The 57,671-nt window shown below is 44.1% G+C and carries 42 protein-coding genes (1 of these 42 running past the window's edge); 17 read left to right on the forward strand and 25 right to left on the reverse strand.

Features of this window, described 5'->3' with window-relative positions; genetic code table 11:
* The 4 genes from ACUNWA_RS03690 to ACUNWA_RS03705 form a co-directional block, all read right to left on the reverse strand.
* A partial coding sequence (locus ACUNWA_RS03690) for an IS256 family transposase (protein ID WP_445590530.1) occupies positions 1 to 730 on the reverse strand: 730 nt, incomplete at its 3' end.
* A gap of 180 nt (positions 731 to 910) precedes the next feature.
* Positions 911 to 4,114, reverse strand: a complete 3,204-nt coding sequence (locus ACUNWA_RS03695) for an error-prone DNA polymerase (RefSeq protein WP_445590531.1) — start codon at positions 4,112 to 4,114, stop codon at positions 911 to 913.
* An 18-nt stretch (positions 4,115 to 4,132) separates the two neighbouring features.
* Positions 4,133 to 5,626 carry a Y-family DNA polymerase gene (locus tag ACUNWA_RS03700; RefSeq protein ID WP_445590532.1) on the reverse strand — a complete coding sequence of 498 codons (1,494 nt, stop codon included), beginning with the start codon at positions 5,624 to 5,626 and terminating at the stop codon, positions 4,133 to 4,135.
* Entirely contained in the window at positions 5,619 to 6,371 is a 753-nt protein-coding gene (locus ACUNWA_RS03705; protein ID WP_445590533.1) for an ImuA family protein, read from the reverse strand. Before ACUNWA_RS03705 ends, ACUNWA_RS03700 begins: the two co-directional genes overlap by 8 nt.
* Positions 6,372 to 6,435: 64 nt before the next feature.
* Between ACUNWA_RS03705 and ACUNWA_RS03710 the strand changes: the two genes are divergently transcribed.
* From ACUNWA_RS03710 to ACUNWA_RS03730, 5 genes are all read left to right on the forward strand, one after another.
* Positions 6,436 to 7,251: an XRE family transcriptional regulator gene (locus tag ACUNWA_RS03710; protein WP_445590534.1), complete on the forward strand. Its 816-nt coding sequence runs from the start codon at positions 6,436 to 6,438 to the stop codon at positions 7,249 to 7,251.
* Positions 7,252 to 8,048: 797 nt separating this feature from the next.
* Positions 8,049 to 9,290 carry an ROK family protein gene (locus tag ACUNWA_RS03715; RefSeq protein WP_445590535.1) on the forward strand — a complete coding sequence of 414 codons (1,242 nt, stop codon included), beginning with the start codon at positions 8,049 to 8,051 and terminating at the stop codon, positions 9,288 to 9,290.
* Between the two features lie 44 nt (positions 9,291 to 9,334).
* Positions 9,335 to 12,469: a SusC/RagA family TonB-linked outer membrane protein gene (locus ACUNWA_RS03720; RefSeq protein ID WP_445590536.1), complete on the forward strand. Its 3,135-nt coding sequence runs from the start codon at positions 9,335 to 9,337 to the stop codon at positions 12,467 to 12,469.
* Positions 12,470 to 12,481: 12 nt separating this feature from the next.
* Entirely contained in the window at positions 12,482 to 14,389 is a 1,908-nt protein-coding gene (locus ACUNWA_RS03725) for a SusD/RagB family nutrient-binding outer membrane lipoprotein (protein ID WP_445590537.1), read from the forward strand.
* A gap of 127 nt (positions 14,390 to 14,516) precedes the next feature.
* Positions 14,517 to 16,082, forward strand: coding sequence for a M81 family metallopeptidase (locus tag ACUNWA_RS03730; protein WP_445590538.1), 1,566 nt, complete (start codon positions 14,517 to 14,519; stop codon positions 16,080 to 16,082).
* A 170-nt stretch (positions 16,083 to 16,252) separates the two neighbouring features.
* On the opposite strand, the gene ACUNWA_RS03735 is transcribed toward ACUNWA_RS03730, so the two are convergent.
* Positions 16,253 to 17,686 (reverse strand): glycoside hydrolase family 125 protein, encoded by a 1,434-nt coding sequence (locus ACUNWA_RS03735; RefSeq protein ID WP_445590539.1) that lies wholly within the window; start codon positions 17,684 to 17,686, stop codon positions 16,253 to 16,255.
* 416 nt (positions 17,687 to 18,102) lie between these two features.
* On the opposite strand from ACUNWA_RS03735, the gene speA reads away from it, so the two are divergent.
* From speA to ACUNWA_RS03760, 5 genes are all read left to right on the forward strand, one after another.
* On the forward strand, positions 18,103 to 19,995 hold the full coding sequence (gene speA / locus ACUNWA_RS03740) for a biosynthetic arginine decarboxylase (RefSeq protein ID WP_445590540.1): 1,893 nt from the start codon (positions 18,103 to 18,105) through the stop codon (positions 19,993 to 19,995).
* Positions 19,996 to 20,257: 262 nt separating this feature from the next.
* A complete protein-coding gene (locus tag ACUNWA_RS03745; protein WP_445590541.1) occupies positions 20,258 to 21,676 on the forward strand; it encodes a PQQ-dependent sugar dehydrogenase in 1,419 nt (472 codons plus the stop codon).
* A gap of 90 nt (positions 21,677 to 21,766) precedes the next feature.
* The gene (locus ACUNWA_RS03750) at positions 21,767 to 22,732 is read left to right on the forward strand and encodes a hypothetical protein (protein ID WP_445590542.1); all 966 of its coding nucleotides are present in this window, start codon (positions 21,767 to 21,769) and stop codon (positions 22,730 to 22,732) included.
* A 266-nt stretch (positions 22,733 to 22,998) separates the two neighbouring features.
* Positions 22,999 to 24,309 carry a cytochrome ubiquinol oxidase subunit I gene (locus ACUNWA_RS03755; RefSeq protein WP_445590543.1) on the forward strand — a complete coding sequence of 437 codons (1,311 nt, stop codon included), beginning with the start codon at positions 22,999 to 23,001 and terminating at the stop codon, positions 24,307 to 24,309.
* Positions 24,302 to 25,300 (forward strand): cytochrome d ubiquinol oxidase subunit II, encoded by a 999-nt coding sequence (locus ACUNWA_RS03760; RefSeq protein ID WP_445590544.1) that lies wholly within the window; start codon positions 24,302 to 24,304, stop codon positions 25,298 to 25,300. Before ACUNWA_RS03755 ends, ACUNWA_RS03760 begins: the two co-directional genes overlap by 8 nt.
* 154 nt (positions 25,301 to 25,454) lie before the next feature.
* Here ACUNWA_RS03760 and ACUNWA_RS03765 read toward each other — a convergent pair whose 3' ends face one another.
* Together ACUNWA_RS03765 and ACUNWA_RS03770 are read right to left on the reverse strand one after the other, a co-directional pair.
* Positions 25,455 to 27,815, reverse strand: a complete 2,361-nt coding sequence (locus ACUNWA_RS03765) for a hypothetical protein (RefSeq protein WP_445590545.1) — start codon at positions 27,813 to 27,815, stop codon at positions 25,455 to 25,457.
* Positions 27,808 to 28,515, reverse strand: a complete 708-nt coding sequence (locus tag ACUNWA_RS03770) for a protein-L-isoaspartate(D-aspartate) O-methyltransferase (protein WP_445590546.1) — start codon at positions 28,513 to 28,515, stop codon at positions 27,808 to 27,810. The genes ACUNWA_RS03765 and ACUNWA_RS03770 overlap by 8 nt, the downstream gene beginning before the upstream one ends.
* Before the next feature lie 146 nt (positions 28,516 to 28,661).
* Here ACUNWA_RS03770 and ACUNWA_RS03775 point away from each other — a divergent pair, with 146 nt between their 5' ends.
* A complete protein-coding gene (locus ACUNWA_RS03775; RefSeq protein WP_430972191.1) occupies positions 28,662 to 29,108 on the forward strand; it encodes a hypothetical protein in 447 nt (148 codons plus the stop codon).
* A 137-nt stretch (positions 29,109 to 29,245) separates the two neighbouring features.
* Here the strand turns inward: ACUNWA_RS03775 and ACUNWA_RS03780 are convergent, their stop codons facing one another.
* Positions 29,246 to 29,509, reverse strand: a complete 264-nt coding sequence (locus ACUNWA_RS03780) for a DUF1456 family protein (protein WP_093920015.1) — start codon at positions 29,507 to 29,509, stop codon at positions 29,246 to 29,248.
* A 304-nt stretch (positions 29,510 to 29,813) separates the two neighbouring features.
* Positions 29,814 to 30,224, reverse strand: coding sequence for a 3D domain-containing protein (locus ACUNWA_RS03785; protein WP_445590547.1), 411 nt, complete (start codon positions 30,222 to 30,224; stop codon positions 29,814 to 29,816).
* A gap of 246 nt (positions 30,225 to 30,470) precedes the next feature.
* On the opposite strand from ACUNWA_RS03785, the gene ACUNWA_RS03790 reads away from it, so the two are divergent.
* The gene (locus tag ACUNWA_RS03790; protein ID WP_445590548.1) at positions 30,471 to 30,620 is read left to right on the forward strand and encodes a hypothetical protein; all 150 of its coding nucleotides are present in this window, start codon (positions 30,471 to 30,473) and stop codon (positions 30,618 to 30,620) included.
* Between the two features lie 91 nt (positions 30,621 to 30,711).
* Here the strand turns inward: ACUNWA_RS03790 and argB are convergent, their stop codons facing one another.
* The 10 genes from argB to ACUNWA_RS03840 form a co-directional block, all read right to left on the reverse strand.
* Positions 30,712 to 31,488, reverse strand: a complete 777-nt coding sequence (argB, locus tag ACUNWA_RS03795) for an acetylglutamate kinase (RefSeq protein WP_445590549.1) — start codon at positions 31,486 to 31,488, stop codon at positions 30,712 to 30,714.
* 99 nt (positions 31,489 to 31,587) lie between these two features.
* On the reverse strand, positions 31,588 to 32,538 hold the full coding sequence (locus ACUNWA_RS03800; RefSeq protein WP_445590550.1) for an N-acetylornithine carbamoyltransferase: 951 nt from the start codon (positions 32,536 to 32,538) through the stop codon (positions 31,588 to 31,590).
* Between the two features lie 156 nt (positions 32,539 to 32,694).
* A complete protein-coding gene (locus tag ACUNWA_RS03805; protein WP_445590551.1) occupies positions 32,695 to 33,945 on the reverse strand; it encodes a glutamate-5-semialdehyde dehydrogenase in 1,251 nt (416 codons plus the stop codon).
* 142 nt (positions 33,946 to 34,087) lie between these two features.
* Positions 34,088 to 35,179 (reverse strand): glutamate 5-kinase, encoded by a 1,092-nt coding sequence (gene proB / locus ACUNWA_RS03810; protein ID WP_445590552.1) that lies wholly within the window; start codon positions 35,177 to 35,179, stop codon positions 34,088 to 34,090.
* Positions 35,180 to 35,191: 12 nt separating this feature from the next.
* The gene (gene proC, locus ACUNWA_RS03815; RefSeq protein WP_445590553.1) at positions 35,192 to 35,989 is read right to left on the reverse strand and encodes a pyrroline-5-carboxylate reductase; all 798 of its coding nucleotides are present in this window, start codon (positions 35,987 to 35,989) and stop codon (positions 35,192 to 35,194) included.
* A 12-nt stretch (positions 35,990 to 36,001) separates the two neighbouring features.
* Positions 36,002 to 37,147 carry an aspartate aminotransferase family protein gene (locus tag ACUNWA_RS03820; protein WP_445590554.1) on the reverse strand — a complete coding sequence of 382 codons (1,146 nt, stop codon included), beginning with the start codon at positions 37,145 to 37,147 and terminating at the stop codon, positions 36,002 to 36,004.
* 10 nt (positions 37,148 to 37,157) lie between these two features.
* Positions 37,158 to 38,126, reverse strand: a complete 969-nt coding sequence (gene argC, locus ACUNWA_RS03825) for an N-acetyl-gamma-glutamyl-phosphate reductase (protein ID WP_445590555.1) — start codon at positions 38,124 to 38,126, stop codon at positions 37,158 to 37,160.
* A gap of 13 nt (positions 38,127 to 38,139) precedes the next feature.
* Complete coding sequence (locus tag ACUNWA_RS03830) at positions 38,140 to 39,333, reverse strand: argininosuccinate synthase (RefSeq protein ID WP_445590556.1); 1,194 nt, start codon at positions 39,331 to 39,333, stop codon at positions 38,140 to 38,142.
* Positions 39,334 to 39,481: 148 nt separating this feature from the next.
* On the reverse strand, positions 39,482 to 40,189 hold the full coding sequence (locus tag ACUNWA_RS03835; RefSeq protein WP_445590557.1) for a GNAT family N-acetyltransferase: 708 nt from the start codon (positions 40,187 to 40,189) through the stop codon (positions 39,482 to 39,484).
* 19 nt (positions 40,190 to 40,208) lie between these two features.
* Positions 40,209 to 40,691, reverse strand: a complete 483-nt coding sequence (locus ACUNWA_RS03840; protein WP_445590558.1) for an arginine repressor — start codon at positions 40,689 to 40,691, stop codon at positions 40,209 to 40,211.
* Between the two features lie 250 nt (positions 40,692 to 40,941).
* Here ACUNWA_RS03840 and carA point away from each other — a divergent pair, with 250 nt between their 5' ends.
* Complete coding sequence (carA, locus tag ACUNWA_RS03845) at positions 40,942 to 42,030, forward strand: glutamine-hydrolyzing carbamoyl-phosphate synthase small subunit (RefSeq protein ID WP_445590559.1); 1,089 nt, start codon at positions 40,942 to 40,944, stop codon at positions 42,028 to 42,030.
* 20 nt (positions 42,031 to 42,050) lie between these two features.
* Entirely contained in the window at positions 42,051 to 45,290 is a 3,240-nt protein-coding gene (gene carB / locus ACUNWA_RS03850; protein ID WP_445590560.1) for a carbamoyl-phosphate synthase (glutamine-hydrolyzing) large subunit, read from the forward strand.
* A 224-nt stretch (positions 45,291 to 45,514) separates the two neighbouring features.
* On the opposite strand, the gene ACUNWA_RS03855 is transcribed toward carB, so the two are convergent.
* From ACUNWA_RS03855 to gcvT, 5 genes are all read right to left on the reverse strand, one after another.
* Positions 45,515 to 46,765, reverse strand: coding sequence for a DUF1015 domain-containing protein (locus tag ACUNWA_RS03855; protein WP_445590561.1), 1,251 nt, complete (start codon positions 46,763 to 46,765; stop codon positions 45,515 to 45,517).
* A 167-nt stretch (positions 46,766 to 46,932) separates the two neighbouring features.
* Positions 46,933 to 47,856: an NAD(P)-dependent oxidoreductase gene (locus ACUNWA_RS03860; protein ID WP_445590562.1), complete on the reverse strand. Its 924-nt coding sequence runs from the start codon at positions 47,854 to 47,856 to the stop codon at positions 46,933 to 46,935.
* 146 nt (positions 47,857 to 48,002) lie between these two features.
* Positions 48,003 to 49,079 carry a 3-phosphoserine/phosphohydroxythreonine transaminase gene (serC, locus tag ACUNWA_RS03865; RefSeq protein WP_445590563.1) on the reverse strand — a complete coding sequence of 359 codons (1,077 nt, stop codon included), beginning with the start codon at positions 49,077 to 49,079 and terminating at the stop codon, positions 48,003 to 48,005.
* Between the two features lie 181 nt (positions 49,080 to 49,260).
* Positions 49,261 to 50,007 carry a 2-phosphosulfolactate phosphatase gene (locus ACUNWA_RS03870; RefSeq protein WP_445590564.1) on the reverse strand — a complete coding sequence of 249 codons (747 nt, stop codon included), beginning with the start codon at positions 50,005 to 50,007 and terminating at the stop codon, positions 49,261 to 49,263.
* A gap of 320 nt (positions 50,008 to 50,327) precedes the next feature.
* On the reverse strand, positions 50,328 to 51,419 hold the full coding sequence (gene gcvT / locus ACUNWA_RS03875; RefSeq protein ID WP_445590565.1) for a glycine cleavage system aminomethyltransferase GcvT: 1,092 nt from the start codon (positions 51,417 to 51,419) through the stop codon (positions 50,328 to 50,330).
* A gap of 145 nt (positions 51,420 to 51,564) precedes the next feature.
* On the opposite strand from gcvT, the gene ACUNWA_RS03880 reads away from it, so the two are divergent.
* The gene (locus ACUNWA_RS03880; protein ID WP_445590566.1) at positions 51,565 to 51,921 is read left to right on the forward strand and encodes a hypothetical protein; all 357 of its coding nucleotides are present in this window, start codon (positions 51,565 to 51,567) and stop codon (positions 51,919 to 51,921) included.
* Between the two features lie 365 nt (positions 51,922 to 52,286).
* Positions 52,287 to 52,643 carry a hypothetical protein gene (locus tag ACUNWA_RS03885; RefSeq protein ID WP_445590567.1) on the forward strand — a complete coding sequence of 119 codons (357 nt, stop codon included), beginning with the start codon at positions 52,287 to 52,289 and terminating at the stop codon, positions 52,641 to 52,643.
* Positions 52,644 to 52,678: 35 nt separating this feature from the next.
* On the opposite strand, the gene clpB is transcribed toward ACUNWA_RS03885, so the two are convergent.
* Positions 52,679 to 55,267: an ATP-dependent chaperone ClpB gene (gene clpB, locus ACUNWA_RS03890; protein WP_445590568.1), complete on the reverse strand. Its 2,589-nt coding sequence runs from the start codon at positions 55,265 to 55,267 to the stop codon at positions 52,679 to 52,681.
* Between the two features lie 555 nt (positions 55,268 to 55,822).
* On the opposite strand from clpB, the gene ppdK reads away from it, so the two are divergent.
* Positions 55,823 to 57,671, forward strand: the 5' portion of a protein-coding gene (gene ppdK / locus ACUNWA_RS03895; protein ID WP_445590569.1) for a pyruvate, phosphate dikinase. 863 nt of this gene lie beyond the right edge of the window; the window shows 1,849 of its 2,712 coding nt (coding positions 1–1,849); the start codon lies at positions 55,823 to 55,825; the stop codon falls past the right edge of the window.

Raw genomic sequence — 57,671 nt, forward strand, 5'->3', positions numbered from 1 at the left:
CTTCTATCGCCTCGGTAAAGCCTTTGAGGTTATCCATACAAGCAATCAGCACATCGTGTACTCCCCGGTTTTGAAGATCAGTCAGCACGCTAAGCCAGAATCGCGCACTTTCGCTCTCCGAAATATACATCCCTAACAAATCTTTCTGCCCCTCCATGGTATGCCCCAGAATGATATAAACTGCTTTGCTGATCATCTGCCCATTTACCCGAACTTTAAAGTGCATAGCATCAAGCCAGATAATGGCGTAAACAGCTTCTAAACGACGTCCCTGCCATTGCTGGATCAAAGGAATAACCTTGTCGGTAATGGCACTTAACTTTCCCACCAAAACATCCATCCCATACAGATCAAGTAAATGCCCCTGAATGTCGGCATAACTCAGCCCCTTGGCATACAGCGAAAGGATGCGGTTTTCGAAAGCTTCTCCAATAACAGTCTGGCGTTTGCGAACCAATTCCGGTTCAAAATCACCATTCCGGTCGCGCGGAGTTTCCAACTCAAAACTCCCTTGATCGGTTTTGATGGTCTTGCGGTTATGCCCGTTACGACGATTCGAATCTTCTGAATCCTTTAAATGATTATCCAGCTCGCCATCTAAGGCTCCTTCCAGAAAATCCTTAAACAAGGGCAACAATACGTTATCCGGACCACTCATCCCTTTGCCCGAGCGTAACCCTTCAAGCGCCTCCTTTTTGAACTTCTCGTAATCAAACTTTTCTTTTCCCATATCATGTAAATTTTAAAACATTCATTTTTGTTTACATGACACAGTTAGTTGAACACTCTCAAATCGTTTGATTAAGTCTTAACGATTATACACCACGCATCGACCTTTAAATTCTCCCACGGAGCAACCCAACACCCCACACTAAGCTGAAAGCAACCAGAGCCCCCTACTCTTATCTTGCTACTTAAAATCTCTTGAACGAAAAAGCTCTCCCTGCACAGCTTTTCCTTTAAAAGCCTTTTCATTTCCTGCTGCCTCCTCTTGAGCTGATTTCCGTACCGCCCCAATAGTGCGGGCATCAGTATTAAAACTCATCAATTCATTCAGGTTGACACAACGATTAACAACCACATGAATCACTTCACCCTCAATTTGTAGCTTTCCTGACACCAAAAGCAATCGGGATTGCAAAATAACCTTACGATATTCCTCAAAAGTTTTTGCCCAAACGACCAGGTTTGCAAAACCTGTTTCATCTTCAATAGTAATAAACAAGACCCCTTTTGCTGTTCCCGGACGTTGTCGAACAGTTATTAGTCCGCATACATTAACAAGCATACCGTTTTCCATCTTGCTCAAATCGGCCGTAGGTGTTACCCGCAATTGATTTAACTTCTGCCTGATAAAACTTACCGGATGGGCTTTTAATGAAAGTGAAGTACTTGCATAATCCTGAATTACATGCTCTCCTGCTGTCATCGTCGGCAACTCAACAGCCCCTTCGCCCCCACTTTGCGAAGACGTTCCGGCGAACACTCCTATAGGATGATCGTGCAAAGCTGACACTTCCCATAATGCCCGGCGCCGATCTAACCCCATAGTACGAAAGGCATCGGCATCAGCCAGCCGCCCCAATACCGATGGAGATATCCCCGAGATAAGAAGATCATTCATACTCCGATACGGAGCAGCTCTTTTTAATACCAGGAGCTGCATATCTTCTTGCCGAAGCCCTTTCACCTGTCTGAATCCCAATCGAACAGCACAATAACGACCATCCTTTTCTTCCAAAATATTATCCCATTCTGAAAGATTGATATCCACCGGAAGGACTTTTACCCCATGTTTACGGGCATCAATAACAAGCTGGGCTGGCTGGTAAAATCCCATGGGCTGACTGTTGAGCAAAGCCGCTGCAAAAACATCAGGATAATAACACTTAATCCAGGAAGAAACATAAACCAGCAAAGCAAAGCTTGCAGCATGGCTTTCCGGAAAGCCATAACTACCAAAACCTTCGAGTTGTTTAAACACCCGTTCTGCAAAATCCTGGGCATAACCATTTCTCACCATGCCTGTCACCAGTTTCTCTCGATATCGACTCACCTCACCTTTAGCCTTAAAGGTTGCCATGCTACGACGTAATCCATCGGCCTCAGCAGGCGTAAAGCCTGCGGCAACAATGGCAATCTCCATGGCCTGCTCCTGAAACAAAGGTACTCCCAACGTCCGCCCTAAAATCGCTTCCAGCTCTTTCGACGGATACTCGACAGGCTCTTCTCCATTTCGTCGCTTTAAATATGGATGAACCATATCGCCTTGAATGGGACCAGGCCTGACAATCGCCACCTCAATCACCAAGTCGTAAAAACGACTGGGCTTTAAACGTGGAAGCATAGACATTTGCGCCCGACTTTCAATCTGAAATACCCCCAACGTATCAGCATGACTAATCATCTCATAAACTTTCGGATCATCCTGCGGAATATTGGCCAGTGTAAAATCCAGCTTGTAGTGGTGCCTGGCAAGCTCGAAGGCCTTTCGAATACAAGTCAGCATTCCCAAGGCCAAAACATCTACTTTCATAAAACCCAAGGCCTCAATGTCGTCTTTATTCCACTCAATACATGTACGATCTTCCATTCTGGCATTCAGGATAGGACACAATTCATGCAGCTTCCCCCGGGTTATCACAAACCCTCCGGTGTGCTGTCCCAACTGTCGGGGAAAGCCGATGTACTGCCGGGTTAGCTCCAGCACTTTTCGTAAATATGGGTCATTGGCATTAAAACTCCCTGGTGAGGACGATTTCCCTTCAAGCCACTCATCCGTAAACTCGTAGGCCGACTTGGAAAGCATATTGATTATATCGGAGGACAGCCCCATCGCCTTTCCCACATCGCGCACGGCCCCTTTCCAATGCACTTGCGTTACCGTTGCCACAATGCCAGCCCGGTCTCTACCGTATTTCTTGTAAATATATTGTATGATTTCTTCGCGACGCTCATGCTCAAAATCCACATCAATATCTGGCGGCTCATTGCGCTCATCGCTCATAAATCGAGCAAATAGCAGTTTAAATTTTGAAGGATCGACGGAAGTAACACCAAGACAATAGCAAACGACTGAATTAGCCGCTGACCCCCGCCCCTGAGAAAGAATCCCCCGGGAGCGGGCTTCCCGAACATAATCATACACCGTCAAAAAATAAGAAGCATAGTCTTTTCGCTTAATAAAATCAAGCTCCATCTGAATCGTTGCTTTAATCTTTTCAGGAACTTCCCTTCCAAAACGCTCGTGAGCACCTTTCCAAGTAAGGAATAGCAACTCCTCCATAGGCGTGCGCCCCTCACTGGTAATCTCTTCCGGATAAAGGTATTTCAATTCATCCAGTGAAAATTGGCAGGCATCTGCAATTTCCACGGCACAACGAACGGCCTCTGGGTATTGCCTAAAAAGACGTTGTATTTCAGCAACTGTTTTCAAGTGTCGTTCTGCATTCTGATGTAATCTAAAACCTGCAGTACTAATCGTGCATTTCTCTCGAATACAGGTTAAGATATCCTGTAATTCCCTACGCTCCCCCATGTGGTAATGCACATCATTCGTCGCCACCAACTGGACACCCAACTTGTCCGCTAAGCCGGAAAGTCGGAACAACTTTTTATGGTCGTATCCCTGATACGAAAAACTTGCTGCAAGGTACAGATTGCTACCCAGCGCTTCTTTGTATTCCTCTAAAGCATTTGTAAAATCAGCTTGAAAATCAAAATCAGCATTAAGCGATGTTGGTGCCACAACAATAAATTTCATCCCAGCAGCACACCTAAACACATCAGCCCGATACAAGTGGCATTCCCCCTTTTCAGCCCGCAAGTTACCTTCCGTAAGTAATGCTGACAAATTAGCGTAAGCAGTTTTATTGGTTGGATAAGCCAACAAACTAGGTCCATCCAGCAGATCGAGACGACAAGCAGGAATGAAACGAATGCCTCTCTCCCGAGCTGCCACATGCGCCCGAACAATCCCCGCCAGCGTATTCCGGTCTGCAATAGCAATGGCTCGATAGCCTAATTCTGCTGCTCGCTCTACAATTTCTTCCGGATGCGAACCTCCCCGACGAAAGGAGAAATTTGATGTCACCTGTAATTCTGCGTAATCCATGATAAGCCTACACTTTAATCAAACAAAAAATCCATGCAGAAACCACTGCGTTTTTTCAGCGCCATACAATCCCAACCGAAACAACCAATAACGAGCTCCATGACTATCTTCAACCCGATAATAATCACGCGGGGGGCCAGACTGAAGCCACCACTCCTGCTCAATACGCTCGGGACCATCAGCCCGAACAATGCGAACAATTTCGCCATGATAATAAAAATGTAAGGGCGGATAGTCTGGCAATGCCACCATCACCTCAATTGGTTCAGGATTCGGTAAAAGATGAAGAGGACGTGGACGGTCGGTAGGCCAAGTCGTTTCCGGTTGTCCTTCCAACGAACTAATTTCCTTTACTGAACTTTCAGGCCAATGATGTTCCTGCGGCAGATACCGGCGAATAGCTTGCTCGCCTACCTTACCAGCAATATTATCCAGCAATTCAGCAATAACGGTTTGATCATCATTCCCAATGCTCCACAAAGATTCCTGGGACTCACTAACATCTTCAACCAAGATAGCTTCCAGCGTGAACAGCTCAATACCAAGTGCCGGCTCCAACTCTGGTATTTTCAATTCAAATAGCTTGAAAAGGTGAGCTGCATTGCGCGATGCCCGGTTAGTCCCGATGCTGATCTGTACCGTCTCCCCATCAATACGGTAGCCTTTTAAAATACCCGTTCGCATACCTTTTCCTTCACTAAAAAAACGCGCACACAGCAGATCAAGTAAGCGATTCAGTGCAATTCCAATTCCTTTGGCAGTCCGAATAGGCTCCAGACAAGGCAAGCGTTCCAGGTAAACCGGAGCGGGACGAATGGGACTCAATGCTTCTTGCTCAGTGCCCAATGCCTGCCCCAACCGAAGAAGCACCTCATCACCAAAACGCCGACGCAAATTTGTCCTTGGAATTTTTAAAAGTTGACCGATTTGCCGAAACCCAAGCTTTCCCATTAACTGCAACGCAGCCTCATTTAGTCGCAAAGCAGCAGGTGACAAAGGAGCAAGAGCCTCCTCCTGCTTTTCGGGTTCAACAATAAACCGATCTCTATTATGAGCCACAGCCCAGGCAGCACCAATGGTATCGGCTATAGCTGTCGACACAAGGTAGCCTCCATTACGAAGCCTGGCGGTGATCGCCTCAATATACGAGCTTTCACCGCCCCACAAATGAGGACAACCCGAGATATCCAACAATAAGCCATCAGGCGAGTCAAGGGCAACCACAGGACTATAACGAAAACACCATTCGCCCAACCTGTTTAATACCTTTTTATCCAATTCCGGCTCATCAAGAAACACATCAACTTCGGGTATAATCGCTCGCACATCGGCGACCACCATGCCAGAAGCTATCCCTTCCTTTGTCAACCTCGGACTTACAGCACGTACCACCATGCGTCCTCGCTCTGGAGCGTAAAACAAAAAAGGCTTACCTCGAAGCTCTGGACGAGCCTTAGACAGCCGATCGACAGACAAGTAACGAAACCAGATGTACAGATAACGCTTAAGCATAATTCCTTTCTGTTTGTGCAAAATCAGCAGCCGGGGCAGTCTTTCGAGGCTCTTTTAGAGATGCAAATGTTCCGTTTCTCCACTCAAGTTGCCAAATACCCGGCTTACCGTTGCGAACCTTCTCCAGATTTATCTCCACCCGGGAAAATCCGACACCGGGAAGCCCTTCATTGATTCGGCCAGGCAAGGGCCTGACTTTCCATCGCGAAACACAAGCCAACGCATTTTCAACAAGCGGACGATAACGATGTATAAAGCCTGTTACCCGACTGCTTTCCACCGCCAACTGCAGACGACGGGATTCTGCAAAATTGACATTTTGCAATTCAGCTACGACAGCCGCCAGCGCATCACATTTCAATCCTTGCTCCATCACCCAAAGCACATCCCTCTCCTGCCTCACATCAATAAAAATAACTCGATGCGGCTCAACTCCGAAGAATTTCAGAGTCGGAGGAAATAACCTCCGATCAGCTCCTATCCACAGGCAAAGACCTCCTTTTTCCATAAGGGAACTCAGCAAGCCTGCAAGAACGCCATTGGCAGCCGCAGCACAGGTTTCCGTAGGACTAATAAACTCATGTATTGCCCCCACAGGGAAAACACCTCCAGGGAAAGCTGCCGTCATTGGTCCCAGCCCAAAATCAAGCTTCTGACTTCCTTCCCCCATACCGGGTCTCTCCATTGCAAGTATCTTCTCCTTCAACTGCTTGATGATTTCTTTTTTTTCGGCAATCGCTTTCATAATAAAAAAAATACGCCTAACTTTGTTACGAATAATAACAATTTAATGTTTCTAAATATAACAAGTGAGCAAGGAAAAACAAAAAATCTTTTTCGCCGGAAATATTAAATTTCTTCGGGGACGAAAAAAAATGAGCCAAGAAGCTCTTGCTTCAGCATTAGGCTTAACCCGCGCAAAAATTGCTGCGATTGAAGCAGGTAACACCAAATCACCACAACCAGAGGATTACCTTAATTTCTCAGACTTCTTCAAAATAAGTATTGATACACTGTTGAGAATTGACCTCTCGAAATTGGGAGAACTAAAAATGCGGGAACTAGAGGGTGGAAACGATGTATACCTCCGGGGTGGAAACCTTCGGGTACTCGCTATTTCGGTAGATAAATCGAATAATGAAAATGTAGAATACGTACCTATAAAGGCAAAAGCAGGTTACATGACAGGCTACAGCGATCCAGAATATATTGCCACCTTGCCCAAATATTCAATCCCCAACCTCCCCACACAAGGCACATTCCGGATTTTCCCATCAACCGGAGATTCCATGCTTCCCATTCCTGAAGGCAGCGATATTGTTGCTCAATATGTGGCCGACTGGACCTACCTAAAACCTGACACCCCTTGCATTGTCATTCTCAAAGGACAACAAGATTTCGTATTTAAAATGGTGACGGTTAATCCAGACGGCATTATCCGGTTAAAATCACTCAATCCAATCTATACACCTTATTCCGTTGAAGCCAGCGATGTAATGGAAATCTGGCGCTTTTATGCTTACACCAGCCTCGAATTTCCAGAAACCCAACCAGAAATGACGACAGTCCTTGCTGCCATCAAAGAACTGGAAGAAAGAATTAGCCGAATTTCAAAAATGAAATAATAACAAGTCCATAGAAATAATTTCGGATCATTTAAACAAGGTAAGTGGAGTAAACACAACGCATCTTTCTGTACTTATTTTAATACAGCGACGAATTCCAAACAAATATTAGCTAGCACTTTTCAAAGCCTTTCTTGCCTAAAATCTATTTGACTGGTTATAATCGAAAATAATTTAATTGATCTCTTTCTGAATAAGCAAACCTTCCACTGGTATCTGACAACGACTTCAAGTTAACGGGTAAAGGGTTTCAAACCACACATCCACTGCTTCGAATCTTACAAGCTGCGCTTCTAATGTGTCTATTTAAAAGAGATACAGAAAAGCGACAGGTATGAGTTCCAGAAATCAGCACCACTAACAATTCTTGCTGGGAGAAACAAAAACTCAAACGACAATCAAAACGGAAATAACATTAACTAACGGATACTACCAACCTGAATGTTAAAAATCACGATCAGTTACAGGAACACGAATCTTAATTAATTACTAAAAGATTCTCACGAAAGCATAAAAAAAATGCCTTTAAGGTCAGGTTATTCTCTAGCAGAAGATCGAACACCCCAAACAAGCAAGTATAAAAACATCAGCAGAATCACAGACAAAAAAAACAATTAACACAAAAACACACACGACTCCAACAAAACGAAAGCAAAGTAGCCATTCAACTTCCTTTTGCATTTAATGTTAAAATCATTTAGAATTTAATTTTCTTTTTCTAGATTCGTTCCGTAATTTTTTTCTAAAGTATCTATTCTTTCAGATATATTTTAATAATGAAAATTAACTAACACGACATGGTCTTACATAAAAAAGAAGACACCGACAGAATGGCCATACGAGAACTGAAGCGCTATAAACTTCGCATGCAGGTTATTACTCGCTTATATAAAAAATCGCCACAATCGGCTTTATCATTATGTAATCAGACACATGTGAGCCTCCCAACTGTGCGCTCAGTCTTGGATCAGTTAATTTCAGAAAAAAAAGTTTGTATCTCCGGCACGGGAACCTCCAAAGGAGGTCGCCGCCCACTGCTATACAGTCACTCACAGGACGCCTATTATATTGTAGCCGTCGAGTTGGGGCATCACAAAGCCAAGGCCCTGCTTCTGAATAGCCTCAATCAAGAAGTTACAAGAATACACGAATATCCAACAAACATCAATGATCATATGCTGGAAGAGCATATGGAAGAAGCACTTAGCCATCTTCTAAAAGAGTCGGGATTAGCACGAGACCGAATCAGTGCTATTGGAGTTAGCATGCCAGGGCTCATTGATTCAGAAAGCGGTATTAACCAAACCATAAAGATAGCTGGAGACAGAAACATCAAGGAGCGTTTGACAAATCGCTTTAATATTCCCGTTCACATTGAAAATGATGCCCGCATGCAGGCCTTGGGCGAATTCATTTTTGGCAAGGCTAAAAACACCAAGAACACCTTGGTATTAAATTGGACTTGGGGCCTGGGACTCGGTATCATTTTGAATGGTCAGATCTACCAAGGCTCCAACGGCTGTGCCGGAGAATTTAGTCACATCCGGATTTTGCCAGAAGGTGAGTTGTGCGAATGTGGGAAACAAGGCTGCCTGCAAACTATTGCCTCCACACAAAAACTTTTGAAAATGGCAATGGAAGCAATAAAGCAAGGAACAGTATCACAACTGACCAAACGTTTTTCCACCACCCCCACAAAAATGAAAGTTGATGATATTATTAATTGCGCCCAAAATGGGGATGAGCTTTCCATTTCCCTACTCAACAAAATAAGCACAAAACTTGCCTGGGGACTGTCAATCCTTATTCAACTATACAATCCCGAATTGATTGTTTTGAATGGACCACTAACAAAGGCCGGCAAATACATTTTGATGCCCATACAACAAGCACTGAATAAATACTGCCTCGAGAATATCTCAAACAATGTAAAAATTGAAATATCGGAAATGGGAGAACACTCTGGATTAAAAGGAGCAAGTGCCATGATCTTTCAAAAAATATTCCGGGACAAATCAATGGATAAACAAGTTCTCTAATAAACATCTATTATATATTACAAACTATGTAAAAATAAATCTTTATGAATCAAAAATTAAAATGGTTTACTAAGTACCTGCTTGCATTAGCAGTACTATTTATTGGAGTTGGTGCCGCATATGCTCAAGAAGTGAGTATTACCGGTAATGTTACCAGCTCAGAAGACGGTCTCCCTTTGCCTGGTGTAACAGTCATCCAGCAAGGAACTACCAATGGTACAATTACCGACCTGGATGGTAATTACACCATTGCTGTACCACAGGGATCTGTGGTTGTATTTTCGTTTATCGGCATGGAAGCTGCTGAAATGACAGCCGATGGATCAAAAACTCACAATGTTGTATTAAATCCGGAAACAACAGGTCTGGATGAAGTTGTCGTTACCGCTCTGGGGATTAAAAGGGAACAAAAAACCCTGGGATACTCGATGCAGGAGCTTAAAGGTGAAGCTTTATTGGAATCAAGAGAGCCAAACCTGACCAACGCACTGAGCGGAAAAGTTACCGGATTACAAGTTATTAAATCCAGTAACGGACCTGCAGGATCATCAAAAATCGTGTTGCGGGGTTACAGCTCTTTAACTGGAGATAACCAACCCTTGATTGTTGTTGACGGAGTGCCTATTGACAACTTTACAGGAGCTTCAAACAACGACTACTGGAACCCATCAACAGACATGGGGAATGGACTTGGGGATATCAACCCTGAGGACATTGCAAGTATGTCTGTCCTGAAAGGAGCTTCAGCAGCTGCACTCTACGGTTCGCGCGCTGGAAACGGTGTGATTCTGATCACAACCAAAACAGGAAAGAAAAGAGACGGATTAGGAATTACTGTTTCTTCTTCTGTAGGTTTCCAATCTACCTTCCTTACTCCTGATATGCAAAAGTCTTTCGGTCAGGGATCAGATAACTCATTTGATAACCGGTCAAACATCAGCTGGGGACCTGCTATCACCGGGCAGACTGTTGAAAAGTGGGATGGAACTAACGCTCCTCTTTTTGCCTATGACAATGTGGATAATTTTTTCGACACTGGCATAAACCTGAACAACAATGTGTCGTTCCAGCAGCAAATAAACAAAACATCTCTTTATACCTCTATTACTCAAACAAATGACCAAAGTATGATTCCGGGAGCTAAACTCAACCGGACCAACATGATGACTCGTTCGTTGTCAACTTTCGGAGAAAATGACAACTGGGTATTAGACACAAAGATTCAATATGTTCGTTCAACTGCTAACAACCGTCCGTTATCCGGAAACAATTCTTCCAACAGTTTCAGAACAATGTACCTACTTCCCGTCTCAATGGACATCACCGATTTCCAAAACGCTTCGGATGAACTAGGTAACATGGTATGGTACGGAGGCGGTAACGCTGTAAACCCATACTGGGGAGAGAAAAACAACTTGAATGAGGACACCCGCGATCGTTTCATTTTTCACGGATCGTTAAAATACAAGTTCACCGACTGGTTAAGTATGGAGATGAAAGGTGGAGCTGACATGTACACCAACAACACGGAAACAAAGCTATACGGTGGAAGTCCATTAAGTACAACCGGACGTTATAGCCTTGGAAAATCCACGCATACCGAAACCAACTATTCAACTTTGCTAACAGCACAAAAAGACGGAGTTTTTGGTAAGTTTGGAGGAATGGTCACTATTGGAAGCAACCTCATGAAGCAAGAGTCTGCAGGTATCCGAGGAAGCTCTGGCGAATTGGAAGTTCCAAATCTTTTTGCCCTTAACAATGGGATAGATAAACCATCGATTAATGAAACATTTTCTTCGAAGAAGATTAACTCGCTTTATGGATTATTCCAAGTAAACTATGATGGCTATCTGTTTTTAGAAGGAACATTCAGAAACGATTGGTCTTCTTCATTGCATACGGATAATCGTTCATTCTTCTATCCTTCTGTTAATGCCTCTTGGGTTATAACAGACATGATCAATAAAAATGATGGTTCAGTGCCAGAATGGTTAACGTTTACCAAAGTAAGAGCTTCTTATGCCGAAGTTGGTAACGACCTTCCTCCTTACCAGTTATACAACACATACTGGATTGGCAAAGACCCTATTGGAAACACAACTGCTGGCTTGGGAAATACATTATATGATCCTAGCGTTAAAAGTGAGCTGATCAAATCATACGAAGTTGGTGTTGATGGTCGCTTTTTTAATAACCGTTTAGGATTTGACTTTGCCTGGTATAAGTCGAATGCTACCCGCCAGTTGATCAACTTGCCAATGGACCCATTAAGTGGTTTCTCAAGCAAAAAAATCAACGCTGGTGACATTCAAAACACAGGAGTTGAATTAATGGTTAATGGACGCATTATCGACAATGCCAACAACGGCCTTAACTGGGATGTACAGTTAAACTACTCTTTCAATAAAAACACGATAGAAGATCTTTATGAAGATATTGCAATCTATAATTTAGGTGGTTTTGATAACGTACAAATCTTAGCTCAAGTAGGTGGTGAATATGGAGAGATCCACGGAACAAAGTTCATGCGTGTTGAAGATGTTGACAGCCCTCACTATGGCAAACTGTTACTAACTGAAGACGGACTTCCACAAGGCACAACAGAAAAAGAAAAAATCGGAAGCCAGCAGCCAGATGCGTTGGTTGGACTAACAAACACATTCTCGTACAAAGGATTATCGCTTAGCTTTCTGATTGATGGTCGCTTTGGTGGAGAGATGTTCTCAACAACCAACCAGGCCATGCAGGCAGCAGGTACTGCACTTGTAACTGCTCCTGGAGGCTCCAGAGAAGACATGGTATTGGACGGAGTTATTGCTAGTGGTGACGGATTTGTTGCTAACGACAAAAGCATTACTGCACAGCAATACTGGACAACTGTAACAAGCAGCACAGGTAACCTTGGAGTTGGAGAAGCAAACATTTACGATGCGACCAATATCAGACTACGGACACTGCAATTGAATTACTCGCTTCCTAAATCGTTGCTATCTCAAACGGTTTTTCAACGTGCAAGTGTAGGATTCTCCTGCAACAATGTATTAATGATCAAAAGTCACATGAATGGAGTTGATCCTGAATCAACTTTTGCGACAGGAACGAATGCAGTTGGATTTGAGAACACGGCTCCTCCTACATCAAGAAACTTTCTATTCAACATTACATTGGGATTTTAAAAAATTTATAATATGAAGACACTAAAAATATTTTTCACTTTAGTACTCGGCAGTACCTTACTATTTTCCTGCTCTGACTTCGATGAGGTGAATGTTGACCCCAAAGCAGCCAGCGCAGACCAAGCTCAGGTCGAATACATCATCAATAACTCCATCATTGGAACGCAACAAAACCCGCACGTAGCTGAAAGAGCTTTTATCCTGTATTGGAAAACGGCAGCAAGACAACATCGGGTAAACGGTGCTCTTGCTCTTGGACAATACAACGACGGATGGAGCAGCGATTACTATAGCTCCCTTTCAGGTTGGTTAAAATCAGCTAGCTTAGCAATTACTGCAGCTCAAGAAAAAATAGACAACGGCTCAGCTTTGCCTTATACCGAAAACCTGATGCACATTGCCAGAATATGGCGAGTTTACCTGATGAGCGAGTTTGCTGATAATTTCGGTCCTATGCCTATTGATGCCTTCAACGGAGACAACCCAAAATTTGTTGATCTTCAAGAAGTATATTATCATATGCTGGCTGAACTTGCTGATGCAACAGCCCAGATCAATACGGAAGAAGTATTACCTGCTTCAATTACCAAGTATGACCAAGCTTACGGATTTGATTACAACAAATGGATTAAGTACGGTAACTCAATGAGACTTCGTTTGGCTATGCGCTTATCAGAAGTTGATCCATCAAAAGCTCAAGCAGAATTTGAGGCTGCTGCAGCACAGCAATTAATTTTGGATGCTGAAGATAACTTCAAAGTTGCTGAAAAGTCGGGCTGGGACGACCTGACAGGCGTGATGAGTAGAGAATGGAATAGCCAGCCTTTGTCATCAACGCTCAACAACCTATACATTGGTTTAGGTGGTATCAACTCCGAAGATGTTCTTCCTGCAGAAATGCATGAGCAAATTAAGCCCGCGGACTACATGGGACAAAAGTTTTCGGACCACCTGACAACCATGACCAATGATCCTTCAGCCGGATTTTGGTTTGATGGTCTTCACAAGGTAATGGATCCAAGAGCTTACAAAGCTTTTAGCATTCCTGGAGATTTTGATAATTCAAATTTCAGTTTCTATCCTTCCTGGACCAATGACGCCAAAACAGTTGTTCGTGATCTTGTTGATGATGAAGACAACGTCATTAAAGAAATTGATGCGACTTACACCTGGAACGCTGCACCACTCGGAAACTGGGGAACAAGATCTGCAAAAAACCAAGTTTCTTTCTTTGCAGGAACGAATCCAAGGTTAAGCCAGGATTTCAGAGGTAGCGCGTCTGAACGTATCTTCTTTGCCAGCTGGGAAACCTACTTTCTAATGGCCGAAGCTGCTGTTAAAGGTTGGAATACGCCTATCGATGCGAAAGCTGCTTATGAAAATGGCGTCAAAGCAAGTTTTGCTTACTGGGAATTATCAGCCTTTGTAGACGACTACCTGGCATCTGAATCATACAACCGTGTTGGAACTTCGGTGAATTTTGATCACACAACAGAACCAACCGGAGGTTTCACGATGAACTTCGTTAATGGCTATACCGGTGAAGCTGGTTCAGTAACTTTTGACTATCCAGATAATACGATTTATAAAAATGGACAAGTTAAAAATGATGCATTAACAAAAATCATCAGTCAAAAATACCTGGCCCAATTACCATGGTTGCCTTTAGAGGCATGGAACGATCATCGTCGCTTAGGACTGCCATTCTTTGAGAATCCAGCAGTAGACCTACCGCTTACTGATCTTCCTGAGCTTAACAGTTCAAACTACACGACGAACAATGTTAAATTTTTCCCTCAGCGTTTAAAATATCCATCTAGCTTGGAAAATAGCAACCCTGAAGGCTACCAGCAAGCAGTAGGCTTCTTAGGTGGAGCTGATGCTGTACTGACACCTTTATGGTGGGCAAAAAAACAGTAGCACAGCTACAAATTAATTGATGAAGGCCGCCTCAAATTCATTTTGAGGCGGCTTTTTTTTGAGAAATCGATACACATCGAGCAAAATAACACGTATTTTAGTTATCGATTAATAAAAACACACTGGAATGAAAAAGAAATTTAAACTCATTATCTTATCCCTGTTCGCTATTACTTTCGGCTGTAGTCATTCGGGCCACAAGGATAGGAAACCGCACATTGCCATTGCTGGATTAGGGATCGAGTCAAGTACGTTCTCTCCTGCAAGAACCCATGAAGATGCCTTTCATACCTGGGAAGGCAACGAAATTTTTTCCTACTACCCATTCTTTTCAGATTCATCGCTTTTGCAACAGGCTGAATGGTCGCCAACGAAGTTGAGCCGTTCACTTCCCGGAGGAACCGTTACCCGCGAAACCTATGAATCATTGGTTGGAAAAACCCTTGAACTACTGGAAAAAAACAAGCCTTACGATGGTCTGTTTTTAGATATACACGGAGCCATGAGCGTCGTTGGCTTAGATGATCCGGAGGGTGATTTCATCCAGCGTATTCGCAAGGTTATCGGTTATGAGACACTTATTTCCACCTCAATGGACCTGCATGGGAATGTATCCTTACGTTTGGCTGAAAATTCCGACCTGATTACCTGCTACCGCATGGCGCCACACGAAGATGCCTGGGAATCGCGACAACGAGCATTGGTAAATCTGATCGATCGGGTGGAAAGCGGAAAAGGTAAACCGGCTTACAAAGCCTGGGTACCCGTCCCTATTTTATTGCCCGGAGAAAAAACCAGCACGCGCATTGAACCAGCCAAAAGCTTGTACCAGGAAGTAGCTCCGGCAACTGAGCTGGATGGTGTAATTGACGCAGCCATCTGGGTTGGTTACGCCTGGGCCGATGAGCCCCGCAATCACGCTGTAGTCATGGCTTATGGCGACGACCAGGGAAAAGTAGGCCAGGTGGCAGAACAGCTGGCTCAACACTTTTGGGATGTACGCAAAGAATTTTCGTTTGTAGCTCCCACGGGCAACCTGAAAGAATGTCTGGATCAAGCCATCAAAAGTTCAAAAAAACCATTTTTCATTAGTGACTCGGGGGATAACCCCACGGCCGGAGGTGCCGGCGACGTCAGCTGGACCTTAACCGAAGTATTGAAACGACCTGAATTTAAAAGCGCAAATGGCCCTTCGCTTATTTATGCATCTATTCCAGGCCCAGAGCTTATTGAAAAAGCCGTGAACGCAGGAGTTGGATCAAAGATTGAAGCCAATGTTGGAGCCCTTGTTGATGACCGTGATGCTCCACCTTTAAAAATAGCTGGAACAATTAAGTCCATCGTTCAAGGTGATAAAAATGCTGAAACAGAAGTGGTCGTGCGTGTTGGGAGCGTAGATATTATTGTGACCAAAAAGCGTAAGCCGTACCATACTGAAGCTGACTTCACACGTCTTGGCCTTAATCCAAGAGAAGCCGACATTGTGATGGTTAAAATAGGCTACCTCGTTCCCGAATTGTACAACATGCAGGCTGATTGGCTACTTGCTCTTACTCCCGGCGGTGTAGATCAGGACTTGGAACGTTTGGATTATCAACGAATCATTCGTCCCATGTTCCCACTGGATAAGGATATGGAAGACCCCGATCTTTCAGCCCGTTTTATTCCGATTTCTGGAACGCAGCAAGAATAGCGAAAAACATAAGCTAAGCGATAAATTGACCGCTAAAGCACACGGAATAAAAAATAGTTGAAGCACCCAAGCGGTGTAATTTTAAATTTAAAAGACCACGAAAACTGTCATTTGCAGACAGGCACCGTGGTCTTCTTTTTTATGATTTCGCTCTTCTCAGGAGAAGCAAATTAACTCAACAAATCCTCTTTCCCTTCATTCACCAACTTCAGGATTAACTCGCCAAACAAGGTATTAGCCCAGGCAAACCAAGAGCGGGTAAAATTTGCCGGATCATCCTTATGGAAGGTTTCGTGCATAAAACCGGTATCGGCATCGGTATTGCGCAGGGTTTTAACACACCAGGCAATTTCCTTTTCATTCGAACTGGTCATGGCCCGCATAATAATACTCATTGGCCAAACCATGTAATAGCCAACATGTGGGCCACCAATTCCTTCCGCAGCTTTTCCTCTAAAAAAATATGGGTTGTCTTCGCTCCAGACCAACTTTCGGGTATTCTGATAGATTTCGTCCGACTGATCGACTAGCCCGAGGTAAGGAAGCGCCAACAAACTAGGAACGTTGGCATCATCCATGAAAGTACGGTTGCCATAACCATCCACTTCAAAAGCATACACCTTACCATATTTAGGGTGTTCCACCACACCATATTGACGAATAGCTTCATCCACTTCCACTGCTAATTTCAGGCACTCCTTGGCAAACGATTGATCGCCTGTAACCTCTTCACTGATCTCAGCCATTTGTTGGAGAGAAACGACAGCAAATAAATTCGACGGAATCAGAAAACCATAGGTAGCGGCATCATCCGAAGGACGGAAAGAAGAGTTAATCAGCCCAACGGCTTTTAACGGACGACCATAGCCCCGGTTTGACACGGTATCCAACTGGCGAGCTGTTTCACGCTCGAACTTATAAGGTCCCAAACCATCCTTTCGTTGTTGTTCAATGAAAGTTTTCACGATCAACTTCGCAGCTTTCTGCCAGTCAGCATCGAAAACGGAGGTATCACCCGTTGTTTTCCAGTAATTGTATGCCAAACGAACCGTATAACACAACGAGTCAATTTCCCACTTCCGTTCGTGCAAACCAGGCTTCATATCGGTATTGTCACTCATCCAGTGAACTTTTTCCTCTTTTGTTTTATTGAAGGCATTGGCATACGGATCGAGCAACACACACTGCGTTTGGCGATTTACGACTCCGGCAAGCAACGACTGTAGTTCCTTGTCTTCTTTTGCCAGCGACATGTAAGGCCACACTTGCGCCGTTGAGTCGCGTAACCACATGGCATGAATATCACCTGTGATGACAAAAGTGTCGGGCTTGCCGTTTCTCATTCCATATTCAACCGTTGTATCCAGTGTGTTGGGAAAACAATTTTCGAACATCCAGGCCAATTTCGGATCTTTTAGTTTGGCTTTGGTCGCTGCAATTGTTTTCTCCACTGCCTTAGACGTAAAATTCCTTTTTCCGGGAGCTGGCCTGTTTGTTACATAACTAGCCTGCTTTGTTGACGCCAGCAAACCGCTCGATCCGGCAACTGCAAGCCCACTGACGGTTAATGTTCCTTTTTTCAGAAAATCTCTTCTCGTTGTCATTTTTCGTATTTTTTTTTTATTCTTTTGAAATAACCAGTTTTTTATAAGCGCTTAAATTATCAATAGCTTCAATTTTATCAGACTACAAAATTAAAGTTTTTACAGCTATTGTAATACGTTTTTAAGAAGCAAAACACTCACATGCCAAAACAAATTATATCCCTGAAAATTATACGAAACGACCTCTTTCCAATTAATATCAGGAAGCAAGAAAAAAGCAAGCGACTCCCTATGCTGAAGAGAGGAACACCAAAAAGAATGAATTCCATATTATTTCTCTTTCTAACAGCATTTTAGGCAAAAACAATTGCTTGACTCAATTTTGCGTTTTAATATTGCTTTTTGTATTACTTGAACAACTATATTTGAGGCCCAAAATAAATAACAGTTAAAGAACAATTCCAGGATAGAAAAATATGAGAAAATGGCGCATTGAAGATACAGAAGAGCTTTACAACATTAATGGTTGGGGAATCAATTATTTTTCAGTGAATGAAAAAGGGAATGTCGTAGTTACCCCTCAAAAAAATGGTGTTCAGATTGATTTAAAAGAACTGATAGATGAACTCCAGGTAAGAGATGTAGCTGCTCCAATGTTGATCCGCTTTCCGGACATTTTGGATAGTCGGATTGAAAAAATGTCAAATTGCTTTAAGTTGGCCGCCAAAGAGTACAATTACAAAGCCCAGAACTTCATCATCTATCCCATTAAAGTCAACCAAATGAGACCGGTTGTAGAGGAAATTGTCAGCCATGGCCGGAAATTCAACATTGGACTTGAAGCTGGTTCAAAACCGGAATTACATGCAGTGATTGCCACCAACACCAACAACGACTCGCTGATTATCTGCAACGGCTACAAAGATGAAGATTACATTGAACTGGCCTTGCTGGCTCAGAAAATGGGACGTAGAATCTTCATCGTTGTCGAGAAGCTGAATGAGTTGAAGTTGATTGCGCGCATCGCTCGCCGACTAAAAATAAAACCGAACCTGGGCATCCGCATCAAATTAGCCAGCTCGGGTAGTGGAAAGTGGGAAAACTCCGGGGGCGATGGCAGCAAATTTGGACTCACTTCGAGCGAATTGCTTGATGCCATGGATTATTTGAAAGAAAACGAATTGGAAAATTGCTTGAAACTGGTTCACTTTCATATTGGTAGTCAAGTGAATAAAATCCGCCGGATCAAGATTGCCTTGCGCGAAGCATCCCAGTTTTATGCCCAGATGTGCTTAAATGGCTTCAACATTGAATTTGTAGATATTGGCGGCGGCTTGGGAGTTGACTACGACGGAACCCGATCAGCCAACAACGAAAGCAGTGTCAACTATAGCATTCAAGAATACGTGAATGATGCCATTTCAACAATGGTTGACGTCAGTGAAAAAAACAATATTCCACATCCCAATATCATCACCGAATCTGGTCGCTCACTCACAGCCCATCACTCAGTACTTGTTTTTGAAGTATTGGAATCAGCTTCGCTACCCGCCTGGGACGATGACATAGAACTACACGCAGACGATCATGAATTGGTGAAAGAATTGCATTCACTGTGGGATTCGATTAACCAACCCCGGATGCTTGAAACCTGGCATGATGCCCAACAAATCCGGGAAGAAGCACTGGATCGGTTTAGCCTCGGACTGCTGGACCTGAAAACACGTGCCCAAGTGGAACGTTTATTTTGGTCCATCGCTCGCGAAATACAGCAAATGGTTAGCAAAATCAGGCACGTACCCCACGAATTACACCTATTAGACAAATTGCTGGCTGACAAATATTTTTGTAATTTCTCGCTATTTCAATCGCTACCCGATTCCTGGGCAATTGATCAGATTTTCCCAATCATGCCACTTCATCGACTGGATGAAAAGCCAGATCGCGCAGCAACCCTGCAAGATATTACTTGCGATTCGGATGGTAAAATTGATAACTTCATTTCAACCCGAAACCTTTCACACTATCTGCCGGTGCACAAACTAAAAGCGAAAGAGCCTTATTACATCGGTGTATTTTTAGTGGGTGCCTACCAGGAAATTCTGGGCGACCTGCACAACCTGTTTGGCGACACAAATGCGGTACACGTTTCGGTTGACGGAGACAGCTATTCCATCGACCAGATCATTGATGGGGAAACCGTTGCAGAGGTATTAGACTACGTTCAGTATAACCCAAAAAAAATGGTGCGCACGGTAGAGACCTGGGTGACTTCATCGGTTAAGGCAGGTACTATTTCGGCTACAGAAGGTAAGGAATTCCTGTCCAACTACCGCTCCGGATTGTATGGCTACACTTATCTCGAGTAAACAAAATTACCCTATAACGACGAAGGTCTTTCAGAAATGGGAGACCTTTTTTATGCTCCAAAAAAACATAACAGATTCACCCCAAGAATGCTACTAGCTGATGGAAATTCCGTTAAAAAAAGCAACGGTTCAAAATTAATTCGAATTACTAAAAAAACATAAGCACTCAAAGTTTATTTAAAACCGTAATTTAGCGTGGAAAGAAGAATAAAAAATACCTTCGAAAGGTCGCTGTCTTTGCGAAGGTAAAATGTGTTTACATATGCCTTTTATGAAAGATTTACGCCTTCCCGCTTTCGTTTCAATGCTCATTTCTATCCTCTTCTCCTGCCAACAACCCAACGGACAGGAACTTTACAAAATGCATTGCGCCGGATGTCACGGACTAAACCTTGAAGGCACCAGCTCAGGCGTTAAACTGATTAATCCGCTTTGGAAAAACAAAGCAGGAAGAGATTATATTAGAAATACGGTCAAGTTTGGAGTCCCGGGCACAACCATGATCAGCTGGGAAAAAGCGATGACCAACAAGGAGGTCGATGCCATTGCAGATTACCTGGTGGAAATACAAAGACATCAGCAGGCCCATGAGGTCAACACCGATCCTGAAACGGTTAAAACCAAGAACTACACGCTAAGAATTGAAAAAATAGTTATTGATCAGCTAACAACTCCCTGGGGAATCGAATTTATAAATTCCGATAGCGCGTTAATTTCAGAAAAGAATGGCAAAATGAAATGGCTAATTCAGGGGCAACTGGATACAAGTACTATTTCGGGTCTTCCAAAACCGCATATAGCGAGCACCACAGGAGGCTTCATGGACCTTGCACTGGATCCGAACTTCGAAAAAAACCGATGGATTTATTTAGCTTTTAGCCATACCCACGGCAATCCGGAAGATAGAGATGCACCGGGCATGACCAAAATCGTACGCGGAAAAATTAAAGCAAATCATTGGCAGCAAGAGCAAACCCTTTTTGAAGTGGCCGACTCTTTAAGGGTGGTGCATGGAGACCGCTGGGGCTGTCGCCTGCTTTTCGACCGGGATGGATATTTGTATTTTACCATCGGCGATATGGGGCGGGCCGAAGACTCGCAGAAACTGAACAAACCTTCGGGTAAAGTTTTTCGCATTCATCCGGAAGGATCAATCCCAAAAGACAATCCCTTTGTTGACACTCCCGGCGCCCTGTCTGCTATCTACACTATCGGTAACCGCAACACGCAGGGGCTGGCCTTAAATCCCACAAACGGAGCCATTTGGTCAACGGATCATGGGCCACAAGGCGGCGATGAGCTGAACATCATGCAGAAAGGAGCCAATTATGGCTGGCCTGTTGTTACTTTTGGTATTGATTACAGCGGTGAAATCATTTCAGAAAAAACCTTCCAGGAAGGTATGAAGCCTCCTGTTGTTCAATGGACACCTTCCATCGCTGTTTGTCCGATTGAATTTATCGCTAGTCCTTTGTTTCCAGAATGGAATAACGACCTGCTGCTTGGTGCATTGGCTTTTCAGGAACTCCGCCGACTTGAAATCAGAAATGACAAGGTCAGAAGGCAAGAAATTCTGCTGAAGGGAATGGGACGAATCCGCGATTTAAAATTTGGACCGGACGGCGCACTCTATGTGCTTACCAATAGTCCGGACCGGGTACTTAAGATTGTTCCGGAATAATCCATCACAACTGATGAGCACCAGTCATTTCTGAAAAAAAAATGTAATATCTTCGGAATAAACAGACTAACACATTGAAAAGAAAAAGTAATGAAATTTAGTCCACTGTTTTTCATCCTGTTACTCCTGCTCTGCTCTTGTTCGAAAGAGAAAGGTCAATTAGTTTATGTCGAAGCTAATCAACAACAGGGATTCAATTTCCCATATTTCATATTCCTTCCCAATGAAATGCCAGCGGACAAGGAACGATACCTGATTGTAGAGCCCAATAACTCCGGATTTGCAAGCGACAAGTTTGAGGAACATCTGGAGCAAGCCCAAAGGCTGGCTTCCAACTCATATTATTTGGGGAATTACATCGCTCAGCAACTTCAACACCCGCTGCTGGTTCCGGTGTTTCCAAGGCCCAAAACCGATTGGCAAATTTATACGCACGCCCTTGATCGCGATGCCATGAACCAGCACGACAATGAGCTGAAGCGCCTGGACCTGCAACTCCTCGCAATGATTGATGATGCCCAAAAACGCTTACACAACCTGGGATATACTACGAAGGAAAAAATTTTAATGACCGGTTTTTCGGCTTCAGGAACGTTTGGCAACCGATTTTCCCTTCTGCATCCTGAACAGATTTTGGCGGTTGCTGCCGGTGGACTGAATGGTCTGCTGATGCTTCCTACAGACAGTCTCCAGGGAAAAGTCCTGAACTATCCGTTGGGAACCCATGATTTTGAGAGCCGCTTTGAAAAATCATTTAACAGCCAAGCATTTCAATCGCTACCTCAATTTTTGTTTATGGGTGAGCTGGACGACAATGATGCCATTCCCTTTGCCGATGGCTATGATGCGGATGAGCGCGATTTAATTCACCTGTTGCTGGGAGAAGAGATGCAGCCTCAACGATGGAACAGTTGCCGCGAAATTTATCGCAATCACGAAATAAACGCCACCGTAAAAACATATCCTGAAATTGGTCATAAACATCCCCAGATCGTCAAAGAAGAAGTGTTGGAGTTTTTCCGATCTGCAATTGAAAAAGCAGAAGTCAGAAAGTAAATTAAGTTGATCGTTCTGACTCGTCCATGCGCTCACATCAGGCATTTGACAAAAAGAGAAATACGCTCTTTGTTATAGGCAAACAAAAAACAGCAGGGTCCTCCATTTCTTACCCAGACACCCCCTTCCCTCTTACTAACGGCAATAAAAATGGCTTTACAAGTTCCTGATAATTAATCGGCTCCTTTTTTATCTTTTCCAACATCAAACAGAAAGTCCTTTTAGGTGTTCAAGGAGTAAAATTAATTGTTAAAAAAAATCGCACTATGGATGAGTTTTTGGCTGCACGTTTGCAGATGGCCGTCTCTCTTGGGTTTCATATTGTTTTTGCCTGTATAGGCATGGTGATGCCGTGGTTTATGTTTGTGGCTGAATGGAAGTGGCTTCGGACCAACAATCCTGTTTACCTTGATTTAGCCAAAGCCTGGGCAAAGGGTGTCGCCATCTTTTTTGCTGTTGGTGCCGTATCCGGAACAGTTCTTTCGTTTGAACTCGGAATGTTATGGCCCACGTTTATGGAACATGCAGGCCCCATTTTCGGAATGCCTTTTTCGTATGAAGGAACGGCCTTTTTTGTTGAAGCCATCGCCTTGGGTTTGTGGCTTTATGGCTGGAACCGCCTCAACAAAAAGGTTCACTTGTATATCGGCATGGTTGTCGGCATTGCCGGGGTTATGTCGGGTGTCTTTGTTATTTCAGCTAATGCCTGGATGAACGCACCCGCTGGCTTCGACTGGATTGGCGGGCAAGCGTACAATATTGACCCGGTGGCTGCCATGTTTAATAAAGCTTGGTTTGCGCAAACCCACCACATGATCATCGCCGCTTTTTCGGCCACAGGTTTTGCTGTTGCCGGGGTTCATGCGATGCTCTACCTTAAAAACAAACTGGAGATTCATGCCAAAGCGCTTACCATTGCGCTGGCTTTTGCTTCAGTAGCAGCCTTGCTACAACCACTCAGTGGAGACCATGCCGCCAAGAATGTTGCCGAACTACAACCAGCCAAGCTAGCAGCTTTTGAAGCACACTTTGAAACACAAAAATCAGCTCCACTTATTATCGGAGGAATTCCGGATGTCGAAAATCGCGAGGTTAACTATGCCATCAAACTCCCCGGTTTTCTGAGCTTCCTGGCTCATGGTGACTTCAATGCCGAAGTAAAAGGACTGGAAGAGTTTCCGGAGGACGAATGGCCTCCGGTACCTATTGTCCATTATTCCTTTCAACTAATGGTGGGCATTGGCATGTTTCTGATTTTACTGGCGGTCATCTTTTTAGCCGGAACCTACAAATGGAAACACTGGCTCGAAAAACGCTGGTGGCTCAAGTTGTTAATGATCGCCACTCCCCTGGGGTTTATTGCCATTCAAGCCGGATGGGTAGTCACCGAAGTTGGTCGCCAACCCTGGATCATTTACGGCATCATGAAAACCAAAGATGCCCTGACCCCCATGCCGGGAATTCAGTATACCTTTTACACCATTACGGCCGTGTACCTGCTCTTAACTTTTGTTGTTGCCTGGCTTATGAGCCGCCAAATAAAAATGCTTCAAAATAAATATCGCTCTCATGACTGAAACAATTTTAATCATACTCGGAATTGCTCTCTTGCTCTATGTTTTGCTTGGAGGTGCTGACTTTGGAGGTGGCATCCTGGAACTGCTGTCGCGCGGAAAAGCGTCCAGCATTGTATCTCGAGCCATTGCGCCAGTTTGGGAAGCCAACCATGTCTGGCTCATTCTGGTGGTGGTCATCTTATTCGTTGGTTTTCCAACGGTTTACTCCACCATTTTAACGGCTTTACACATTCCGGTTTTGCTGGCACTTATCGGCATTATTATGCGAGGCTCGGCTTTCACTTTCCGGCATTACGATCTGGAGGCTGATCGGTCAAAAGCCATCTACTCCTCCATTTTCCGTTACTCAAGCCTGTTCACCACCTTTTTCCTAGGCGTAACGGTGGGTGGAATCATCCTGGGCGACATCTCCATGGACTATTCGAAAGGATTTTTTGCCATCTACGTTCATCCCTGGCTCAACTGGTTTTCATTTGCCATGGGCATTTTTCTGGTCGTGCTTTTTGCCTTTCTAGCTACTATTTTCACCTTGGGCGAAACGAAAGAAAAAGAGCACGTTGAGCGCTTCACTAAAATGGCTAAACACCTGATTGTAACATTAGTTATTACAGGTGCAGTGGTTTTTGCAACCGCCCAACTCGAAGGACATCCGCTGTTTCTTGAGTTCTACCAATCGGTGCCCAGTTTAATCAGCATCATCCTGGCTACCCTGGCGCTGCCCCTGCTGTGGATCAACCTAAACCGGAACAAACGCAATTGGCTTCGACTGATTGCCGGCTTTCAAACAACCATGATTATTGTGGGTTGGTTTGCCATTCAATTTCCGGTGCTGGTTAAAATTAACGATGCCGTAGATATAACGGTTGAAAGTTCCAGTGCTCCGCACCAGGTGCAACTCCAATTGCTGATTGCACTGATCTTTGGTGTACTGATCATCCTGCCATTCACCGGCTATTTATACAAAACATTCAAATTTAACAAAGAAGAATAAACCAAAGCATAAAGGGAAAAAGCCTGCCACAACGCTCTTTCCCTTTTTTTCTTCATTTGAACATTGGCAGGACCAATCGCATTCAACTGTCTCCAATTGTATTCTAGCGTTTTCATGTTCGCCGAATAAAAAGCCTGACGAAATCGTCGTCCGCTTAGGTCTTTTGAGAAAAGCCTGCCACAGCATAAGCCACTGCAGCTCCCACCATCACCCAAATAAATCCGGCTTCAACAGAAATTAACACAGCCAGACTAGTGCTCACCACCGATGCACATCCATTGACCGCCCAAGCCCAGGGAACAGCCGTCGGCTGCTGACTGCTGACTTTGCTTAAGCCCAAGGGGAAAGGCAAGCCCATTAACAAGCCCGGGATGCAAACAAGCAAAACCATCATACCAACTTTCATCGGCATAGAGAGTGAGTTTAGTCCTCGCAACACCGGAGCTAACAAAAGCGCATAGCCCAAAATCAGGATCGCAATACAAAAGCTGATGATCATCAAATGTCGGGATTTACTCACGATTCGGCTGGAAAAATAGCTACCGATACCCGATGACAACAGCAGCAGGCTGATAACACCTGAAGCAGCATAAATTGGAAGTCCTAAAAAAAGCTTGAACTGCTGTATAAAAACCATTTCAACAAAGAGATAGCCTAAGCCAATGCCCGCAAAATAAAAAAAAAGCTTGCCCTTCCCTTGCAGCTTGAAGGAAGATGGCACCAACGGCAATAAGATAAAAATCAGCGAAGCTGCCACCAGCAAAACAAAAGTCAGCCAGAGAACCACATAGCCCAACTCCATGAAAGGAATCGTTTGATTTCCAAACAATGTTTTGAGCCTGGGCAGGCTGGACAAGCGCAGAAACTGAAAAAAATGGGGGAGGTTATCGGTGGCGGGTCGAATGCGAAAAGCATATTGCCGGTAGAGCGACTCAACCGAATCGGTCATCAGTTGATCAACAGCCTGAAAAAACCAAGGGTCATCCAGCTGGTTGTAATCATCTCGCTTAAAATTCCCATCTCCCGGCAAAATCAATGGATCGTAATACTGTTCCGCACAAAACGTTCGGATTCTGTCAAGCTCTTGAGAAGTAAATGGCGATTTTTTAGCCACCAATGTGAGGGTGCTCCAGCTGCGAATAACCACCAAATGATCCTTCTTTTGCAGCCCCTCCCCTTCAAGCAAATCAGAAAAAGTAGCCAGCATTCTTAGTGGACTTCGGATCGGATAATCCATCCAGCAACTTACACTGAGAAGTCCGTCAGGAGTTAGTCGCAACCAAAGCTCATCCATTGCTTCGCGAGTCAGGTCGTAGCGTTGCTCCAGCGCATTGAGCCCCGAAGAACCCCAAAAGGAGCCAATTTCGGGCAACTGAATCAGATCGTAAAATACACGGCTGCTGCGCAAAAACGAACGAGGTTCCAACGGCATAATCCGGATGGTTGAATCGTGCTGGAAATTCCCTGTCGAATCTTCTTCCAGCAAAGCAATCAGCCCCCGGTTGGGCTCTACCGCATCAATCTGCTGAACACCAAACGACAAGGCCAGGCTTATTTGCTCCCCTGTGCCGCTGCGCAAAATTAAGGCTCTTTCAAGCGACTGTATCTGATAAGGCAATGCCTGCGTGGTATACCGTAAAATTGAATCCGTGCGGGGAAGCAACACACCCACTCCATCTCCATTATTAAAAACTCCCGGGCGTGCAGGAATATTCCCGCGGTAGCTCAGGCTCAAACCAGGAGCATAACGTAAAGCCGGCGAACCCACCACTTCCAGCAAACCATAAGGGCTTTGGTGCTCACGAATTACCCGGGCATCGGGAAGCAGCAAGGTCTTTTCAATGCTTTTATATTCCGATCGGACCAAGGGAGGAGCATCCGCATTCATCACAAGCAAAACAAGCAAACTCACCCAAAAGACGATGCGCAAGCGGCTGGAAGCAGGCAGCCAAAAACCGCCAAAGAACGGAAGGATTGCCAGTAAGGCCGGTATTCCTGCTGTAGGAGAAAGCCACATAAGCGCCAGCGCCAGCCCTCCTCCCAAGCCCGAGCCCAGCAAGTTGGCAAAATAGAGCCGCCCAATCCCGGTACCATATTGCACAAAGCTCAAGCCGATAGCCAAGGCTCCCAGAAAAAAAGGTAGCAGCAAAAACAAGCATGTTAAAGCCAGGCGAACCAGATGGCGACTGTCCTTAAACAGCAGGTAAGTGTCGAAACGAAAAGCTTCGGACTGAATAACCAGGGGGCTAACAGCCATTGTAAGGGAGCAGAGCAGCAGCAAAACCGGATAAACCGTAGTAAAGTTCCGGACAAGACCTTTTCTGAAAAACGCCAGAAATGTGCCGGAAGCCCCAAAGCCCAGTAAGGCCAACGATATAATTAAATGGGCAAAATGATACCATTGGGTAATGGAAAACAATTGCATCAAAGCCAGCTGAAAAGCAATGAGTGCGACCGACATCAAACCAATGCCCAACCCAACCCGGTTGATATGCGGCGTGGTGGTCCTAATCATCTTGTCGGGTAAAAGGAACAAACCGCACCGGAAGCAAGTTTTTTGTCCGGACTTTGTCCTGCTTTTTCTCAATCAATTTCAGCATTTGAACCTGAAAAGGAGAACCTACCGGAATAATCATCCGTCCACCGTCCTTGAGCTGTTCAATTAAAAGAGGCGGAATGTAGTTGGCCGCTGCCGTCACCACAATGGCATCAAAAGGTCCAGCTTCAGCCCAGCCATAATACCCATCGGCAATCTTTACCCGGACGTTGTTGTAGTTCAAATCGCGCAAGCATTGTCTGGCCGCCTGCCCCAGCGCCTCCACAATTTCAATGGTATAAACCGAATCAACAATTTCGGCTAGCACAGCAGCCTGATAGCCCGAACCTGTGCCAATCTCCAACACTTTAAAGTCAGACTTCGGACGAACCTGTTCGGTCATATAGGCAACAATGTAAGGCTGCGATATGGTTTGTCCGTAGCCAATTGGCAACGGCCCGTCGCGGTAGGCTTCTGCCAGATAGTCCAGCGGAACAAACTGATGACGGGGTACGGTTCGCATGGCCTCCAACACCTCCTGATCGTGGATGCCGCGGGCTTGAATTTGCATGCGTACCATTTGTTTACGCGCTTGCACGAAGGCTTCGGGCTGAGCGCCAGCCAACGGAATGGTGAAGCTTAAAACAACCCACAAAAAAGGGACAAGTGAAAGAGCCATGGCTTCAAACGTTTACAATCGGTTTCCTGTTGCCATCTACGCAACAGGTGAGAAGAGGTTATCGTCCAAAGACCTGCCAGTCGATCTTCCCCGCAACGGTAAACTTTGCTGCATCAGAAACGTAAGCCCCTGAAAACGCGCAACCCATGTTACTGCAATTTATCGTATTGGCCCTGTTCGGAATGGCCATGGCACATGTTGAAGGAGTGGTAGTGGTTTATCTTCGAAAAGCCATTGGCTTACTCGACCCGGAAGTAGACAACCGGCAAGCACTGGAGCAAGTTCCACGCCGCTATGTGCAAATTGAAATGACGCGTGAAGCAGCCACCATTGTCATGCTGGTCAGTCTGGCCTGGCTGGTGGGTGAAAACCTGCTCCATCAGATCATGGTGTTTCTGTGGACCTTCGCCTTTTGGGATTTGTTCTATTACGTATCGCTTTACCTGCTCATCGGCTGGCCCCCCAAACTCACCACCACCGACGTACTTTTCCTCATTCCACGGCCCTGGATTGCCCCGGTCTGGTTTCCGCTAGGCGTTTCCTCACTTACCATCATTCTTATTTTTCTGTTGTATCTGCTTCCCTATTGCTGAATACCCATAATCGCAGACTTTAGCCTAAAACCAAAAAAAAAAGCGGTTGTATACAACGGACTTTCAGAATTTCCTGTTGCATGCAACCGCCTTCAGCCCGCATATATTTATATGGTTCTGAATTAAACTTGAAAAGCCTATTCCTGCTTTTTATCCGGGCCTTTCGCAGGTTTCTGCTCCCGCGGGCCACGCTTGTAAATAATCAGTCCATTCAGGAAATTTCGTAAAATCTGATCCTGAAGTGGCTTGTAATTCGGATGTTCAACACTTCGGAAGAAAGCTCCCAACTCACTCTTGGTCACCTTGTAATCCACCAGATTTAGAATCTCCACAATATCTTCATCGCGCAATTTCAGGGCTACGCGTAGCTTTTTCAGAATGTCATTATTGGTAAGGGGCATCGTTTTATTTTTTTTGAAATGAAAATTAATTCTCTTACTACGGCTTGCTCTTTCCGAATTGATAAACAGCAAACCTTTGCACAAAAGTAGCAGATTAAATCGGATTGCGGGCGTATTCAATCACCTTGTCAAAATATGAAAACGGAATACTCATGCGTGGGCAACAAAACCTCAAGGCCGGAAACCCTCGCCATGGCATGGGCGGAAGAACTCCGGAGCGGGACTCCCTCCGCACAATGAACCTAATGACTTTCCGTGAAATGAAGAACTTGCAAATCGCTTCAGTACAAAAAAACAGCACAAATTACTCGTCCGCCTTCCATGAAATGGTTACTTGCTGCGCGCCCCAATCCAGTGCTGCGTTCCTATCGTTTCCCATATAAATATCGATTCGCCGGGTCCAGCGCCTATTCATTTTATCGAGTACCCGGTAAGTTCCCGGCAGTCCTTCTATTTTCACCTTGGTGTCGTAGCTTAGGCCTTCGGGAATCAGGTCGCGCGAAACCGCAATGCACTTCATGCCAGGCTCGAGCGTATCGCCCCAAGCTGCAATTGCTTCGTGATCGGGGTGTGTTTGTGAGCCAATAGAGTTGTAAGCTGTAGCGGTGACCTCCATCACTTTCACCGTTCTACCCGCGCAACCACTGGCAACAAAACCGAGTCCCATCGCACCAACGATGAGCCACTTCAACCACGAAAAATCTGTTTTCAGCATCCAATTTTAAAACTTGTTCTGTTAATAGTAAGTCTTCCGGGTACATCATTGTTCAATTGGTGTGCTTATAGCAATCGTTGAATAAAATCCGGCGGACGGCGGAAATTTGTCCCCAAAGTTTCTATATGCTTCAAAAAGCTGGACGTTAAGTAATGCAGTCTATTTTAAATTACTGAAGAAGAATTAGCTCAGGGACAAGCTCTTATCAGTACCATTGAAGGCGCCCGCTCTGAGTTCCTGCGCGAAGTGGGGGAATCGGAAGATACAACAAAACAGAAAGACACCGCCTTTGCCAACCTGGATGAGTGGATGAGCAATTTTTATGCAGTCGCTGCAATTGCTTTGAAAGATCATCCTCAACTGCTGGAAGCGCTGGGAAAATCGGTAAGAAGCTAATCGATATACGATGAACCAATAAACAAAGGATCCAATCTATTGAAAGATCGGATCCTTTGTTCGCATACGAGTCAGCGCATTAAAAAGCCTTTTATTCACCTACTAGCAGGGTTCCCCCATTTTGCAGGCCTTCGATGTTGGTGATTCGGATCTGGCTCACGCCTTTTTGAATGGCATTGAAGCTGTTATCCAGCTTGGGAATCATACCGGCATGAATAGCTCCCGAAGCCTGCAAGTCCTTAAACTGACTGTGATTCAGCGAGGCAATCACCGAGCGATTGTCTTCAGCATCTTCCAACACACCAGGTTTTTCGAAACAAAAGACCAGCTCAACATCAAAGTACTTACTAAAGCCTATGGCAGCTTCAGCAGCAATGGTATCGGCATTGGTGTTCAGCAGTTGTCCGTTTTTATCATGCGTTAAAGGCGCCAATACCGGCACCACCTGGTTTTCCACCAACAACTTCAGCTGATCCACATGCACCGAAACAACATCGCCCACAAAGCCATAGTCGATCGTTGCCACCGGACGCTTCACCGCCTGCATGTAATTCAGGTCGGCGCCGGTCAGGCCGATGGCATTGATGTCATTTGCCTGCAACCGGGCCACAATATTTTTGTTGACCAGACCGCCATACACCATGGTTACCACTTCCAGCATGTTGGCATCGGTAATACGTCGGCCATCCACCATTTGGGTTTCAACGCCCATGCGTTCGGCCATGGCTGTTGCCGATCGGCCTCCGCCATGCACCAACACTTTCAAACCTTCCAATTGCGCAAAACGCGCCAGCAAGTCCTGCAGCGATTCGTTTTCTTCAACCACCTTGCCCCCCACTTTTACGAGGGTGAGTTTTTGCTTCTTCATAAAATGTCTTTCAATTTGTCCTTGTATGCCCCTTTGTCCTCCTGAACGTATTTAAGGAGCTCTTCATGTACGATCCCCAAACAGGTTCGGGATGACTATTTATTTCATCTGATCCAACAACATTTTCAATACTGCTTGAGCGGAAAACAAACGATTTTCTGCTTCGGGCACAACAATGGAGTTTGGTCCGTCAATTACCGAGTCGCTCACAATCATGTTTCGCCGCACGGGCAAGCAGTGCATAAATTTGGCCTTGTTGGTTACCGTCATCTGCCGGTCCGAAACCGTCCAGTCCCGATCCTGCGACAATACCCTGCCATAATCGCCATAGGCTGCCCAGCTTTTCGCGTAGATAAAGTCAGCCCCTTCAAAAGCCTTCATTTGGTCGTATTCCGGCTTCAGGTCTCCCATAAACTCAGGTGCCAATTCATACCCTTCGGGATGGGTAACCACGAGTTCATAATCTGTTTCGCGCATCCATTCCACAAACGAGTTAGGCACAGCCTGGGGCAAAGCGCGCGGATGGGGCGCCCAAGTCATCACTACTTTGGGACGTTCTTTGGTTTTATGCTCCTCGATGGTCACCAAGTCGGCAAACGACTGCAACGGGTGGCGGGTTGCCGCCTCCATGCTCACCACCGGTACGCCGGCATAATCGATAAACTGCTGAATAATTTTTTCCTGGTAATCATCCTCGCGGTTTTCAAATTTGGCAAAGGAGCGAACACCAATGATGTCGCAATACTTGCCAATAACAGGTACTGCTTCGCGAATATGCTCAGGTTTGTCGCTATCCATAACAACCCCCAGCTCTGTTTCCAGCTTCCAGCCACCTTCATTTATATCGAAGACAATTACGTTCATCCCCAGGTTTAAACCAGCCTTCTGGGTGCTTAGGCGGGTGCGTAGGCTGGAATTAAAGAAAACCAGCAACAGGGTTTTATTTTTTCCTAAGGATTGGTATTGGTAGGGATCTTTTTTAAGTTCTAATGCTAATTTCAGGGCCTCATCGAGGTTATCCAAGTCGTGTACTGATGTAAAGTGTTTCATAATTAGATTAAATTCCAAGTTTTAAATTCCAAATTCCGTGTATTGAATCCCCCAAACGAGATCCTCATCCTGAATCTATTTCAGAGTCCTTCTGTGTAACCATTTCAAGTCAAAAGATTCCGAAAACGGGTTCAGAATAACTTTCCTTACGCTAGTCTACTTCGGTCTGACCTGCCCGTCACCTACAATGATATACTTGTAGCTGGTTAGCTCTTCTAAAGCCATCGGGCCGCGGGCGTGCAATTTCTGGGTCGAAATACCAATCTCGGCTCCCAAACCAAACTGCGCCCCATCGGTAAAAGCGGTCGACACATTGCAATAAACCGATGAAGCATCGACCATTTTACGGAATAAATCCAGCCGTTCTTCATTTTCTGAAACAATAGCTTCGCTATGTTTCGAGCTATAGGCAGCGATGTGATCCAAGGCATCAAGAAAAGTCGGAACCGTTTTGACCGACATTTTATAATCTAAAAACTCAGTTCCAAAAGACTCTTCCGTGGCTTTTTCCAACAGGTCGGCCGGATAATTTCCTTCGAGTGCAGCATAGGCTTTTTCGTCGGCATAAACCACGACATGGCTTTTTGGTAAGTCGGCACAAAGCTGAGGTAAATCAGCCAGCCGGCTTTCATGCACCAGCAGGCAGTCCAGCGCGTTGCAAACACTTGGTCGACGGGTTTTCGCATTCTCTACAATGGCTTGACCTTTATCAGTATCGCCATATTCATCAAAATAGGTATGGCAAATACCGGCACCGGTTTCAATCACCGGGATGGTAGCATTCTCGCGCACATAGTTGATCAAGCCCTGCGAACCGCGAGGAATAATCAGATCAACATAGCCTTGTGCATTCAAAATCTCAGCCGTTGCAGCGCGGTCGGCCGGCAAAAGCGCCAGCACATGTTCATCCACTCCATGCATATCCAGCACCGCATGAATGACCTTCACAATAGCAGTGTTGGAGTCAATCGCATCGCTTCCGCCTTTCAAAACGCAGGCATTTCCTGATTTCAAACAAAGCGAAAATACGTCAAAGGTAACATTGGGCCGGGCTTCGTAAATTATGCCAATCACCCCAAAAGCAACCGATACTTTTGTAATCTGCATCCCGTTTGGACGAGTTGTTTCGCTTAAAATACGCCCTAAAGGCGAAGGCAGGGAAGCCACATTCCGAATGTCATCAGCAATGCCCTGAATCCGTTCAGGCGTAAGCTTCAACCGGTCGAATTTAGAATCAGCCGGATCCATCCGGCTCAAATCTTTTTGGTTTTCCACAAGAATAGCCTCCGTATTTTCAACGGCTGCTTCAGCAAGATCAAGCAAAATCTCATTGATCTTATCTCCGCCCAGCAAGGCTAAGCTCCTGCTGGCTTTCAGTGTTAATTCCAATTGTTTTTTTACCTCCATGGTTCCTCCTGTTTCTATTAAAAGTCCCCTTCCCTGGGGGAGGAAGGGGACAACTCAGAATATCTTGTTGAAGTCAACAAAAAAGGGGATTCTTAAGATAAGGGTATAACTAATTATCCTGAGCCTTTTTATTGTTCTATTATTAATCTTCACTTAAATACAAATAATCGTAATGAACAACCGGTTTTTGTTTGGGGCTTTCGCCTTCGGCTTTCACTTTATCCGCCGAATATTGCGATTTCCCCCAGCCAACCAGCTGACCTTTTTCATCTATAATCTTGACAATGTCGCCCCGCTTAAAGAGCCCTTTCACTTCGATCACCCCAATGGGCAACAAGCTCGTGGCTTTAGCCGAATTCAACGCATCTTTAGCGCCTTGGTTAATCACCAGCTCGCCTTTGGCAAAGCTGTGCGAATAAGCGATCCACTTTTTCACATTTGATGACTTGCGTTTATCAGCTGTGAACCAGGTATGCTTTACCATCCGGTCCTTGCTCAAAATATCGGTCAGAATATGGTCTCGCGTTCCGTTGGCAATGTGAACAGCAATTCCTTCTTTAGCCGTCTTACGGGCAATGGAACTTTTCGTTAACATACCTCCGCGTCCAAAGCCCGACTTCTGGGTTAAAATATTCTTCATCCAATCCCGGTCTTTCGAGCTAATCTCCTCAATAATATTGGATTCAGGTGACTTAGGATCCCCATCATAAATGCCATCAATATTACTAAGAATAATCAGTGCTTCCGAGTTCTGCATTGCGGCAATCAAGCCCGACAACTCATCATTATCGGTAAACATTAACTCGGTAACCGAAATGGTATCATTTTCATTGACCACCGGCACCACCCCATTCTCGAGCAAAGTGGTAAAGCAGTTTTTCATGTTCAGGTAATGATTCCGATCGCCAAAATTATCTTTGGTAGTCAACACCTGCGCACAAGTAATATCATGCTTATTGAAAAAAGCGGCGTATTGATTAATCATCTTCACCTGTCCAATAGCCGACCACAACTGACGCGATGAAACCGTGTCCAATTTCTTAGTCAGCTTCATTTCATTGCGGCCTGCAGCGACAGCACCGGAAGAAACCAAAATCACTTCGACTCCTTTTTTGTGAAGCAAAGCAATCTGATCAACCAAATGCTCCATTCGGGCAACATTCAATGTTCCATCAGACTTCGTTAGAACGTTACTACCTACTTTTATGGTAATTTTCTTATAGTTGAAACTCATGCTCTCCGGTCTCTATCCGCGTTCAACTTTATTAAATGAAGCGATAAGCCCCTGGATCACCGAGGAGCTAAACCCTTGATGTTCCATCTCGTTAATTCCAGTAATGGTAATTCCTCTTGGCGTGGTCACTTTATCAATTTCCCGTTCTGGATGATGACCAGTATTCATAATCAACTGAACAGCACCTTTTACCGTTTGAGCCGTGATAAACTGAGCCATTTCAGCGTTAAATCCCATTTCGATGCCCCCTTGCATGGCTGCACGCACATAGCGTAAAGCGAAAGCAGTACCACAGGAAGCCAACACCGTTGCCGCAGCCATCATCTCTTCGTTGATCACCACAGTAGAACCTAACTGGTCGAACAACTCCTTGACAGTATCGAGATCACCTTCTGAATTTCCATTGCCTGAAATACAAGTCATCGATTCTTGCAAGGAAATAGCCGTATTGGGCATTACGCGAAAAATCTTGGACTCGGTTCCAATCATCTCGCCCAGTTCAGCCAAGCTTACGCCCGCTGCAATTGACACAATTATTTTATCGAGTGTTAAAGCTGGTTTTACCCCGTTGATCACTTTCTCAATATGATACGGTTTGACAGCAAAAATAACCACATCGGCTGTTTTTACGGCTTCCAGATTATCCTGAAACGTATTCACTCCACGAGCTACAAAGCCCTCTAAAACGCCTTTTCGGGGATCGGCGATGGTAATCGCAGAGGGTTCAACATAGCCCGACTTCAGCAAGCCATTAGCTATTGCTCCACCCATATTTCCAGCGCCAATTATGGTAATTTTTCCAACTTTCATTTTGTTCTCTTTTTAGTTTGAATGAACTGCCAGCTCATTCAATACTTTTTCAAATTTCTCGATAAAATAAGCCGCTTGTTCCATTGTTAAACTTAACGGCGGTAGCAATCGAATAATATGTGCTCCGGATACGCCGGTAAATATTTTCTCTTCGAACAACAACTTCTGACGGATCGGTTTCACTTCTTGATCAAACTCAATACCAATCATCAGGCCTTCTCCCCGTACTTCTTTAATTCCGGAAATAGCTGCTAGCTTTTCAAGCAAGAAGTTTCCAACTTGCTCCGCATTAGCTACCAGCTGTTCTTCTTCCATAATATCCAGCACCGCTATACCGGCAGCACAGGCCAAGTAGTTGCCACCGAAGGTTGTTCCCAACATGCCATGCCAAGGCTTCAGTTCGGGACTGATAAGCACTCCGCCAATTGGAAATCCATTACCCATGCCTTTGGCCATCGTAATGATGTCAGGCTGAACAGAGGTGTATTGAAAAGCAAAGAACTTTCCACTTCGACCATAGCCTGACTGGATTTCATCCAGAACAAGCAAGGTATCGTACTGTTTACACAACTTGCTTAATTCTTCAAGGAAAGCTGAATCCGGAATATGAATGCCTCCAATTCCCTGAATTCCTTCCACAATAACCGCAGCAACATCTTCTGCTTTCAAATGCTGCTCAACAGCTGCAATTTCATTTAGCGGTAAAATTACAGCATGTTCTGTTTCATTTATTGGAGCAATAATTTTCGGATTATCAGTAATGGCCACTGCAGCCGAAGTTCGCCCGTGAAAGCCCTTTTTAAAGCTAATCACTTTTTTGCGCCCGGTTGTAAACGACGCCAGTTTCAAGGCATTTTCATTGGCCTCAGCTCCCGAATTACACAAAAACAGCTGGTAGTCAACGTATCCGGAAAGCTGCCCTAGTTTGGAAGCCAAATCCTGTTGCTGAGGAATCTTCACCGAGTTACTGTAAAATCCAATTTGTTGCAACTGCTCACTAATCTGAGCAACATATTTGGGATGGCTGTGTCCCACCGAAATAACAGCATGTCCACCATATAAATCCAGATACCGGTTGCCGGCATCGTCCCACACGTAGCATCCTTCGGCTTTCACCGGAGTAATGTCAAACAAGGGATATACGTCGAATAAACTCATACTAAATCAATTAAAATGACACCGGTTTTAAATGCAAGCCTGCTTTTTCTTCTAAGCCAAACATCAGGTTCATATTCTGAACAGCTTGTCCGGAAGCCCCTTTCAATAGGTTATCCGTCACACTTAAAATCAATAATTTCCGGCCATGTTTCTCCAAATGAAGTACCGCCTTATTGGTATTCACCACCTGTTTTACGTCCGGATTTTCGCCCGTAACAAAAACAAAAGGATGTTCTGCATAATAATCTTCATAAAGTTTGATTGCCTCTTCAAGGCTTCCGTCAAAATCGGTATATACCGACGCAAAAATACCACGCGTATGATTTCCACGAACAGGTACAAAGTTGATGTCAAAATCGAAAGCCCCTTGCAACTGCTTAAAGCTTTGGCGAATCTCGCCCAGGTGCTGGTGCTGAAAAGCTTTATACACCGAAACATTGCTGTTGCGCCAGCTAAAATGCGAAGTGCCGCTTGGTGCCTGCCCTGCCCCGGTTGATCCGGTTATAGCATGTACATGGATTTCATCTTTTACTAAACCTGCCGCCGTCAGTGGCAATACCGCCAGCTGAATGCCAGTGGCAAAACAGCCTGGATTGGCAATGTGATTAGAGCTACGAATAGCTTCCCGGTTGATTTCGGGTAAACCATAAACGAAGTCATTTCCCTCGGCTTTTAAGCGGTAGTCGTGACTCAGATCAATGACCTTAAGCGATTCCGGCAACGAATTAGCTTCAACAAATGCTTTTGATTTTCCATGACCCATGCACAGAAAGATAACGTCAACCTTATCGAAATCGGGTTCAGTAACAAACTGCAAGTCTGTTTCGCCCAACAAGTCGCGGTGAACATTAGTTACCGGGTTTCCGGCATTGCTACTACTTTGTACAAAAGCGATTTTCGCTTCCGGATGGTTCAACAAGATCCGGATCAACTCTCCTGCAGTATATCCTGCTCCTCCTATTATTCCTACGTGAATCATGTTTCGCTCCTGCTTAGTATTTTTTATTAACTGAATTGTATATTTTCAGTGAAGTGCCTAAAATTTTGGTGAACCCTTTAACATCTTCACTGGTCCAGGCTTTATTCATCTCACCGTACTCGCCGAAGTCTGATTTCATCAAATCGTTTTCCGACTCAATTCCAACCAAAACGAAGTGATAAGGCTTCAATTTCACAATCACTTTTCCGGTAACTGTTTCTTGTGTATTCTCCAGGAATTTCTCGATATCGCGCATCACCGGATCCAGGTAAAGCGATTCGTGTAAAAACATGCCATACCAGTTCGACAACTGCTCTTTCCAGTACATTTGCCATTTGGTGAGTGTATGCTTTTCAAGCATTTGGTGAGCCTTAATAATCAGCATGGGGGCAGCCGCCTCGAAACCAACACGTCCTTTGATACCAATAATGGTATCTCCAATATGCATGTCGCGACCGATGGCATAAGGAGCAGCCAAGGCTTCCAAGGCACGGATAGCATCGACTGTGTTAAAATATTTTTTACCATCAACGCCTTTCAGCTCGCCTTCCACAAATTCAAGTGAAATATCTTTCTCATCCTTCGCTGTCAACGGAGACGGATAAGCTTCCTCAGGCAAGGTTTTATCTGAAGTCAGTGTTTCTTTTCCACCGATACTGGTTCCCCACAAGCCTTTATTAATGGAATAAGCCATTTTAGACCAATCAGCTTCTACACCGTGTTTTTTCAGGTAGTCAATCTCTTCCTGACGACTGAGTTGCAGGTCGCGCGTGGGAGTCAGAATCTCAATATCTGGGGCCAATACTTCGAAGGTAAGATCGAAGCGTACCTGGTCGTTTCCGGCGCCGGTGCTACCGTGTGCTACGTATTTAGCTCCAATTTTCTTGGCATATTCAATGATGGCAATCGCCTGAAAAACCCGCTCAGAACTAACAGAAATCGGATAAGTATTATTCCGGAGGACATTGCCGTAAACCATGTAACGGATACACTTATCGTAATAGGTATCGGTTACATCCAGCGCTACGTGCTTAGCAGAGCCCAACTCGTAAGCTTTCCTTTCAATATCATCCAGCTCTTCGTTGCCAAAACCACCGGTATTAGCAAGCGCTGTATAAACTTCAAGATTTTTCTCCACTGATAAATACTTCGCGCAGAATGAAGTATCCAAACCTCCGCTGTATGCTAATACTACTTTTTCTTTCATTTGATTTGTTTTTTATAAAAGTGACGACACCAACTCAGCATTTTTACTGAAAACGTACAACTTTATTAAGCTTATCTCCCTAAACGGTCATGCTATTCTTAGTATTTAACTCCTTCCAAGCTCCGGGATCATTTAACGAAAATTGATCTTAAAATGATTGCCGAACAGTACGATCACTTATGTTTTGTATTATTTTTTTAAATAGATTAACTCCTGAATCTTTACCCTTTGAATGGGCTTTGGGTTTCAATTTACCAATGATTTCCATCAAAGATAATTTTTTTGACTTTTCTACCTTCATCATCTTCTTCTCTTCCCATATCGGATCGAAAAGCATTCCAGTACACAAACATTTTGACCGCCCGGTGCGCGAAAGAATGTCATAATTCACACAACTCTGGCATCCTTTCCAGAAATCCTCATCATCAGTCAGTTCCGAAAAGGTAACCGGACGATAGCCCAACTCATGGTTAATTTTCATAACGGCCAAGCCCGTGGTCAAACCAAATATTTTAGCCTTTGGAAATTTGATCCGCGACAATTCAAACGCTTTCCGCTTAATCTCCCTTGCCAACCCAATTCCCCGGTAATCGCGAACCACAATCAAGCCCGAGTTGGCCACAAAACGATTGTGTCCCCACGATTCTATATAACAAAAACCGGCAAAAGTTGTGCCTTCTAAAGCAATAATAGCTTTGCCCTCCACAATCTTCTTGGTAATATACTCGTCTGAGCGACGGGCAATTCCGGTTCCTCTCTCCTTGGATGCCAAATCAATGCTATCATTAATCTGAACAACATAGTCCAAGTGTGCAACATTCGCTGCAAAAACTTTAATATCCTTAATGTTTTTCATTTAGTCAAATCCTATCCATCTATCCAATTTTGTCTTCTAATTTTGGCATTACCAAAATCAAGCTATTGATTAAATCACTGGAAGTCACCCCTTCTCTCATTACCAGTAAAATCGTGTCATCTCCAGCAATACTTCCTATAATTTCATACGGATCAGCCGTATCCAATACAGCAGCTAAACTGCTGGCATAGCCCGGACGTGTTCTTAACACCGCCAGATTGCCCGAAAACCGCAAATCACGAAAACCATCAGCCAAAAAGTTCTCCCGGGTATTTTCATATGGGGCTTCTACATTCACTCCTTCCGGAATAACATAGACATATCCCTTATTGGAATGAGGAACCTTGGCTACCTTCAAAATTTTCAAATCGCGTGACAAGGTCGCCTGGGTCAATTCAAATCCTTCTTCCTTCAAATGCCCCAACAACTCCTCTTGACTACTAATTTCTATTGCTGTAATTATTTTCTTGATAGCCAATTGTCTTTTCGTACGAGTTTTCATTTCCGTATATATATTCAATTACATTGCAAAATTATGCATTTTTTACGAAAATCAAATTTTAATTCCAGAATTATTTCTATTTTTGTAGCCGAAACGTTCACCTAAAAACATTTTGTCACGATGAACGTATTCGAAGTATTACGATATGACGGTGAAGAAAAAAACAATATTTAAAGAAAATAAGCACAATGCGTTTGCCCTACCTTTGGTAGTCAGACGCATTTTTTTTAATCTATAAGCGATTATTATAATGACAAAGGCAAAGAAAGTCAGTTTGGTTTTAGAAGATGGGACCAGGTTTGAAGGAAAATCTTTCGGATATGATCAATCCATTGCCGGCGAAGTGGTTTTTTATACCGCTATGACCGGATACCCGGAAAGTTTAACAGATCCTTCATATACCGGTCAGATTTTGGTTTCGACCTATCCGATGATTGGAAATTACGGTGTTCCAACGGATCTTTCGGACGAGGGAGTGCATGCTCACTACGAGTCACACAAAATGCATATCAGCGGATTGATTATTTCGGATTACTCTTCCGAATATAGTCACTGGAATGCCACCAAAAGCCTCGGAGATTGGTTAAAAGAATCAAAAGTTCCCGGCTTGTATGGTATTGATACACGAGCACTAACGAAAGTGTTACGAGTGAAAGGATCGATGTTAGGAAAAATTGAGTTTGAAGATGAGCCAATTGATTTTTACGATCCAAACAAAGAAAATCTGGTGGCTGTTGCCAGTATTAAGGAAAAGGAAGTTTACGGCAATGGAGAACACAAAGTTGTTTTAATTGACTGCGGCGTTAAGAACAACATTATCCGCTGCCTGCTTAAACGCAATACAACCGTCATTCGTGTTCCCTGGGATTACGATTTCTCGGATGAAGAATACGACGGAGTTTTCATGTCGAATGGTCCGGGCGATCCTGCCCGCTGTGACAAAACAGTTAAAATTATTAAAAAAGTGATGGCGACAGAAAAACCCATCATGGGTATTTGCCTTGGGAACCAACTACTGGCTCGTGCTGCCGGAGCTGATACCTTCAAACTAAAATTCGGTCATCGCAGTCACAACCAACCAGTTTTGCTGACAGGAACTGACCGCTGTTTCATCACATCGCAAAACCACGGTTATGTCATTGACCCCACCACCCTTCCTGCTGACTGGGAGGCCTTGTTTGTCAATGTGAATGATAAGACCAACGAAGGCATCCGTCACAAAACAAAGCCATTCTTCTCAACTCAATTCCACCCGGAAGCTTCCAGTGGTCCGGTTGATACAGAATATTTGTTTGATGAGTTCATTCAAAATATTGTTGAATTTAAGCAGAAAGCCTAATTTTTATAACACAGCTTCAAATGAGTAACCAAATAAATAAAAATATAAAAAAAGCAATCGTCCTGGGTTCAGGTGCACTGAAAATTGGCGAAGCCGGCGAGTTTGACTACTCCGGTTCACAAGCACTGAAAGCCCTGAAAGAAGAAGGCGTTGAAACCGTATTGATCAACCCGAACATTGCTACGATCCAGACTTCACAGGAAATAGCCGATAAAATCTATTTTTTGCCGGTCACTGCTTTCTTTGTCGAGCAAGTAATCAAAAAAGAAAATCCGGATGGCATCCTGCTGGCCTTTGGAGGTCAGACTGCCCTGAACTGTGGCGTGGAATTGTTTGAAAAAGGAATTCTTGAAAAATACAACATCCAAGTCGTCGGAACTCCTGTTCAATCGATTATTGATACCGAAGACCGACAAATCTTTTCGGGGAAACTGGCCGAAATTGATGTGTTTACTCCACGCAGTATCGCCTGTACCAACATGGCTGAAACGCAGGAAGCAGCCAACAAACTAGGCTACCCAATTATTATCCGGGCGGCTTACACCTTGGGTGGTTTGGGAAGCGGATTCTGCAAAAATGACCAGGAGCTCAAAGACCTGGCTTCAAGTGCCTTCTCGTACTCGCCACAAGTTTTGGTTGAAGAATCGCTGAAAGGATGGAAAGAAGTTGAGTATGAAGTGGTGCGTGACCAATACGACAACTGTATTACGGTGTGTAACATGGAAAACTTCGATCCGCTGGGTATTCATACCGGCGAGAGTATTGTTGTTGCTCCATCGCAAACATTATCCAACCGAGAATACCACAAGCTGCGCGCCATCTCCATCAAGATTATTCGCCACATCGGCGTTATTGGTGAATGTAACGTTCAGTTTGCCCTCGACCCTTATTCCGAAGATTATCGGGTAATTGAAGTTAACGCTCGACTTTCCCGTTCATCGGCACTCGCATCAAAAGCAACAGGCTATCCGCTAGCCTTTGTAGCCGCCAAACTAGGGCTGGGCTATGGCTTGCACGAACTAAGCAACTCAGTAACCAAAGTTACCACAGCTTGCTTTGAGCCAGCATTAGACTACGTTGTATGTAAAATTCCACGCTGGGATTTGAACAAGTTTAGCGGTGTTTCCAAAAACCTGGGTAGCTCTATGAAATCTGTTGGTGAAATCATGTCCATCGGACGAAGCTTTGAAGAAGCCATTCAGAAAGGAATCCGGATGGTTGGCATCGGCATGCACGGCTTTGTTGCCAACAAAGACGAAATCACCATTGAGCAGATTGACGAAGAGTTGACTAACCCAACTGATCGACGGATTTTTGCCATCGCTGCGGCCTTTGCTCAAGGATATACCATTGAAGCTATTCACGAGAAAACGAAAATCGATCGCTGGTTTTTACAGAAGCTACACAAGATTCATAAACTGAATGAAGAACTCAAAATAGTCAACAGCTTACAAGAGCTTGACAATGAACTCTTACTTCAAGTAAAACAATCCGGCTTCTCCGATTTTCAGATTGCGCGTTTGGTGCTGGATGCTCCAAACAATGAGATGAATGCCAAGCTGATTGAAGTCCGGGAACATCGTAAAGCCAATAACATTTTGCCGGTTGTGAAGCAGATTGACACACTGGCTGGAGAATATCCGGCACAGACCAACTATCTGTACATGACTTACAATGGTACGGAACACGACATTGATTTCCCAAAAGATAACAACTCGGTGATCGTTCTGGGATCAGGCGCTTATCGTATTGGTAGTTCGGTAGAGTTTGACTGGTGTTCGGTGAATGCCATTAACACGATCCGCAAGGAAGGCTACCGCTCCATCATGATCAACTACAACCCGGAAACGGTGAGTACCGATTACGACACCTGTGATCGCTTGTTCTTTGACGAACTAACATTTGAGCGTGTAATGGATGTGATCGACCTGGAAAGTCCTAAGGGAGTGATTCTTTCCGTAGGCGGACAGATTCCTAACAACTTGGCCATGAAACTGGCAGGGCAAGAGGTCCCAATTTTGGGAACTTCAGCTGTAAAGATTGACAATGCCGAAGACCGCAAGAAATTCAGCTCACTGCTCGATGATCTGGGAGTCGACCAGCCTCGCTGGAACGAGTTGACTAGCATTGACGACATCTATAAGTTTGTGGAAGAAGTGGGTTATCCGCTGCTTATCCGTCCTTCTTATGTCCTTTCAGGTGCTGCTATGAATGTGGTTTCAAACCAAGAGCAATTGGAGCATTTCCTGCAACTGGCAGCCGATGTATCGAAAGAACACCCCGTGGTTGTTTCTGAATTTATTGAACTGGCCAAGGAGATTGAGATTGACGCTGTTGCCGACAAAGGTGAAATGGTTGCCTATGCGATTTCGGAACACGTTGAGTTTGCCGGGGTCCACTCCGGTGATGCCACCATCGTTTTCCCTCCGCAAAAATTGTATGTGGAAACTATTCGCCGGGTGAAGAAAATTTCGCGCGAGATTGCTAAAGCACTGGATATTTCAGGGCCTTTCAACATGCAGTTTCTGGCTAAAGACAACGATATAAAAGTAATCGAATGTAACTTGCGGGCTTCCCGTAGTTTCCCATTCGTATCGAAAGTCATGAAAATCAACCTGATTGAAATCGCAACTCAGGTCATGTTGGGAGTTCCTTATCAGAAACCCGATAAATCGCTGTTTGAACTGGAATACGTTGGTGTGAAAGCACCACAATTCTCGTTTGCCCGCTTGTTGAATGCCGACCCGGTTTTGGGTGTCGACATGTCTTCGACTGGAGAAGTAGCCTGCATTGGCGAAAACTTCTACGAAGCGATTCTAAAATCAATGCTGTCGGTTGGATACAATTTCCCGAAAAAGAATATCCTGATTTCTTCCGGACCGGCCCGCTCGAAGCTGGAAATGCTGAACAGCGCCCGTATGTTAGTTGAACATGGCTACAATGTTTTTGCCACCGAAGGGACACACCGTTTCCTACGCGAAAACAAAGTGGAATCAACCATGCTACACTGGCCCGATGAGGAAGATCAACAACCCAACACCATTGAATATCTTCGGGAGAAGAAAATTGACTTGGTGGTCAATATCCCCAAGAACTATACGAAACGTGAATTGAGCAACGGCTACAAGATCCGCCGGAACTCCATTGACTACAACGTGCCGTTGATTACCAACGCTCGTGTTGCCAGTGCTTTCATTTATGCCTTTTGCAAGCATAATCCGGAAGATATCACCATCAAACACTGGGGAGAATACAAATAGATAATCCTTAATTTCGATAAAAAGCCGGTTCAAATTGTATTGAACCGGCTTTTCTTATTCATTATCGGCTGGCTAATTCCTTCCTCTTCCGATCCGTTAATTTCGCGTTATTCCTTCAAATCAATTACGACGAAACAAAAGCTACCTCTAAAAATTACAAAGAAGAATAAAAAAATCCCCACACCTCGAGGGCTGCAGGGATCTGTATCGTTTTAAAACAATCTTTAATCCAATTTATGAATAACCAATCCGGAACGCAACTTAGGCTCAAACCAAGTCGTTTTGGGAGGCATAATATTGCCACTATCCGCAATATCAATCAACTGCTGCATAGATACCGGATACAAAGCAAAAGCGACCTTCATTTCTCCACCATCAACCCGCTTTTTAAGCTCACCCAATCCTCGAATTCCTCCAACAAAGTCAATACGTTTGGATGTACGTAGGTCCTGAATATCCAAAATGGGTTCCAACACCTGGCTCGACAAGATCGTTACATCCAGTACACCAATCGGATCTGAATCATCATAAGTCCCAGTTTTGGCAGTCAGTTTGTACCAATTTTCATTCAAGTACATACTCATCTCGTGCAAAGCCGATGGTTTATAAATTTCAGTACCCATTTTTTCCAGGTCAAAACCGACACTCAATTTCTCCAACAGCTGTTCCTCTGTCAAACCGTTCAAGTCTTTCACTACCCGGTTGTAGTCAATAATCTGCAATTGATTATCCGGAAAATGAACCGCCATAAAGAAATTGTACGATTCGTCACCGGTATGCGATGGGTTTTGCGCTTTTTTCTCCAGACCAATACGTGCTGCCGCAGCCGTGCGGTGGTGTCCATCGGCCACATAAGTAGCCGGAACTTGCGTGGCAAACAGCTCTTCAATCTGCTGGTTGACGCCGCTTTCCTGAATAACCCAAAACTGATGTCCAAAACCATCTTCAGCCACAAACTCGTAATCGGCCTCTTTGTTTTTAACAATCGAATCAACAATGGCATCAATCTCAGGAACTGCCTTGTATGAAAAGAAAACCGGCTCAATATTCGCATTGAGGTATCGGGTCAGAATCATCCGATCCTCTTCTTTATCCGGACGGGTGAGTTCATGTTTTTTGATGATGCCATTATGGTAATCATCGCAGGCTGCCGCACCAACAATTCCGTATTGGGTACGTCCATTCATGGTTTGAGCATAAATGTAGTACTTGTCGTTCTCATCCTGTTGCAACCATCCTTTTTGCTGAAACTTCACGAAATTTTCAACCGATTTATTATACACTTCATCCGAGTGAATATCAGTTCCGGCGGGGCAATCTATTTCAGCACGTGTAATGTGCAATAACGAATTTTCTTTGCCCTCAGCCATCCGTGCAGCTTCTTCCGAATTCATGACATCGTAAGGCAAACATGCCAATTCTTCAGCAATCTCACGGGGAGGGCGAAGTCCTTTAAAAGGTTTTATTATAGCCATCTTTAAAAATTTTCAAATTAATTTCGAAGAATATCAATTGACAGCGAATTTACAATTGATATTCCAGTTAGACATAGATAAACCCGAAAAAATCGGGTTCCTTTACTTATTGGTAAGCCAGACCTCAATCATTTTCACAGTCCAAAAAGGTCTGCACCCTCCTTCTTTTATTTCTTATTAACCTGGAACGTATTGTCACCTTTCTCCAGGTAAGCCACAATTTGTTCGGCAGCTGCTACCCCTGCATTCAGATTCGCTTCGGCAGTTTGAGCTCCCATCTTTTTAGGGCTGAAAAAATAACGCCCTTCAAATTCAGCGTTGAACTTGTCGGCACAATCCGGCGCAATGTCCGAAAGGTATTTCACATCCTTCCGACTGGCCATAAACTCACAAAGATCATCTTCATTTATCACTTCTTTCCGGGCCGTATTGATGATCAGCGCATTGGATTTCAGATGTTGCAACACGTCTTTACTCACAGACTTAATGTGCTCACCACGAGCAGGAACATGAATGGAAACAATATCGGAAGCAGCATACAATTCCTCCAATGAGCTGGTTACTTCCAGTCCTTCGGACGAAGCCTGAGCCTTGCTGTAACGCGTAAATACTTTCACAGTCATTCCCAGTCCACGGGCAATGCGGTGAACATTACGGGCAACGTAACCATAGCCATGCAAGCCTAGCGTACGACCACGTAACTCACCACCCGATGTACCATTAAAAAAATTACGGATTCCATAGATGGCCAGGCCAATGGCCAATTCGGCTACGGCATTGGAGTTCTGCCCAGGAGTGTTCATCACACAAATGCCCTTCTCTTTAGCATAGGCTGTATCCACATTGTCATAGCCAGCACCAGCACGAACGACGATTTTCAACTCAGGGGCGGCATCCAACACTTGCTGGTCAACTTTATCACTTCGTACAATCAACGCTTGCGCATCACGAACTGCGCCCAGAAGGGCTTGCTTGCCGGTGTAGTTTTCCAACAATTGAACCTGATAACCTACCTGTTGACAGACTTCACTGATCTGCGCAACCGCTGCCGGGGCAAACGGTTTTTCGGTTGCAATTAATACTTTTGTCATTTTATTCAATTTTTAAGGTTAAAATAAAATGTCATTGCAAGCCAAATCGAAGCAATCCAATGATTGCTTTAGCCGTACCTCATGCTTTAAATGACTTTGAAAAGATGGAAGGCAAACGACTGTTCACCTTCCTATTTTTTAAAGAACTATTTTACATGTTTTTTTTCGAATGCCTGCATTGCATCGATTAATGCCTGGATGCTTTCTGTTGGCATGGCATTGTAGATTGAAGCCCGGAAACCACCTACTGAACGGTGTCCTTTAATTCCAGACATACCCAGCGAAGTGGCAAAGTCGAAGAATTCCTTTTCCAACGCTTCGTAACCATCATTCATGATGAAACAAACATTCATTAACGAGCGATCTTCTTTATTCAACACGGTTCCTTTAAATACCGGGTTGCGGTCAATCTCATCATAAAGAAGTGCCGCTTTTTCTTCATTAATTTTCTCCATTGCAGCAATGCCACCATTTTCCTTCAACCATTTCAGGGTTTGCAAAGCGGCATAAACAGGCACTACTGGTGGTGTATTAAACATAGAGCCACCATCAATATGTGTTTGGTAGTTCAGCATGGTTGGAATCGGGCGGTCCACTTTTCCGAGTAAGTCATTTTTAATAATGACAAAAGCGACACCTGCCGGAGCCAGGTTCTTCTGGGCACCACCGTAAATGATTCCATATTTTGAAACGTCGATCTGGCGAGAAAAAATGTCTGAAGACATATCGCATACAACCGGAATATCCAAATCAAAGTCCTTGCGAATTTGAGTTCCGTAGATCGTATTGTTTGATGTGAAGTGGAAGTAATCTGCATCAGCAGGAATTTCAAAGTCCTTAGGGATGTAATTGTAAACCGTGTCTTTTGAAGAAGCCACTTCAACCACCTCACCAAAGAATTTTGCCTCTTTGATTGCTTTGGCTGACCAAGCACCTGTATTCAAATAAGCTGACTTGCTATTCATCAGGTTGTAAGGCACCATGCAAAACTGCAATGAAGCACCACCTCCAAGGAACAATACTGAATAGTCTTCAGGAATATTCAGTAGTTCACGAAACAAAGACTGAGCTTCATCCATAACGGCAACAAACTCTTTTCCACGATGTGATACTTCCATCACAGAAAGGCCAGTGCCCGCAAAATCTTTAATGGCTTCAGCTGTCTTCTCAATAGTAAATTGTGGTAAAATTGAAGGTCCGGCTGAAAAATTATGCTTCTTCATATTGGGTATATTTTTAAAAGGGTTAAAATTATTTCTGAGTCAAAATTAAGTATTCATTCAAATTAACGTAAAAATATTCTGCTGATATCTGAGAAAAATCAGTCAACTTCACTCGCCCATAAGTTATAAAACAGCAATTTACAGGCGACTCACTCATGGCTGAAATTACACAAAAAATTGCTTACTCGCCGTTTATCACCTTGCTTTTAGCCTGCAACACGCCATCCGCGTAATACGGAATCAGTTCGGTAAAATCAAGCTGGTGGCAAAAACCAATACAATCGTCGAGGCCTTTGGAGGCTAAACGCCCTTTCTGCGCAGCTTTCTGACTGTATTTATCCAAATTAGTTTTTGCCAGCGACCACAGATCCAAAGAAGCGGTCACGGCATCACAAATCGTTTCGTACTTATCTGAAGCTAACAGAAGCTCGGCCAAAGCGCCGGCACAAACGGTGTCTTCCAGGCTAAAGCGGTCTTTCCACGAAGCACAAAAAATGAGCACCGGTGCGTCCTGCCCAATCAGGTATTCAGCTAAGGCCGAAAGGTTCAAAAAAGAGCCGATCACCACTTCGCGCGAATGACTGGCCATATGAATACAGCGGGTGCCATTGGTTGTGGAATACACAATTTCTTTGCCTGCCACCTTTTCGGCAGTGAAGTTAAAGGGAGAATTGCCAAAGTCAGCAAAATCCAACACATAACCATCACGCTCCGAAGCCACCGTATAGCCCGCTTCCTTCTTTTGACGGGCTTCTTCTACTGTTGCCACCGGAATCAAACACTTGACACCATTCGCAAAGGCCGTACAGATGGATGAGGTAGCACGCAGCACATCAATCACCACCACGATATTTTCGTCTTTGGCATGTTTATCGTAAATCGCAGGAGTTAAGCAAACTTCCAGCGAGCGTTTTTTCGTATTCATCATGTCAATAAGGGTTCGAAGAGCAAAGATAAAGGTCTATTTATAATAATTCAGAATTAAACTCAACAATTCCATGAAATTGTCTAATTGTTAATTTTCTACTTATTCTACTGTCAATTCAAAAGCTACAGTCCCCTTTTTAATGATTACTGTAGCTTATACGGCTAAGCAGAATTGATTAATAGCTTTGCAGAATAATTCTGCAGACACATTTCAGTATTCTGCATAAATTTTATTATCCACGGGCACAGTGCCTTCGGGAAACAAAAAAACCTACTGGAATTCAGCAGGTTTAAACATTAGCAACATGTAAGTCAATCCCTTTACTGAAGACTCACAAAAGGTACTTTTACCACCTTTGCTTTTAATAATTTAGTCCGAACTTTTACATAAATTTCGGTCCCGAATGCTGAATATTCTTTCGCGACGTAGCCCATTCCAATGCCTTTATTCAGCATCGGTGATTGAGTTCCCGAAGTCACGACACCAATAGATAAACCGTTTTTATCGGTCAATTCATAGCCGTGCCTCGGAATTCCGCGATCAACCATTTCAAAACCTCTTAGTTTGCGTTCAACGCCTTCCGTTTTTTCAACCGACAGTAATTCTTTATCGATAAACTCATTGTCGCTGTTAAATTTGGTAATCCACCCTAAACCGGCTTCAATGGGGGAAGTTGTGTCGTCAATATCATTACCATACAAACAAAATCCCATTTCCAGGCGCAACGTATCGCGCGCACCTAACCCAATAGACTTGATTCCAAACTCCTCACCGGCTTCAAAAATAGCGTTGTAAACGGTTTCCGCGTCTGCATTGTCAACATACAATTCAAAACCACCCGATCCGGTATAGCCGGTTGCCGAGATAATAACTTCTTCTACTCCTGCAAATTCATCCGTTACAAAGGTGTAGAAAGGAATATCGCTCAGGTTTACCTTGGTCAGTTTCTGCAATACGTCAATCGCTTTAGGCCCCTGAATAGCCAGCAGACTGATGCGGTCAGAAGCATTCTCCATTTCGGCTCCCTCCTGATTTTGAGCAACAATCCAATTCCAGTCTTTCTCAATATTGGACGCATTCACAACCAGCAGGTATTTCTCCGGCTCATAATAATAAACCAGCAAATCATCAACAATACCACCCTTCCCGTTAGGGAAACAAGTGTATTGAGCCTGCCCCATCCTAAGTTTTGAAATATCGTTTGTCGTTATTTTCTGAACCAATGCAGCGGCTTTAGGCCCTTTCACCCAAAACTCGCCCATATGAGAAACATCAAATACACCAACACTGTTTCTTACCGTCAAGTGTTCATCCTTAATTCCACTGAACTCAACAGGCATTTCATAGCCTGCAAATTCAACCATCTTACCTCCTGCTTGCTTATGGAGTTGATTAAAGGCTGTTTTTTTCATCTTTTCTTATTTGAATTGGTAAAAATAGAGCTTATGAACTCGCTTTTTCATGAGGAATATCAGAAAAAAACTGCTGTATAGCAACTATTATATGAAATTACTACCAGATGTTGTATATTTCAAGTTCCACTAATAAAAAATAACTATGAAAACCAAAAGATTGACTAACTTGAGGTATTTGGAAAAAGCAACTGGCGGAGAGGCTAAAGTTATGAAAGAATTCATTCAAATGTACTTCGACCAAATTCCAAAATTTCGTAGAGACTTAAGAAAATACCTCAACAACAAACAATGGGATGAACTGGGAAATCTGGCACGAATGGCTAATTCATCGGTCCTCACATTTGGGATGTTTGACCTGTCTGCTAATCTCAGAAAGCTTCATGCCAAGACCTACAAACAAATTGGGCTCGATTCTTATTCGGGCTATATCGATGAATTTGAAACAGCAACGATGGCTGCAGATATTGAATTACGAGAAGCGCTACGCAGATTCTCTTGAGTTTGCATCTGCTCCTTCCTTCATTATAGCCTTTTTATCTTCATTTGAAGACCACGCATCACTGACTCATAACAGTGATGTTTCATCTCTGATTTTACCTTGTAAAACCGCCAGAATACTATTATCAAAAATTGCACGAACAATCGTTTCGCTCTTTCCAAAAAGCAAGGTCCCATCCCGAAAAAAAAATACAATTAACGCTCACCTTTTAATCCCTAAGTTCCGCCTCTCTAGGGACGATTCGCTAAACTACTAGCTCCCCAAAAAAAAGATGACTAAAGCATAAGAAATTACCTCCAATAAAATCGGTTGGCATAATATGCTAATTTTACCTATTATTGCATCCTTAACTCATGCACAGAACTATGTCTGAAAAAAGATATACGAACTTAGACTATTTAAAAGAGATAACAGGAGGCCAAGATGACATTCTAAAAGAATTCATCACCCTGTTTTTTGACCAACTACCCGAGTTTAAAATTGGATTGCACGAGCATTTAAATCACAAAAGATATAAAGAACTTGGAGAGCTAGCGCACAAAGCTAAATCATCGGTTATGACTTTTGGGATGGAAGATCTGGGAAGGAAGTTGAAGGATCTACAACTCAAAACCCAAAAACTGGAAAATATTGAATCCTATCCGGATTATTTAAGTGAATTTGACCTAGTAATTCGGCATGCCGAACAGGAACTTCAAGAGATTATGGATAAACTATCCTAAAAGAAAGGGGCATTTGGTAAAATGCCCTCTTCTTTTTAAATGCCCGTGAACTTCAATTCATCTTCTTCCAGAACAATATGAATGGTTTGATCAAGCTGAACATCACCAGCTAAAATCCGTTTCGAAAGTTCATTCAAAACATATTTTTGCAACAAACGATTCACCGGTCGAGCTCCATATTGCGGATCATAACCTATCGCAGCCAACCAAGCCACAGCCTCGTCTGATATTTCAACCTTTACATCCTGATTACTCAAGCGTTTCACAATACGATTGAATTGAATTCTCACAATTTTTTTCACATCCTCGCGCGACAATGGTGTAAACATGATTGTTTCATCAATCCGATTCAAAAATTCAGGTCGAATGGTTTTTCGCAGCAGGCTAAAAATAGCCTCTCGAGTTTGTTCGTAAACCTCGCCTTTATTCTGTTCGTTCATCCGCTCAAAACCTTCCTGAATAATCTGTGATCCCAGGTTAGAGGTCATGATGATGATCGTATTCTTGAAGTTCACCGTCCGTCCTTTGTTATCCGTCAAGCGCCCATCATCAAGCACTTGCAGCAAGACGTTAAACACATCGGGATGAGCTTTTTCAATTTCGTCAAACAAAACTACCGAGTAGGGTTTCCGGCGCACGGCTTCGCTCAATTGCCCACCTTCGTCGTAGCCCACATAGCCCGGAGGCGAGCCAATAAGCCGGGTAACCGAAAATTTCTCTTGGTACTCCGACATATCAATGCGAGTGATCATGTTTTCATTGTCGAACAAATATTCGGCCAGTGCTTTAGCCAGCTCAGTTTTCCCCACACCAGTTGTTCCCAGGAAAATAAAAGAGCCTATCGGACGTTTTTCATCCTGCAAACCAGCACGACTGCGACGCACGGCATCGGCCACCGCATGAATCGCCTCTTGCTGACCGACCACACGTTTATGCAACTCTTCTTCCAGATGCAGTAGCTTTTCTCGTTCACTTTGCAGCATTTTGGAAACCGGAATGCCAGTCCAACGAGCCACAACATCTGCAATATCTTCAGTATCGACTTCCTCTTTTATTAGCGATTCGCCCTGAATCTTGTGCAACTCTTCCTTTAAATGCACAATGGCTTCTTCGGCCTCTTTAATTTTACCATACCGAATTTCGGCCACTTTGCCATAATCGCCTGCACGCTCAGCCTGCTCTGCTTCAAACTTGAAATTTTCGATATTCGTTTTATTTTGCTGAATCTGGTTGATCAACGATTTCTCCATTTCCCACTGAGCCCGATAACGCGATTGCTCTTCTTTCAAATTGGCAATCTCTTCATTCAACGAGGCCAATTTACTTTCATCTTTCTCACGTTTTATCGCCTCACGCTCAATCTCTAACTGTTTAATCCGGCGTTCAATTTCATCCAGTTCTTCCGGCACCGAATCCATTTCCAGACGCAGCTTGGCAGCAGCCTCATCCATCAAGTCAATGGCTTTATCAGGCAAGAAACGATCAGAAATATAGCGCTGCGACAGTTCAACAGCCGCAATAATGGCATTATCTTTAATACGAACTTTATGGTGCCCCTCATAACGTTCCTTCAATCCACGAAGAATAGAAATGGCACTCAGCGTGTCCGGTTCATTTACCATGACAATCTGAAACCTTCGTTCCAGCGCTTTATCTTTCTCGAAATATTTTTGATATTCGTTTAAAGTCGTTGCGCCAATAGCTCGCAGTTCTCCCCTGGCCAATGCCGGCTTTAAAATATTAGCAGCATCCATTGCACCATCGCTTTTGCCTGCTCCAACCAGCGTGTGAATCTCATCGATAAACAGAATAATTTCCCCATCCGATTTGACCACTTCATTAACCACGGCTTTCAGACGCTCCTCAAACTCCCCTTTGTATTTGGCGCCGGCAATCAAAGCTCCCATATCCAGGGAAAACAACTGTTTCGACTTCAGGTTTTCAGGCACATCACCGCGCACAATACGATGAGCCAAACCTTCGGCAATCGCTGTTTTTCCGGTTCCGGGTTCTCCAATCAACACCGGATTATTCTTTGTTCTTCGAGTTAAAATCTGCAAAATCCGACGGATTTCATCATCCCGACCAATCACCGGGTCCAATTTTCCACCTCGGGCCTTTTCATTCAAATTGACTGCAAATCGGTTCAACGAATTGAATTGATCTTCCGCTGTTTGACTTTCAACCTTCGCTCCTTTTCGCAGTTCAGCAACAGCAGCATTCAACTCTTTCCGGCCAACACCGCTATCTTTCATCAGCGATGAAACAGTGTCGCCAGTCTCCAGCAGAGCCATCAAAATATGCTCAACAGAGACAAACTCATCTCCCATTTTTCGCGAAATATCAATGGACTTCTGTAAGGCTTTATTCGTATTGGCCGACAGGTATTGCTCTCCGCCACTCACTTTTGGGTACGATTCAACGATTTTGCCCAGCGCCTGCTGAAAAATTCCGGTATTCACCCCTAATTTTTTCAGCAAAAAACCAGTTACATTTTCGGCAGCATGCAACAATCCTTTCATCACGTGTCCATTTTCAACGGCTTGCTGATGATTGGCCTGAGCAACCTCAAAAGCATGTTGCAATGCCTCCTGCGATTTGATTGTGAAATTATTAAAATTCATAGGTTCCTCCTTTTTTCATAACTGCAAGGCTACGAACAAGAAACTAACCAAGCTTGAAGAATACGGCTGAAAGAGACATTTTGTCTTGACTGAAGCTCCAGACAGGTAGAAATTGCGGAAAAGAAATGTTAAAGTAAGTATTTTTGACAGTTTTAGGCAAAAAAAAAGGATGGCTGGGACCATCCTTTTTCTAACTTAACCAAACCTATCTCTATGAAAAAAATTACTTGTCTTTTTGCTAAAACTGATATTACAAATGTAGGGTGATTTATAGTTAAGAACCTTCAACCAACGTTAAGAAATGTTAAGAATTCAGATTCAACGAATTCCTTATTTAGAACAGAAACGAAGTAACATTTATTCTGTTTTTCATATATTTACATTCACCCCCGAATATTAAGACTGACAAAGTTGCCCAAAGAGCTAAAAGTGGCTGTAGAACACTCCCTCTGATTGGAAATTAAGAATACATTTTACCATTTTTGTATGATTAGACTTAAAGAAATAAATACGAATTGAATTTTACATTTTTAACTAACCCACAAAAAACGCTTTATGACAAAGTATGTTTATACGTTTGGAAACGGTAAAGCCGAAGGTAAAGCCGGCATGAAGAACCTCCTTGGAGGAAAAGGAGCAAACCTGGCAGAGATGAATCTTATTGGAGTACCTGTTCCTCCTGGCTTTACAATTACGACAGAAGTTTGTACCATTTATACGCAGCAGGGCCATAATGCAGCAGTTTCAACTATCAAAAAAGAAGTTGAAGATGCTGTCGCTCTTATTGAAGAACTCACCAACACCAAATTCGGAGACAAAGACAATCCCTGTCTGGTTTCGGTTCGCTCCGGAGCCCGGGTTTCCATGCCCGGGATGATGGATACCGTACTAAACCTCGGGCTAAACGACTTAGCCGTGCAGGGAATTGCAAAAAAATCGGGCAACGAACGTTTTGCCTGGGATTCTTATCGTCGTTTTGTACAGATGTATGGCGATGTAGTCTTAGGAATGAAACCTGAAAGTAAAGAAGATATAGATCCGTTTGAGGCCATCATGGAGGACCTGAAAGAAGAAAAAGGCATTGAGCTGGATACCCAGTTTTCCACAGCCGACCTGAAACTTCTGGTCATCCGCTTCAAAGAGGCCGTTCTTAAAGTAACTGGGAAAAGTTTCCCCGATGATCCGTGGGAACAACTCTGGGGAGCTGTTTCAGCCGTATTCGATAGCTGGATGAACGAACGGGCTATTTACTACCGTAAAATAAATAACATCCCGGCAGAATGGGGAACAGCCGTTAATGTTCAGGCCATGGTTTATGGAAACATGGGTGAAACTTCGGCAACAGGTGTCGCTTTTACCCGTGATGCTGCTACCGGCGAAGACATTTTCAATGGTGAATACCTAATCAACGCCCAAGGCGAAGATGTGGTTGCCGGAACACGCACACCCCAGCAGATTACCCTTGAGGGAAGTAAGCGATGGGCTGAGCTGGCTGAAGTTAGCGAAGAAGTGCGAAAAAAAGAGTTTCCGTCGCTCGAAGAAACCATGCCTCACCTGTACAATGAATTGATGGACATTCAGGAAAAACTTGAAAACCACTACAAAGACATGCAGGATCTTGAATTTACGATTCAGGATGGTAAACTATGGCTATTGCAGACCCGAAACGGGAAACGTACCGGAGCTGCCATGGTGAAAATTGCTGTCGACATGCTGGAACAAGGTATGATTGATGAAAAAGCCGCTCTGTTGCGCATCGAGCCAAATAAATTGGATGAGCTGCTTCACCCGGTATTTGACACCACCGCTCTTGAAAGTGTCCAGGTTTTGGCTAAAGGTCTGCCCGCCTCTCCCGGAGCGGCAACTGGTCAGGTGGTCTTCTTTGCTGATGAGGCATCCCAATACGAAAATACCATTCTTGTTCGCATTGAAACATCGCCCGAAGATTTGGAAGGTATGAACCTTGCTCGTGGAATTTTAACCGCTCGTGGCGGTATGACTTCTCATGCAGCGGTTGTAGCCCGTGGCATGGGAAAATGTTGTGTTTCGGGAGCTGGAGCCGTCAAAATCAACTACAAGACCCGGGTAATGACTATCGATGGAAAAGAATTCAACGAAGGCGACTGGATTTCACTAAACGGAACAACAGGACAGGTTTACAAAGGAAAAGTAAAAACCATGAATCCGGATTTAGGTGGAGATTTTGGTAAGGTGATGGACTTATCGGATAAATTTGCCCGAATGACCGTTCGCACCAATGCTGACACGCCAAACGATGCCAAAGTAGCCCGCAACTTCGGTGCTCAGGGAATTGGTCTTTGCCGAACGGAGCACATGTTCTTCGAAGGAGCACGAATCAAAGCCATGCGCGAAATGATTCTGTCATCGACAATAGAGGGACGCG

The organism is Sunxiuqinia sp. sy24, assembly GCF_052677165.1.

Bases quoted from the DNA above. Each gene is read 5' to 3' on its own strand.
- ACUNWA_RS03760 (WP_445590544.1), top strand. From the start codon at position 24,302: ATGACTGAAACAATTTTAATCATACTCGGAATTGCTCTCTTGCTCTAT.
- ACUNWA_RS03730 (WP_445590538.1), top strand. From the start codon at position 14,517: ATGAAAAAGAAATTTAAACTCATTATCTTATCCCTGTTCGCTATTACT.
- ACUNWA_RS03700 (WP_445590532.1), bottom strand. From the start codon at position 5,626: ATGCTTAAGCGTTATCTGTACATCTGGTTTCGTTACTTGTCTGTCGAT.
- argC (WP_445590555.1), bottom strand. From the start codon at position 38,126: ATGATTCACGTAGGAATAATAGGAGGAGCAGGATATACTGCAGGAGAG.
- ACUNWA_RS03770 (WP_445590546.1), bottom strand. From the start codon at position 28,515: ATGGCTCTTTCACTTGTCCCTTTTTTGTGGGTTGTTTTAAGCTTCACC.
- ACUNWA_RS03725 (WP_445590537.1), top strand. From the start codon at position 12,482: ATGAAGACACTAAAAATATTTTTCACTTTAGTACTCGGCAGTACCTTA.
- ACUNWA_RS03805 (WP_445590551.1), bottom strand. From the start codon at position 33,945: ATGGAGGTAAAAAAACAATTGGAATTAACACTGAAAGCCAGCAGGAGC.
- serC (WP_445590563.1), bottom strand. From the start codon at position 49,079: ATGAAGAAGCATAATTTTTCAGCCGGACCTTCAATTTTACCACAATTT.
- argB (WP_445590549.1), bottom strand. From the start codon at position 31,488: ATGAAGAAGCAAAAACTCACCCTCGTAAAAGTGGGGGGCAAGGTGGTT.
- ACUNWA_RS03720 (WP_445590536.1), top strand. From the start codon at position 9,335: ATGAATCAAAAATTAAAATGGTTTACTAAGTACCTGCTTGCATTAGCA.
- ACUNWA_RS03830 (WP_445590556.1), bottom strand. From the start codon at position 39,333: ATGAAAGAAAAAGTAGTATTAGCATACAGCGGAGGTTTGGATACTTCA.
- ACUNWA_RS03755 (WP_445590543.1), top strand. From the start codon at position 22,999: ATGGATGAGTTTTTGGCTGCACGTTTGCAGATGGCCGTCTCTCTTGGG.
- ACUNWA_RS03800 (WP_445590550.1), bottom strand. From the start codon at position 32,538: ATGAAACACTTTACATCAGTACACGACTTGGATAACCTCGATGAGGCC.
- proB (WP_445590552.1), bottom strand. From the start codon at position 35,179: ATGAGTTTCAACTATAAGAAAATTACCATAAAAGTAGGTAGTAACGTT.
- ACUNWA_RS03840 (WP_445590558.1), bottom strand. From the start codon at position 40,691: ATGAAAACTCGTACGAAAAGACAATTGGCTATCAAGAAAATAATTACA.
- ACUNWA_RS03705 (WP_445590533.1), bottom strand. From the start codon at position 6,371: ATGAAAGCGATTGCCGAAAAAAAAGAAATCATCAAGCAGTTGAAGGAG.
- speA (WP_445590540.1), top strand. From the start codon at position 18,103: ATGAGAAAATGGCGCATTGAAGATACAGAAGAGCTTTACAACATTAAT.
- ACUNWA_RS03855 (WP_445590561.1), bottom strand. From the start codon at position 46,765: ATGGCTATAATAAAACCTTTTAAAGGACTTCGCCCTCCCCGTGAGATT.
- clpB (WP_445590568.1), bottom strand. From the start codon at position 55,267: ATGAATTTTAATAATTTCACAATCAAATCGCAGGAGGCATTGCAACAT.
- ACUNWA_RS03745 (WP_445590541.1), top strand. From the start codon at position 20,258: ATGCCTTTTATGAAAGATTTACGCCTTCCCGCTTTCGTTTCAATGCTC.
- ACUNWA_RS03785 (WP_445590547.1), bottom strand. From the start codon at position 30,224: ATGCTGAAAACAGATTTTTCGTGGTTGAAGTGGCTCATCGTTGGTGCG.
- ACUNWA_RS03775 (WP_430972191.1), top strand. From the start codon at position 28,662: ATGTTACTGCAATTTATCGTATTGGCCCTGTTCGGAATGGCCATGGCA.
- ACUNWA_RS03885 (WP_445590567.1), top strand. From the start codon at position 52,287: ATGTCTGAAAAAAGATATACGAACTTAGACTATTTAAAAGAGATAACA.
- ACUNWA_RS03715 (WP_445590535.1), top strand. From the start codon at position 8,049: ATGGTCTTACATAAAAAAGAAGACACCGACAGAATGGCCATACGAGAA.
- ACUNWA_RS03835 (WP_445590557.1), bottom strand. From the start codon at position 40,189: ATGAAAAACATTAAGGATATTAAAGTTTTTGCAGCGAATGTTGCACAC.
- ACUNWA_RS03735 (WP_445590539.1), bottom strand. From the start codon at position 17,686: ATGACAACGAGAAGAGATTTTCTGAAAAAAGGAACATTAACCGTCAGT.
- gcvT (WP_445590565.1), bottom strand. From the start codon at position 51,419: ATGAAAAAAACAGCCTTTAATCAACTCCATAAGCAAGCAGGAGGTAAG.
- ACUNWA_RS03860 (WP_445590562.1), bottom strand. From the start codon at position 47,856: ATGACAAAAGTATTAATTGCAACCGAAAAACCGTTTGCCCCGGCAGCG.
- proC (WP_445590553.1), bottom strand. From the start codon at position 35,989: ATGAAAGTTGGAAAAATTACCATAATTGGCGCTGGAAATATGGGTGGA.
- ACUNWA_RS03750 (WP_445590542.1), top strand. From the start codon at position 21,767: ATGAAATTTAGTCCACTGTTTTTCATCCTGTTACTCCTGCTCTGCTCT.
- carB (WP_445590560.1), top strand. From the start codon at position 42,051: ATGAGTAACCAAATAAATAAAAATATAAAAAAAGCAATCGTCCTGGGT.
- ACUNWA_RS03780 (WP_093920015.1), bottom strand. From the start codon at position 29,509: ATGCCCCTTACCAATAATGACATTCTGAAAAAGCTACGCGTAGCCCTG.
- ACUNWA_RS03820 (WP_445590554.1), bottom strand. From the start codon at position 37,147: ATGAGTTTATTCGACGTATATCCCTTGTTTGACATTACTCCGGTGAAA.
- ACUNWA_RS03765 (WP_445590545.1), bottom strand. From the start codon at position 27,815: ATGATTAGGACCACCACGCCGCATATCAACCGGGTTGGGTTGGGCATT.
- carA (WP_445590559.1), top strand. From the start codon at position 40,942: ATGACAAAGGCAAAGAAAGTCAGTTTGGTTTTAGAAGATGGGACCAGG.
- ACUNWA_RS03880 (WP_445590566.1), top strand. From the start codon at position 51,565: ATGAAAACCAAAAGATTGACTAACTTGAGGTATTTGGAAAAAGCAACT.
- ACUNWA_RS03695 (WP_445590531.1), bottom strand. From the start codon at position 4,114: ATGGATTACGCAGAATTACAGGTGACATCAAATTTCTCCTTTCGTCGG.
- ACUNWA_RS03870 (WP_445590564.1), bottom strand. From the start codon at position 50,007: ATGATGAATACGAAAAAACGCTCGCTGGAAGTTTGCTTAACTCCTGCG.